This window comes from Enterobacter sp. T1-1 (assembly GCF_000710795.1).
In the GTDB taxonomy this organism is placed as follows: domain Bacteria; phylum Pseudomonadota; class Gammaproteobacteria; order Enterobacterales; family Enterobacteriaceae; genus Enterobacter; species Enterobacter cloacae.
Genome location: NZ_JALW01000015.1, coordinates 1 through 57,671, shown reverse-complemented (window position 1 = coordinate 57,671; position 57,671 = coordinate 1). Strand labels below are relative to the sequence as shown.

Genomic DNA, 57,671 nt, shown 5'->3' with positions numbered 1-57,671 from the left:
CGGGCCATTCCGGCTCTGGGAACCACGCATGCGGACTACTTCTTTGGTGACATTCCGTGCACGCGGGCACTCACGCAGACAGAAGTGGAAGGCGAGTACGAGCTCAACACCGGCAACGTCATTATCGAAACGCTGGGTGAGAGCGAACCGCTGCATACGCCGGGCATTGTGGTCTATCAGCACGGTCCGTTCGCCTGGGGAAAAGATGCGCATGACGCTGTCCATAACGCGGTAGTCATGGAGGAGGTGGCACGCATGGCGTGGATTGCTCGCGGCATCAACCCACAGCTTCAGGGCATTGATGATTACCTGATGAACAAGCATTTCATGCGCAAGCACGGTCCAAACGCCTATTACGGGCAGAAGTGAATAAGTGCTCTGGAATACCGAAAACAGTTGTAACCGGTGGTATTTCAGAGCCATTCATAAAAAAAAGCCCCCGGGCAGGGGGCAAGTAAAACGATGGCTATATTCTTTTTGTTGGCTTTCCTGGTGCTAGCGTCAAAGCGTTATCGGTAAATATCTGCACTGGCGTGCATGTTGCCGTTGCTGCCGGGCTCACGCATCAGAATAACGTGGTAGTAATTTGCCCCCTGAGCATCGGTTTCTTTATTAAGCGCCTGATCTGCTTCGCTCTCTGTGGCGAAATGGTGATTGATGTAAATAACGCCTAAGCTCTGCACATCATCCATGTTTCTGGCCTGTCGGCTGTCTATCTTGATGGCTGCCATCGCGTTTGCACTGAGCAAAAGCGCAGCCATTACGGCAATTGCGATTTTTTTCATGATATGCGCTCCACGACTGCGTGCTGTGAGACGGTTGTTTGCTCCCCTCCGGTATTTATATGGTCTCTGATTAAAGTGTAATCACTTATCCGGCGAGGATGCGTGACCATTTCTGATGCAGTTGTTCAAAAAAACAACGCTTCCTGATGTGGTTAATTTTAAATCACCCACTTAGACCAGCTTTGCGGTTTGTGCGAATTATTTGTGCAATCAGCTTGAGTTTCCTGGGGGGCGCAAGTATTATGACGCGTCAATTTTTCAGCCGACCTTTAACACGTTCCTTGCCTCCCCGGGCCTCGGCTGACCCAGACAGGAGGCTGAATAATCCGTAAGGAGCAATTCGATGCGTCATTACGAAATCGTTTTTATGGTCCATCCTGACCAGAGCGAACAGGTTCCGGGTATGATCGAGCGTTACTCTGCTGCCATCACTGGTGCAGAAGGTACGATCCACCGTCTGGAAGACTGGGGCCGCCGTCAGCTGGCTTACCCGATCAACAAACTGCACAAAGCACACTACGTTCTGATGAACGTTGAAGCTCCGCAGGAAGTGATCGATGAGCTGGAAACTACCTTCCGCTTCAACGATGCCGTTATCCGCAGCATGGTTATGCGTACCAAACACGCAGTTACCGAAGCATCTCCGATGGTTAAAGCGAAAGACGAGCGCCGTGAGCGTCGCGATGATTTCGCAAACGAAACCGCAGATGATTCTGATGCTGGGGATTCTGAAGAGTAATTTCTGATGACCAACCGTCTGGCGTTGTCCGGCATCGTATGCAGGGCTCCCCTTCGAAAGGTCAGTCCATCAGGAATTCCGCATTGCCAGTTCGTGCTTGAGCATCGTTCTGTGCAAGAGGAAGCCGGGTTTCACCGGCAGGCGTGGTGCCAAATGCCCGTTATCATTAGCGGACACGAAAACCAGGCCATTACTCACAGTTTAACGGTCGGTAGTGCAGTAATCGTTCAGGGGTTCATCTCTTGCCACAAGGCAAAGAACGGTCTGAGCAAAATGGTTCTGCATGCCGAGCAGATTGATTTGATAGATTCTGGAGACTAGCCATATGGCACGTTATTTCCGTCGTCGCAAGTTCTGCCGTTTCACCGCGGAAGGCGTTCAAGAGATCGACTATAAAGATATCGCAACGCTGAAAAACTACATCACCGAAAGCGGTAAGATTGTCCCAAGCCGTATCACCGGTACTCGTGCAAAATACCAGCGTCAGCTGGCTCGCGCTATCAAACGCGCTCGCTACCTGTCTCTGCTGCCGTACACTGATCGTCATCAGTAATCGGGCACGGTCCATTAATACGACTTTAAGAGGATAAGGTAATGCAAGTTATTCTGCTTGATAAAGTAGCAAACCTGGGCAGCCTGGGTGATCAGGTAAACGTTAAAGCGGGCTACGCTCGTAACTTCCTGGTTCCACAGGGCAAAGCTGTTCCTGCTACCAAGAAAAACGTAGAGTTTTTCGAAGCACGTCGTGCTGAACTGGAAGCCAAACTGGCTGACGTTCTGGCGGCTGCTAACGCTCGCGCTGAAGCAATCAACGCACTGGGCACTGTTACCATCGCTTCCAAAGCTGGCGACGAAGGTAAACTGTTCGGTTCCATCGGTACCCGCGATATCGCTGATGCAGTTTCTGCAGCAGGCGTTAAAGTGGCTAAGAGCGAAGTTCGTCTGCCGAACGGCGTTCTGCGTACCACTGGTGAGCACGAAGTTGACTTCCAGGTTCACAGCGAAGTGTTCGCTAAACTGGTTGTTAACGTTGTAGCTGAGTAATTTTTTACTCTGCTCGCGTCGAAGCGCCGGCCTTGTGCCGGCGTTTTGCTTTTTAAAGCCTGACGAACCTCTCTTTTAGCTTGTATGGTCGCGATTCCTGACGCATTCTCTGATAATAAAATGAAACGCAATTTTATCTTTGAGATTTGCCATGGAAACCGCTCTGTCTACGCCTGTCTTTGCCCGTCGCAATGTGGCCTACGCCTGCGCCACACTCTGCTGTCTGCTCTGGGGTAGCTCTTACCCGGCCATTAAAAGTGGCTATGAACTCTTTCAGATCGCAACCGATGATATCCCGTCAAAAGTCGTCTTTGCCGGATACCGTTTTCTGTTTGCCGGAGCACTGCTGCTGCTGTTTGCGCTGGCACAGCGTAAACCCATCGCCAGGCTCACGCCCACGCAGTTTGGCCAGCTTACGATCCTGGGACTGACGCAGACCACCATTCAGTACACCTTCTTTTATATCGGGCTGGCATACACCACGGGCGTTAATGGCTCGATCATGAACGCCACCGGCACCTTCTTCAGCGTACTGCTGGCGCATTTTATCTACCACAACGACAAGCTCAGCTATAACAAAACGCTGGGCTGTATTCTGGGGTTTGCCGGGGTGATGCTGGTGAATTTCCACAGTGGTATTCGTGATTTCCGCTTTGTCTGGAATGGTGACGGGTTTGTGGTGCTGGCGGCGTTCATCCTCTCCGCCGCCACGCTTTACGGCAAACGGATTTCCCAGACGGTTGATCCCACGGTGATGACCGGCTGGCAGCTGGGCATTGGTGGTCTTGCGCTGGTGGCAGGGGGATATGCAACGGGCGGGACGCTGGAGGTGCATAGCCTTACCGCGGTGGCGGTATTAGGGTATCTGACGTTGCTCTCATCCGTCGCCTTCGCCCTGTGGAGCGCGCTACTGAAAGTGAACCGCGTCAGTATGATTGCCCCGTTCAACTTTGTGATTCCCGTCGCCGGGACGGTACTGTCCGCTATTTTCCTTGGCGAAAACATCCTTGAGATTAAATACGCGATTGCGCTGGTGCTGGTCTGCTCGGGGATCTGGTGGGTGAATAAACGGAGTGCCTGAGAACAAAAGTGCCGGGTGGCGGCTTCGCCTTACCCGGCCTACGCCATTACCGTGCTCTGATAAAACTGCCGTCTGGCTGGCGGGTAAACAGCACCTGTTGGCCATTACCCGTATCAATCGTTAGCCCGGTGACCACGCCGCTGGCATTCTGGCGGATCTGCACCATCTGGCCGTTCTGCAGGTTACTGAGCGGCTTACCCGCACCTTCTACCTGAGCCATCGCATAGACATCGGTTGGCGGCAGGTTATGGTCGCGGAACAGCTGAGCAAGCGTTTTGCCCGCCTCCACGCGGTAGGAACGCCATTGCTGCTCAATGCCGGTTGGCTGCTGCGTCTGGGGTTCAGATGGGGCTGCGGCCTGCTCCTGCGGCTGTTCTTCCTGAATAGGCTCTGGCTCAACCGGTGCAACCTGTCCCGGATCGTTAGACGGCGTCACAAGCTGTGTCTGCATGGGTTGCGTGTCAGGCTGCGGGCGCGTTTGCGACTGAAGATCCAGTTGCGCATTGCGGGTAACCGGTGCGGTGTCGACATTATCGCCGCCAGAAGGGAGCAGGAAACCGACGATCACCAGCAGCGCGCCTATGATAATCCCTCTGCGATGCAGAGGAGGTAGCGGGTCCATAATGCGAAAATTGTCCGGCGCATGCCAGATTTTCGCCAGGGTAGGTTTCAGTTCAAATCGCCCGGGCATGGCTCTCCTCCTGCTCCGCGTCTTTTTTATCCTGTGCTCCGAAGTATAGTTCGCTAACTGCCTGAACGGCGTAGCAAACCCGACATCCGTGACATCCATTCGGGATTAATCCTGGTTACCTCTATTGTTTCTGTTTCGTCGCAGTTTGTCACCTTAACTTCAGACAAAGTTTTACCCATAAGGGCATGGCTGCTATGCTGCCCGCTACTTTAAATGTGATGGAAGGAAAACCCATGACCACCCCGACTTTTGACACTATCGAAGCGCAGGCAAGTTACGGTATCGGCTTGCAGGTAGGACAGCAACTGAGCGAATCCGGCCTGGAAGGTCTGTTACCAGAAGCGCTGGTGGCGGGTATCGCTGACGCGCTGGAAGGCAAACAGCCAGCCGTTCCGGTTGATGTTGTGCACCGTGCGCTGCGTGAAATCCACGAACGTGCGGACGCTGTGCGTCGCGCGCGCTTCGAAGAGATGGCGGCAGAAGGCGTGAAATATCTGGAAGAGAACCGTGAGCGTGAAGGCGTGAACAGCACCGAGTCTGGCCTGCAGTTCCGCGTGATCAACCAGGGCGACGGCGCTATCCCGGCACGCACTGACCACGTTCGCGTGCACTACACCGGTAAGCTGATCGACGGTACCGTGTTCGACAGCTCTGTTGCACGCGGCGAACCGGCTGAATTCCCGGTTAACGGCGTTATCGCAGGCTGGATTGAGGCTCTGACCCTGATGCCAGTCGGCTCCAAATGGGAACTGACTATCCCACACAACCTGGCGTACGGTGAGCGTGGCGCTGGCGCGTCCATCCCACCATTCAGCACCCTGGTGTTTGAAGTCGAGCTGCTGGAAATCCTGTAATCGGCTTTTCTTATTTCCTCTCTCCGTCCGGGGAGAGGAAAATAGTGTTAAAACCTATAGTTACGACGGAATCAATATTTTATCTTGCAAACGAAACTGTTGCGTGTATTTTTGTGAGCTGTTTCGCGCTGTATGAGTGATATGACACTCACTTCCAACATATTATTAACATAATATCTAAATCATAGTATTCATCCCGCCGATTCTTACCTAATATCGATAAACCCTTACAAAGGGACCGTCATTTATTTGACGTTTTTAAAGGCCAGAAGAGCCTTAACAACACAGACAGGCATAAACAGGAAAATTACATGGTAGATCAGGTCAAAGTCGCCGCGACAGAAGAGGCGACGTCTGAACAGTCGCTACGGCGCAATCTCACAAACCGTCATATTCAGCTTATCGCCATCGGGGGTGCCATCGGTACCGGGCTGTTTATGGGCTCAGGCAAAACCATCAGTCTTGCCGGGCCGTCGATCATTTTCGTTTATATGATCATCGGTTTTATGCTCTTTTTTGTGATGCGTGCAATGGGTGAATTGCTGCTCTCCAACCTCGAATACAAATCTTTCAGCGATTTTGCTTCCGACCTGCTCGGTCCCTGGGCGGGTTATTTCACCGGCTGGACCTACTGGTTCTGCTGGGTCGTAACCGGCATGGCGGATGTCGTCGCCATTACTGCCTATGCGCAGTTCTGGTTCCCTGGGCTGTCGGACTGGGTCGCCTCGCTGGCGGTGATTATTCTGCTGCTGAGCCTCAACCTCGCCACCGTTAAGATGTTCGGTGAGATGGAGTTCTGGTTCGCGATGATCAAGATTGTCGCTATTGTGGCGCTGATTGTGGTGGGCCTGGTAATGGTGCTGATGCACTTCCAGTCGCCAACCGGCGTACAGGCTTCGTTTACCCATCTGTGGAATGACGGCGGCTGGTTCCCGAAAGGCATCAGCGGCTTCTTTGCCGGCTTCCAGATTGCGATATTTGCCTTTGTGGGGATTGAACTTGTCGGAACCACCGCTGCGGAAACCAAAGACCCTGAAAAATCCCTGCCGCGTGCAATCAACTCCATTCCGGTTCGTATCATCATGTTCTACGTCTTTGCGTTGATCATTATTATGTCCGTGACGCCGTGGAGCTCGGTTGTGCCAAGCAAGAGCCCATTTGTTGAATTGTTCGTGCTGGTGGGACTGCCTGCAGCAGCGAGCCTGATTAACTTCGTGGTGCTGACATCTGCAGCGTCATCGGCGAACAGCGGTGTGTTCTCAACCAGCCGCATGCTGTTTGGCCTGGCGCAGGAAGGCGTTGCGCCGAGCGCGTTCGCGAAGCTCTCTAAGCGTGCTGTTCCGGCGAAAGGGCTGACGTTCTCCTGCATGTGCCTGTTAGGTGGGGTGGTTATGCTCTACGTGAACCCGAGCGTTATCGGTGCGTTCACCATGATCACCACCGTTTCGGCGATCCTGTTTATGTTCGTCTGGACGATCATCCTTTGTTCGTACCTGGTGTATCGTAAACAGCGTCCGCATCTGCATGAGAAATCGATCTATAAGATGCCGCTGGGCAAGCTGATGTGCTGGGTATGCATGGCGTTCTTCGCGTTCGTTCTGGTTCTGCTGACGCTGGAAGATGACACCCGTCAGGCGCTGATCGTCACGCCGCTGTGGTTCATCGCCCTGGGATTGGGCTGGCTGTTCATTGGTAAGAAACGAATGGCAGGCGTAAGGTAAAAGCAAAACGGCAACTTCGGTTGCCGTTTTTAGTTTTTGCACCCTCTTCCCGTGGGAGAGGGCCGGGGTGAGGGCATCAGGCTTCAGTGGCCTTTTTATTTACCCGCTAATGCACGCGGGAACAGAACGTTATTCTCAAGACTGATGTGTTCCATCAGGTCATCGATCATCTCGTTAATGCCGTTGTACATCGCTTTCCATGTGGTGCAGGCTTCTGGCGGCGGCGTGACGTTATTGGTCGTGTGTTTGATGACTTCCAGCAGTTCACCCGCGTCGTCATGTTCGCTTTCCATCACGCTAATTGGCCCCATCGCCTGGCTGCCCATTCCCTGTTTAATCATCGGGAAGAGGATCTGCTCTTCTTTCATCATGTGGCTGGTGAGTTCTTCATGCAGCATGGTCAGGTATTTCGCCAGGCCGCGCGGCACGGAAGGCTTGTCGGCATGAACGCGCTCCACTTTGGTGGCCTGCAGGATCAGCTCCGGCAGTTGTTCGCGGTGGCGATCGTGGTAACGCACGATAATGTGGTCGATGATTTCGGCAAGCGGGGCCGTGCGCCACTCTTTGTTGATGGGTTGCTCTGCCAGCAGAGCCAGCTCCGCTTCAATAACCTCTACATCCAGCTCTTTGCGCGAGGCCGCACGTGCCAGAGTTTGCTTACCGCCGCAGCAGTAATCCATGTCGTATTTACGAAACAGCGCAGAAGCGCGAGGGATGGAGAGCGCCAGCTCGCCGAGTGGTTGGTCGCGGAAGGCCATAGCAGTTACCTCATCATCAAGAATATAAGATGCATATTAAATGCATCTTTAAGGCGGCGCTATAACCCTTTAGAGGCAAGGGTGAAAATGAGATGTAAGTCACAAAAAATTAGCGTGTTTAACTCACTGAATGAATGCAGAAAATAACTTTAGAAACTTTTTTAACGTGGAGAAACAGTAAACAACCCGCCGCGCCTGCCGATATATCCACGTCAGACAAACCTGCATATTACAAAGGCAACGCATGTTTAAACGTATAAAAGTCATTACCCTTTTGATTTCGGTGCTGCTTGTGCTCGGCATCATGCAACTCGTTTCCGCCGGTATCTTTATCAACGCGCTGAATAACGATAAAGACAATTTCACCGTGTCGCAGCTATCCAGCAAGAACGTGGCGGAGTTTACCGATGCATGGATCAGCCTGAACCAGGCGCGCGTCACCCTGAACCGCGGCATGCTGCGTCTGCAAAGCAGCATGGCCTCGCAGATTAACGGCGGACAGCTCAATGAACTGGTAAACACGGCGAAAAACCTGCTGGCCAATGCCCAGTCTCATTACGACAAATACTATGCTTTGCCGAATACCCCAGGGCTGGATCCCAACCTGGCAAATCGCCTGGAAGAGCAGTACCGCAATTACTCCGCGACGCTGACCCAAATGAACGTTTTGCTCTCTCAGGGCAATCTGGAAGAGATGTTCAAGCAGAATGCAGAGCAGAAACAGACCGCGATGCAAAACGTTTACCGGGAATGGCGTGAAGCCCAGGCCGTGCTTACGGATAAAGGTATCAAAGATAACGAAAGTGATTACAAGCGTATCCTGTGGATCCTCTCTGCGGTTATGCTGCTGGTAATTATCGTGATTATCTCCAGCTGGATTGCCATGCGCCGCGTGCTGCTGTTGCCGCTGCAGGATGTGATAAGCCATATCCGCGCCATTGCCGCCGGTGATTTAACCCAGCCGATCCATGCAGAGGGTAAAAACGAGATGGCCGTACTGGCGCAAAACGTCCAGGAGATGCAAACCGCGCTGGCAAACACCGTGGGCGTGGTTCGTGAAGGTGCGGATACCATTTACACCGGTGCGGGGGAAATCTCTGCGGGCAGTAACGATCTTTCTTCCCGTACCGAGCAGCAGGCTGCCTCGCTGGAAGAGACGGCTGCCAGCATGGAGCAGCTGACGGCAACGGTGAAACAAAACGCCGACAATGCCCGTCAGGCTTCCCGTCTGGCGCTTGATGCCTCTTCAACGGCGAAGAAGGGCGGTAACGTTGTAGAAGGCGTGGTGCGCACCATGGACGAAATCGCCACCAGTTCCAGCAAAATTGCGCAAATTACCAATGTCATTGACGGCATTGCCTTCCAGACGAACATCCTGGCTCTTAACGCGGCAGTTGAAGCGGCGCGCGCAGGTGAGCAGGGGCGTGGCTTTGCGGTGGTAGCCGGAGAAGTGCGTACGCTCGCTCAGCGCAGCGCCCAGGCGGCGAAAGAGATCAAAGCGCTGATTGATGACTCTGGTGAGCGAGTTAACGCAGGCTCGCAACTGGTGAACGAAGCCGGGGCCACCATGGCGGAGATTGTTAACGCCGTGACTCGCGTCACCGACATTATGGGTGAAATTGCCTCTGCGTCTGATGAGCAGAGCCGCGGGATCGACCAGGTGGGCCAGGCGGTGGCAGAGATGGATCGTGTTACCCAACAGAACGCCTCGCTGGTGGAAGAGTCTGCGGCCGCAGCGGCCGCGCTGGAAGACCAGGCGGCACGCCTGAACGACGCGGTGGCGGTGTTTAAAATTGCCCGCAGCCAGGCAGTGAAGGCGGCTCCGGCGAAAACCTATGCGCCAAAAGCGCAGCCCGTTGCTTCTGCGTCTGAAGCCAACTGGGAAACGTTTTAAAAGCTTGCCCGGAGGCGGCTACGCCTGACCGGGCCTACGTTTTTGCAGGCCCTGCAAACGCCTCACATCTCCGACGCCGGAACGACCATCGGTTTTTCCGGCTTCGCTCTTACCGCCATCACTACCCCCATCACCAGCAGCACTATTCCACAGGCCGTTAACAGCGGCGGTACGCTCTGGCGCATCAGGAAGGTGTACAGCAGCCCGGCCAGCGTTTCGAAGACAATCAGCGGCCCTAAGATCACCGTGGGCAGTTTCTGGCTGGCGATATTCCAGCACAGTGCGCCCACCCAGGAACAGAGCACAGCGATAGCGATCATCAGCCCGACAAAGACCCACGGCCGCGGCCCGAAAGGGAGGGCGAAGTCCGGTTGTTGCTGCCCAGACCAGAGGCACGCCCCGGCATAGCCCACCAGCGAGACCGGCAGCGTCACCAGCGCCTGTGCCGTTGCCCACATCATCGGATGTTTATCCGGGTTCTCCCGCAACCATCGCGCATTACGCAGGGCATACCAGGCCCAGCAGGCGACGGAAATAAACGCTAAACCGATCCCCGAACCGTAACGCCAGACGCTGAAATCAGCGAGCCCGTGGCGAAGCTCGGCAATATTCACACAGACCAGCCCGACGCCCGTGCAGATCAGCGCGGGTACCATTTTTGACCATGCCAGTTTGCCATCGCGCTGGCTGTACAGCAGGTTCGCAAAGACGGGGATAACGACAGGCAGCGTGCCGATAATCATGGTCGATACCGGCGCGCCGGTACGCTGAATGGCGCTCGCCAGGCAGACGTAATAGATAAGGTTGCCCATCATGGTCAGCGCCAGCGCGGTCATCCAGTCCTGGCGGTTGAGCTGGCGTAAACGCGTACGACCGAGCCAGGCCAGCGGCAGGGCAATCAGCCCCAGCGCCAGATAGCGTCCGGTTGACTGCAGGGCCGCCGGATACTCGGGCACAATCAGCGGGCCGACAAAAATCAGCCCCCACATCAGCCCTGCCAGCAGGGCATACAACACGCCACTAATCATTATTCCATCCACATCAATTGACTTTGTACTCAGTGTAGAAGGGGGGGATTGCGCGCGTATTGTATGAGATTGCGCATCAGCGCCCGATAACTTGTTTCTGGTAGCGGACGGGCGTAATCCCGTAGCGGCGGGTAAACGCGCGGGTTAAATGCGACTGGTCGGTCAGCCCGGTCGCGGCGGCCACTTCGGCGGCGGGCATGCCGTGCGTAAGGAAGCCTTTGGCGCGCCACAGGCGAATAGCCATCAGCATCTGGTGCGGCGTGACGTGGAAATAGGCTTTAAACTGGCGCTGAAAATGGTAAGGGCTGAGAGAAACCACGTTGGCCAACTCGTCCAGCGTCACGGCGTGCATGTAGTTGTCGTGCAGATATTCGCGTACCCGTTCGAACCGGTGCGCGCCTTCCTTAATTATTGGGGCGTGATAGGCCAACGGCTGGAAGGTCTCAATCAAATCCAGCAGCAGTCCTTTTTGCGCAAGCGGGTCCTGGGTATGCCACAGGCCGTAGATCAGCTGGCCGATTTGCTGCGAACGCAGCGGGTCGTGGCGGGTAACGTCGCTGAACCACCAGTGGCGCAGGCCAGTCACCTCTTCGAGTAAAGCGGGTTCGATGTAGACCATCCGGTAGCGCCAGCCGCCTTCGGTGGCCGATTCTCCGGTGTGGATCTCGTCCGGGTTCATGGTGACAACGGATTTTTCAGCGGCCAGGTGCTGGGTACCGCGATAGCGAAAGCGCTCGGCACCGGTTTCGATGGTGCCGATGCCGAAGGCTTCATGCGTGTGAGGCTCAAAGGCGTAGTCAGCGATATGCGCGTGATAAAGTTCCAGACCCGGCAACTGCGCCAGATGGCGAAAGCGCGCGCTGTCTCTCTCATCGCTAAATTGTTCCGGTACGCCTTGCACGCTGATTCTCCTCGGGGGCTATCTTGTGATTATCAGAGATGATCCGGGATTATGCACTAAACATCTTTGCGCGAACGGTCTTACGATAATCCCCCGGTGAGACTGTGGTTTTATGTTTAAACTGGCGATTAAAGTGCGCAATATCCTGATACCCAACCGCGTTGGCGATCTCCTGAATACACAGGTTGGTTGATTGCAACATATTCATGGCTAACTCAATTCTGGCGGTTAATAAATATTGCAAAGGGGACATGTCAGTGGCGTTTTTAAAACGACGATTAAAGTTGCGCAAACTCATGCCAGCCATATCGGCAAGATTTTGCATTGATATATCCGATGCGCAGTTGGCTTTAATCCAGGTCTGAATTTGCACAATATTTTCATCGGGATGGGGTTTGTTTTCTTCGCTGTAGCACTGGCGATCAAACTGGCTACGAATTTCATGGAAAAATGTCCGTTGAGTATGTGTGGCTACCCGTTTTCCATATATCGTTTCAATAAAATGAATTGTCAGATCTGACAAGGCCTTAACGCTGGCGGCGCAGTAAATATTTTCGGCCTGGGTGAGAAAATGTTTAGTTTGTAATTTAACGCTGGGGTAATCGCGTGAGAATTGCCGGAAGTAGTGCCAGTGGGTGGTGGCGGGTTTCCCGTTAAGCAATCCTGATTCCGCCAGAAAACAACAGCCGGTTCCGACGGCAGCGATGCGGGTGCCTCGTGCGGCCTGCTCAGAAAGCCACGCCAGCAGCTCAGGCTGTTGTCTGACCACCGCGCGAGGGTTGCGCCACAGGGCCGGAATATAAATAACATCGTAGTGTCTGTCGTCGGCAAGTGTGGTGTCGGCAGTAATACTGAAGCCACTGTGCGTGCGGATCGGCAAACTGTTTATGCCGATGGTATTGACCTTCAAAATGCTTTCCGGTCGACAAAGCCTGAAACGCGATCGCTTTGCCGGGGGCGTATCTGTGTTGGCGTTTGTTTTTTGCTCAGCTAAATAGCTACTGGCCGCTGATTTCCACATTTCAATCGGTAGACTGAGGCCGGAACTTAGCATGCGTTCACATAACACAAATCCTATTTGTGTATTTGTCATTTTTGATTAATACCTGTTTTGACTATTATTTTTGGTAGCTCATCTTTAACCTGGCCAAAAAAGTCAGCATTTTGGCTGGATTTTCATATTAGCTTTTGTTGGCGATTTGTAAACTAATATCTGTAAGTTGTCTTAGCTTGATAACAAAATAAATTCACGACCAATACAGGATGGATTATGGTGAAATTACCCGTAATAACAGCATTTGGTGGCTATGGTCCGGCTGGTCGTAGTTCTTCACATCATGCATTTCGCCGAATGGTTATAGAGTCATTATCCGAAGAGGAACGGCAGCAGACGTTATTATCGCTCGCCATCCTGATGGGCCTTCTTAAATATGATGAAGGCGGATATTGTGACATTTCCGGTAAAAGATTCACGCCCGATCAGGCTGCCGCGACGATAAAGAACGAGGCGTTTGAAGGATCCCTTATCAGAAAAATCACGGACGATTATTTTGATGTTGATGCTATCGTTAGTCATGCAAAATTAAATATGGCTTCGGACGAAAACGGTTTTAGTTTTATTATTTCTTCCAGACAATTACCTCAACCCTTACCGCAGGGATGGCATGCTGAGGAATTAACGGATCAGCGCGTGCGCATTACCGTCCGGGGTGATATGGACTGTAGAATTGAGACACTGTTGCGCACGGAAGTTCAGGCCGCAGGTTTGCTACCACAAGGATTCCGGCCGGGTGACTATTACAATTCACAGTTTCACCCGCGGGCGTTGCAAATGGCCGTTGTCGGGGCGTCAGATGCGATCAACGCTTTGGGGATCCCGTGGCGGGATATACAGGCGAAAATTTCGCCGGATCAGTTGGGTATCTACTCGGGCAATATTATGGGACAGCTCGACGAGTATGGCTTTGGCGGAATGTTGCAGTCGCGTCTCAAGGGCCATCGCGTCAGCGCCAAGCAGTGTCCGCTGGGCCTGAACAGCATGTGCGCTGATTTTCTCAATGCCTATGTGCTGGGTAGCGTGGGCCACACCAGCGCCACGCTGGGAGCATGCGCCACGTTTCTTTATAACCTGAACGCGGCCGTCGAAGACATAAAAGCAGGGCGCATTCGCGTGGCCGTGGTAGGCAGCGCAGAAGCACCGGTTACGTCAGAGGTGATTGAAGGTTTTGATGCCATGGGCGCGCTGGCGACAGAGAGTAAACTCAGGCATATCGATCAGACGGAGACGGCCGACTGGCGCAACAGCAGCCGTCCGTTTGGCAACAGCTGTGGGTTTGTGATCGCCGAGTCCAGCCAGTATATCGTGTTGATGGACGACGAACTGGCGATGCAACTCGGCACAGAGATCCACGGTTCTGTGGGAAACGTCTTTATCAATGCTGATGGCTATAAGCGTTCGATTGCTTCTCCGGGGCCGGGGAATTACATCACTATGGCGAAAGCTGTCGCCTCTGCAGTGTCGATGGTTGGACTGGAGACGGTGCAAAAGGGATCGTTTATCCAGGCTCATGGTTCAAGCACGCCGAAAAATTGTGTCTCGGAAGCGGATATTTTTGACCGTGTTGCGCAAGCCTTTTCGATTCACAACTGGCCGGTGACGGCGGTGAAATCTTACCTGGGGCACTCCCTGGGGCCTGCCAGCGGGGACCAGTTGATAAGCTGTCTCGGTGTCTTCCGCTATGGCATTTTACCGGGCATTAAAAGTGTGTCGCACATCGCGCCACAGGTGAATAACGCGCGTTTACACATCCCTGTTAAGGACTGCAAATTAGAGGATGAACAGGGGCAAATTGCGTTTATTAATTCAAAAGGCTTCGGCGGTAATAATGCCACGGGGGTGGTTTACTCGCCGAAGCTTACGCAACAATGGTTGCGCAAACGCTATGGCGAACCGGCCTTTGCAGATTATCAGCAGCGTAACCGCCAGGTGCAACGACAGGCCCGTGCTTACGATGAAGCTGCCTCTCACGGCGAATTAAACGTTATTTATCTGTTTGGGCAGCAGGGGATAAATGAAGACGATATCAATATTGATATGAATGGCATCACTATTCCCGGCTTTGAAAAGCCTATTTCGTTTGCGAGGGAAAAAGAATATAGCGATTTTTAATTTCTACCTGCGACGTAAGCGGGGTTAACAGGAGTCACTTTTATACAGGCGCAAATTAATTTGAATACTATGTCAGCGGCAGGATTGAGTGCTTTATAGCGACTCTCTTTCGCAAAAGAATAGATTGAGCTGTGCTCTTTAAGCCCTAATCGAGTCGGTGGCGAGGTATTCCGCTTTTTATTTTACCCCGCCATCCGTAATAATAGCCTTCCCGTTACAAAATGGTTTTAACGCTTTCAGCCAGCGACGTGGTTGGTCGCCCAATCAATTTGCTCAGCGTATGGCTATCGTCAAAGAGCCCGCCTTTAGATGCGCCCACATCAGAGTCCGCCAGCATATCCGCCAGCCCGGCAGGCAGGCCGACACTCTTCAGCGCAGCGGCGAAATCCGCTTCGCTCATGTTCTGATAAACCACCGGTTTACCGCTCTGCTTGCTCAGTTCAGCCGCCAGTTCGCTCAGCGTCCACGCGCTGTCGCCTGCCAGTTCATAGACCTTGCCAGCGTGGCCCTCTTCCGAAACCACTTTTGCCGCCGCCGCCGCGTAATCCGCACGGGTGGCAGAGGCGATTTTGCCTTCACCTGCGGCACCGATAAACACGCCGTGTTCCAGCGCAGGCGGCGCGCTCGCCAGGTAGTTTTCGGTATACCAGCCGTTGCGCAGCAGGGCATAAGGAATGCCGGATGCCGCCAGCGCTTTTTCCGTGGCAACGTGTTCAACGTGCAGGCCCAGCGGTGAGTTATCCGCATGCAGCAGGCTGGTGTAGGCGATAAATGTCACGCCAGCCGCTTTGGCAGCGTTGATGACATTCTGGTGCTGCGTGGCGCGCTGACCCACTTCGCTGGATGAGATCAGCAGCAGTTTCTTCACACCCTTCAGCGCCGTGGTCAACGCGGCCTGGTCGGTGTAATCGCCCTGACGAACCACAATACCCTGCTGGCTCAGGGCTTCCGCTTTCGCCGGGTTACGCACAATAGCCACAATCTGGTTTGCCGGGACGGTTTTTAACAGCTGTTCGATAACGAGGCGGCCAAGCTGGCCGGTAGCGCCGGTAATCGCGATCATGATCAATCTCCTTCGTGTTTGTCTGGTGTTGTGGCACACTAGCACCATAACTAACTTTTAGTAAGTACGTACAAAAAGGTAAGTATTAAATGACAATACCGACACTCAGCGAACAAATGCGCGATGGTAACCTCTTCGCGGAGCAGTGCCCGTCCAGAGAGGTGCTCAAACATGTGACCAGCCGCTGGGGGGTTCTGATCCTGGTGGCGCTACGTGAGGGAACGCACCGCTTCAGCGATCTGCGCCGTAAAATGGGCGGCGTGAGCGAGAAGATGCTGGCCCAGTCGCTGCAGGCACTGGAGCATGACGGTTTTGTCGATCGCGTTTCGTATCCTGTTGTACCGCCGCACGTTGAGTATAGCCTGACGCCGCTTGGCGTAGAGGTGAGCGAGAAAGTGGCCGCGCTGGCGGACTGGATAGAGGTGAATACGCCAAAAGTAATGGCGAACCGGGAAGAGCGGGCAGCGTAAAACCCGGGAATGTGCGGCCTCATGCCCTCACCCTAACCCTCTCCCACAGGGAGAGGGAATAAACAACGTGCGTTGCCGTTTTGCTTTTACTTACTTAAATCCACCTGATAAATGGCGAACCCGATATCATCCGTCGCAACCTTCTTCATCGGATACTGCGCCTTCTCCTTAATAAACGCCGCAGCCTTATCCGACGGAGACGTTTCAATGCGAATATCCAGTGGGGTATCGCTGTGGATCGGGGCCAGACGCCAGTTGTTATCGACCGCCGGATGAATTTCTCCCGCCTTTTTCGACTCTGCGCTGATCCAGGCGGCCAGCACCGAGCGGTTCTCATCCGGGGATGCAAAGGCAATGTGGCTATCGCCGGTGCCGGCAAATTTGCCGCCATACGCGCGATAGTTATTGGTCACCACCAGGAAGGTGGCCGCCGGATCGACAGGCTTGCCCTTGAAGGTCAGGTTTTTGATGCGCTCTGCCTGCGGATTAATGGCCTGACACTCGCCGTCATATTTCGCGGGCTGGGTGACATCAATCTGATAATCCACCCCGTCGATAACGTCGAAGTTATAGGTGCGGAACCCGTCCCAGTTAATCAACGACTGCGGCTTGCTGCTCTTCGGATCGATCTGGTTAAACTGCCCGGCGGAGCATTCCAGCCACTCTTTCACCTCTTTACCCGTTGCTTTAACCACGACCAGCGTGTTCGGGTAGAGATAGAGATCGGCGGCGTTACGGAACGTCAGCTGGCCTTTTTCCACTTCAACATAGCTGGCCGGGTCATTTTTACGTCCGCCCACTTTGAACGGTGCGGCGGCGGAAAGCACCGGCAGGTTGGCTAAGTCCGGATCGCCCTGAACAAAATGTTCGGCATAGGCTTTCTGCGCCATATTGACCACCTGAACGGTTGGGTCATCCTGTATCAGCGCCAGATAGCTGTACATGTTGTCGGCGGATTTGCCGATCGGCTTGCTGACGAATTCGCGGGTGGCGTCGTGGTCATGCTTGAGCACGTCGAGGAGTTTTTGGTCTTCAGCCGCCAGTGATTTTTTGGCGGCAGCATCGTAAATGGGGCGCGCTTCGGCTTTGGATCCGGTCACCTTCCAGCTGCCGCTGTCATTATTGAGTACCAGATCCACCACGCCAAGATGATCGCCCCACATGCCGGGCATTACCGCCGGCACGCCGTTGAGCGTTCCCTTGTCGATGTCTGCCCCTTTGATGCTGGCAAAATCCTTACCCGGGAAGACCGCATGAGCGTGGCCGAAGAGGATCGCGTCCACGCCCGGCACTTCGCTCAGGTAGTAAACGGAGTTTTCCGCCATCACCTGGTACGGATCGGCAGAGAGGCCCGAGTGGGCGACAACGACCACAACATCCGCCCCTTTTTCACGCATCTCCGGTACATATTTACGCGCCGTTTCGGTGATGTCGTTAACGGTGACTTTGCCGGTGAGATTGGCTTTATCCCAGGTCATGATCTGGGGCGGTACAAAGCCGATGTAGCCAATTTTCAGCGTCTGCTTTTTACCGTCCTGATCAACAACCTCGGTCTCTTTAATCAGATAAGGGGTGAAAAGCGGCTTTTTGGTCTTAACGTCGATGATATTGGCGTTAACGTAAGGGAATTTTGCGCCTGCCAGCGCATCGTGCAGGTATTTCAGACCATAGTTAAATTCGTGGTTACCGAGGTTGCCGACGGTATAATCCAGGGTGTTCATCGCTTTATACACCGGGTGGATCTCGCCTTTTTTCAGCCCCTTTGCCGCCATGTAGTCACCCAGCGGGCTCCCCTGAATCAAATCACCGTTGTCGACCAGCACGCTATTTTTCACTTCATTGCGGGCGGCATTGATCAAACTTGCCGTGCGTACCAGTCCGAATTTTTCCGTAGGGGTATCTTTGTAGTAATCGAAGTCCATCATATTGCTGTGCAGGTCGGTGGTTTCCAGAATACGGAGATCGACCGTCGCCGCCTGTACGCTCGCTGCAATCAGCGTCGCCAGGAGCGTTGCGCTAAACTTAATCATCAGAGGAGTCCTTTTTTCGATCCAGGCCACAAAAGAATATGTATCTATCGTTTGTTGCTTACAGAAGTGTGAATCCTGCCAGAAAAAAGGGCGATGAAACCGGAATTGCTTCACAGATAGCGGAATTGTTCACATTACGATATAAATAAAACAAAGAGTTATACCCACTGCGTTAACGAAGAGGTGGAGAATGTTAGATAAAATTTGTCAGCTCGCACGGGATGCGGGCGATGCCATCATGCAGGTGTATGACGGCGCACAACCGATGAACGTTGTCAGCAAGGCGGATGATTCCCCGGTCACGGCGGCGGATATCGCGGCGCATGGCGTGATCATGAAAGGTCTACAGGCACTCACGCCAGAGATCCCCGTGCTTTCCGAAGAAGCGCCGCAGAGCTGGGATGAGCGTCAGCACTGGCAGCGTTACTGGCTGGTCGATCCTCTTGACGGCACCAAAGAGTTTATCAAGCGTAACGGTGAATTCACCGTGAATATCGCCCTGATCGACAAGGGCAAGGCGGTGCTTGGGGTGGTCTACGCTCCGGTGATGAAAGTGATGTACAGCGCCGCAGAAGGCAAGGCCTGGAAGGAAGAGTGTGGTGTCCGCAAGCCGATTCAGGTGCGCGATGCGCGCCCTCCGCTGGTGGTCATCAGCCGCTCGCACAGCGACAGCGAGTTGGAAGAGTACCTGCAACAGCTGGGTGAACATCAGACGACCTCGATTGGCTCCTCGCTGAAATTCTGTCTGGTGGCGGAGGGGCAGGCGCAGCTCTATCCCCGTTTCGGGCCGACGAACATCTGGGACACGGCAGCCGGCCACGCGGTAGCCGCGGCCGCGGGTGCGCATGTTCATGACTGGCAGGGCAAGCCGCTGGACTACACCCCGCGCGAATCATTCCTCAATCCAGGCTTCCGGGTCTCTCTTTACTGAGCCAGCAGCTTGTGCAGCAGATCAACCACCTGCTGCACCTCTTCCTGGGTTAACGCCCCGTCTTTTACCCACTGCACCTGGCCGTTTTTGTCCAGCACGATAATCGCGGAACTCTCTTCCTCAAGCTGCCAGGCTTTGCGCGTCACGCCGTTGCTGTCGACAATAAACTGCGACCACGGGTAGAGCTTTTTGTTGCTCTCAAGGCTTGAGCGCACAAACATCCCGGAGCCAGGGATGGCATCGTCGGTGTTCACAATGGTGGTGGTCTGATAGCGATCATGCGGGAATTTTGCGGCCTTGATCGCTTCCACCAGGTTTGCGTTTTTCTCTTTTGCAGATGTACGCCCGGCAATATGTTGTACAACTCTCACTTTGCCCGCGAGCTGCGCGCTATTCCACGGTTTGTAGCTAAACTTATCATTGTCGAGAATCAATTCTCCCCGGTCAGCAATGCCGACTGGCGGTACGCGTTGTCCTTTTTCAATGTTGTGGGCACTCGCCCACAGAGGCAGGAGCAGGCATGCGGCTGCAAGAATGTTACGTAGGGTCATGGTGTTTCCTTATTGTATGCAGGTGATCCGACCACTTGGTCTTACGCTTTTAATCATAAGTGCGATCAATGGGCTTTTCCCGCAATCCCGATGCCAGTTTGCGGGCGAACGCACATATCCATAAAAAAACGACGGCTTATACTGCCTGTAGTCACAGTTTGAAAAGATTATTCTGAATAATTGTAATCAAACGGTAAATAAACTTATGCACACTGGGTAACTACGTAGTTCTGGTCTATAGTCATTGGGCAACAAAATTTGCGCTCAGAACAGTCGGGCCGATTGTGGCGCCGCAAGAGCGTATGATTCGCAGGAGATACAAGAATGAAAATTTTCCAACGCTACAACCCGCTTCAGGTGGCGAAGTACGTGAAGATCCTGTTCCGTGGACGGTTGTATATCAAGGATGTTGGCGCTTTTGAGTTTGATAAGGGCAAGATCCTTGTCCCAAAAGTGAAGGACAAACAGCACTTGTCTGTGATGTCCGAAGTCAACCGTCAGGTTATGCGTCTGCAAACTGAGATGGCTTAACCAACGTGCTATGCAGTAGTTAAAAAAACGGCTCCCGATGGGAGCCGTTGATGTTTGTGGGGGCAGGAACCTTACGCCGACACCTTCTCTTCCGCATCCGGCAGCTTCGGCACCAGCACGGTCGGTTTGTTATCGATACGCGTCACCAGCAGCTGGTCGATGCGGTAGTTATCAATATCCACCACTTCAAACTTGTAGCCGGAGAACTTCACCGAGTCGGTGCGCTTCGGGATTTTACGCAGCATAAACATCATAAAGCCGCCGATGGTCTCGTAGTTGCCTGACTGCGGGAACTCGTCGATATCCAGCACGCGCATCACGTCGTCGATTGGCGTTGCGCCGTCAATCAGCCATGAGTTCTCATCACGCGCCACAATCTGCTCTTCCAGACCCTGGCCGACCAGGTCACCCATCAGCGTGGTCATGACGTCGTTGAGGGTAATGATGCCCACCACCAGCGCATATTCGTTCATGATAACGGCGAAGTCTTCACCGGCGGTTTTGAAACTTTCCAGCGCTTCAGAGAGCGTCAACGTGTCCGGTACAATCAGGGTATTGCGGATCTGCACGCCGCTGTTAAGCGCCAGGCTTTGGTTCGCCAGCACGCGGTTCAGCAGATCTTTGGAGTCCACATAGCCGATGATGTGGTCGATATCTTCATTACAAACCAGGAATTTAGAGTGCGGGTGCTCCGCGACTTTATTCTTCAGGCTCTGCTCGTCTTCATGCAGATCGAACCAAATCACGCTTTCACGGCCCGTCATGGAAGAGGGCACGGTACGGGATTCCAGCTCGAACACATTTTCGATCAGCTCATGCTCTTGCTTACGCAGCACCCCGGCCAGCGCACCGGCTTCTACCACGGCATAGATGTCGTCGGAGGTGATGTCATCTTTACGCACCATCGGCAGTTTAAAGATGCGGAAGATGACGTTCGCCAGGCCGTTGAAGAACCACACCAGCGGACGGAACACGAACAGGCAGAAGCGCATCGGGTTGATGATACGCAAAGCCACAGCTTCTGGCGCAATCATACCGATGCGTTTCGGGGTCAGGTCAGCGAACAGGATGAACATCCCGGTGACCAGCGAGAAGGAGAGAATAAAGCTCATCTGCTCGGCAAGTTCGGCGGACATGTACTGAACGAACAGGCTGTAAAAGGCCGGAGAAAACGCTGCATCCCCCACGATACCGCCGAGAATAGCGACCGCGTTCAGGCCAATTTGTACCACGGTGAAGAACGTTCCAGGATTTTCCTGCATTTTCAGGATACGGGAAGCATTGATGTTGCCTTCGTCGGCAAGCAGCTTAAGTTTGATTTTACGGGACGCGGCCAGCGAGATCTCGGATATCGAGAAAAATGCGCTGACGGCTATCAGACAAAGTATTACTAAAATACTGTTTAACATAGTTTATCCGGCTTCTCGCCAGATCCTCAGAAGGGGAGTTGATACCATTTGTGTGGAAACACATTGAACATCAGCTCGTAGCGTTGAGCCGATTATTTCAGCGGGTAGTATAGCGTAAAGAGATGTAAATCTGCCAGAGGTCACATTTTGACGCTTAAGTACCGCTAAGTGTTGTGTTTGGGAATTGATGGGAACCATTCTCATTTGAAGAGGGTTTTCATGCAATCTTTACCAGATCTTTATCCAATCTTTATACAGCAAAATGTGCGTTTTTTAGACAGGACAGCTTCCTCTGAACGCTCTTTCATGTGGCAGCGTCGATTAGCTGGGAAACTTCTTCGGGTTAGCCTACGCACCCAGGACAGAAATGTGGCTCAGTATCGTGCCGTAAAGCTCACTGAAGCCTTTATAAGGCTCTCTCAGCTAATGGGGAATACAAATCCACTATTGATTCGTGAAACGCTTCTAAAGGCCAGAGATAAGCAAATAGAGGATGAATTTTTATCCGCCGTCTCTGTATGTCATGTCTCGCTGCATCCAGTAATACAAGAAAAGAGCATTTCCCCTCTATTGTCATCAGTACTTAATGAGTGGCTTGAAGAGATGAGTTCTGATTGGGCGAAGAGTACCAAAGTGCTTAATGAGAGAACGGTAAATGGTTTCCTGGAATGGTGTGGGGATATCCCAGTCGATTCAGTTACGAAAAAGACGGTGAGTACTTATAAAAAGTTTCTTGATAAGTCGGGTAAGTCACCTCGATCCAGACAAGATGCCATTATTAAGGTTTCTGCAATGTTCAATTTCGCTATGAAGCAACGTGATTACATCGTGAAGAATCCTTTTTTGGGGATGAACTATAAGCATGTTGAAAATATGAGTATTAAAACGGGTGTTTCCTTAAGGGAGCATCAAAAATTAATTTCTTCTGAGCATGTTGCCAATACCAGATCCTTATGGTGGTTACTAAACCTACTTTTTTACACAGGAGTACGTATCGGTGAGGCGATCCAAATCTCTTCAAATGATTATATTGAGAAAGAAGACCAAGGAATACTCATTAAATGTATCAGCATTAATGATGATGGTACTAAAACCGTTAAGAATAACGAGTCAATTCGCGATATACCTTTAAGTGATAGTCTTCTAAAGGCTGGTATATGGGAAGAGAAACCAATATATCATTGGGTTAATAATTCATCTGCAAGTAATGCCGTAAGCAAGGCTTTCAAAAAAGCAGGCATGAAACATACAGCACATGACTATAGATATGGCTTGTCAGACCGATTGAGAGATCTTCACGAAGTACCTGACCATATAAGATTCTCGATACTTGGACATGCTCATCGAACAATGACGGATAGAACATACAGGAGTAAACAACCACTTCTGCAAATGAAACACGTGATTGATCGTATCTGAATTAAAAACAAGCACATGGATGTGTTATCGTGAAGTACATTACTTTAAATCATTTGTGAAATTCTTTCCCTTTATATCCTATACTATGAGGAATAATGAATTTATAAAAAATGTGAGGTTTAATATATGAGAATGAAAGAACATTATTATGATAAGACACTATCTTATTATAAATTATTAGAAGAAAAGTATGAGTGTATTATAAGGGAAGAGGAAAGGAAGCTTTCTAAAGACAGCAATAAGAGGTTGTTAATAAAAACAAATATAATCAATGCTAAAAAATAAACCACATTCATTTTTATTTTATGTGTTTTTATACGTGCTGAATATTTTTGTCACTGTTTATTTTTATTCTTTGGTTGTAATGCTGAAATTTTCATCATATTTTCAATGGGTAACCGATTCCTTAGTTTTTTTTGTTGTGCGATAGGAACAGGTGCGTTGCTATTATTCCATAATCTAAAGGCGGGTTACTTAGCAACACTTAGTAATACAAGTCATTAAATATAAATGTACTAAAAAACGCATGTTTCATTCCCTATAAATATCGGTAGATATTTATAGGGGGAGAAGAAAAAATGAAATGAATTTAAATTATGTCCTATACTATATGTATAGTTAAAATCCTGTTGGTGTACCCGTTAGTCGTGGGGTAATGATAAGAGCGTCATTATCCTTGGTATAATAAATTAAAACCTGATCCTATCGACAAGTAGATGGCAGATGAGTTGTTCAACAGAACGCAGTGCAAATGAAACCCGTGCAAATTTCCCGAGCGTAAATTCCAGACAAAAAAGACGAAAACGCAGGAGTCACGGCAATGTGGCACTATAAAGGAATCGGATAATACCCCGTAGATTCCCTTGATAGACATATAAGGCCAATCCTTACCAAATGGTATAAGGGAGTCTATTACTTCTAATAGATTCAGTGGCGAATTTATACAATATAGATCCGTCCAGAATTCGAGAAGTACTTAGACGCTTATAGGAGTTATTCATACAGCTTTTATAAGAAGAGTAGCGATGAGCTACGACCGTTGCAGAGAATGGCGATAGGAAGAAACAGGGCAACCCGCTTCCGCTTGAGTACAATATAGTTGTATCCAAAATTCGCTGTATGAAATGTTGATGAGTATCAGCGTCAAGAAATACAAATTAATTGTATATCTTGAATATCTTTCCCCCGCAGTGGGGGATCGAAATGTATCCAAGAAATCCCGTCAAGGAGTAATGCTGTTAAAGCTAATCAATACTTAATAAATGTCCTATCAAAAAAAATAATATCCAATGAATTGATATTCGAGTTGAAGCGAACGCCGTGAGATTCAATCGAATGAAATTCCTGGCTCGCTTGTAAAGCGGGACAGTCAAAAAATTCATTAAATGGAAGTATCAATTCAGTTAGATATCGTTAGGATTGAAGGGGATGATCTCTGCTTATAGCGACCTCTTGCTATGTTCTCCTGATTAATTGGGTTATGTACTATAGCGAGAACTTCCACCTTTCCCTACCTTGGGTAGGTTTGTTAACGGTGATTGGTGGAAGTACTAATTGTGCTAATTAACTTTGTTAATAATCATCACTACAGCACCAATGACATTGATACTTTTCATATCTTCAAAAGCGACTGCGATTGACGGATAATTGTCATTATCACTCAGTAAGCGTACTCCCTCCATGAGCACCTGTACTCTCTTAAACAAATAATTCCCGCTCTGTTTTAATACAACAAGTTTGTTATCGGTTAAATTTGTATCGTTAGTATCAATGAGTAGTACTGCACCCATAAGAAAGGTAGGGGTCATTACATCGGTATTAACCCTGATAGCACGCAGAGAATGTAAATCCGTCACATCAAGCAGTTGAGCATCAAGATTCAACATTTCATCGGTATGATCAATAAAAGGTACAAGTATGACATTTGAATCAGTGCTGCTCATGCTCGATTGCTGGCCTGTAGCCAGCCATTCAATAGATACATTGCCTGCTTTTGCCAGGAGTACCAAGTTATCCAGTGTAGGGCTTGATGAGCCGTGCATGTAGTTGTGAACAGTACTATAGCCAATACCCGCACGTTTTGAGAACTCTCTACCCGTTGTTCCAAGTGCTGCTATGACGTGCTTTAAGCGTTCACTGAACTCTTTAGTACTCTGCTTTTTATTGTTCATTCTATCGCCATTCAACTTAAGGAATTGTATTCCTAATTCGATTTGACTTGTTCATTTTATTGATCAATCATATTCATGATTAAGTAATGAGTGATCATAATGAAGAATCATAAACAAGAAGGATCTCAAAAAAAGGAATCAAATGCCAGTACTCGAAACTGGCATCGGGCCGATGTACTTGCAGCTATACGCAAAAAAGGTAGTTCGTTGGCTAAGTTGTCCCGAGACAACGGCTTACATGAACGAACGCTATACAACGCCCTTGAGAGACATTGGCCTAAAGGTGAGAAGATCATTGCAGATTATATCGGAGTGACTCGAGAAGAAATCTGGCCTGAACGTTACAGCAATAGTGAGGAATAAATTGTGGCATACGCAACATATACAGTGGTTTGTCCGCATTGTGGAAGTACTACGACAGTTAACACCGGAATAAAAAGCAGTGGTACAGGTGTAGGTTCGTGCGGAGCATGTAGAAAACTTGTCAGAGTAGAAGTTGACTCTCTCGGTAATATAAAACGAGTATTAAAATAACAAGGGGAAATAAAAATGAAGAAAATACAGTTTTTTGTTTATATGGGATTCGGTTTAATCATGGCATCCATGGTTTATAGTTATTTTAGTACATTCAATGAACCTGGGATGTCATTTGCTACAGTATTACTTGCATTAATTACTTTAGCATTTTGGAGTATGGTTATGATCATCTCATTTTGGTGGTCAATTATAGCCATTCCATCTATACAAGAAAACCACCCCGCATTAACGCAAAAATTTCCAAAGTTTTTTAATAACTTTCTTCTACCTATCATCATTGTCATTTTATTATTAATAGCTGGGCAAGCTAATGTATATATGATGAACCTACAAGGAAAGAATCTTGGTTTTATGATCGAAGATCAATTCTCTGAAGCGAAGAGTGCTGGGATCTTTAACAGAGAAAAGTGGATTGAGATTAAAGCTAAGCAAGATGAGTCAATAAAATTAGCCGATAAACAAGCCACCGCTGCAACATTAGAAAAAAATAACAAAGACTACATCGAAAGTAAGATTAATAGTCTCGACAAGAGTAGTGGTAAGTACTTAGTAGCTGAAAATATCTACAAGCAACATGGTGTTTGGGTCGATGATTACATTGCTGTTCAAAAGAAGTCATGCTCACGTGAATTCAATCGACTGTTGGCTGCTAATGCAGCGTCTGAGCAAGCCATTGAGTACTGGAATGAAACCTCTGATTCTTTAACACGGTCGGGTGTTTCGCCATTTGCAGGGGGGAGGAGTCCTACAACCGATCCTGACATCCAGAGAACCAGCAATGATATTAGATTTGCCCGTTCTCAATTAGAAAATTGTGGTATAGCTCATCTTAACGAGATAGAACATCGTGTTACAGTACAAACTGATAATTGAAATGGATTCAGGATTATGTATTTCAAAGCGGTTGTTATAAGTTTAAGTTTGCTATTGTGTTTATCGGCCTCTGCTGATGAACTTAAGCAAAATATTGATAGCACATTACAAAAATGCAAGATGGATGCGGTTAGTACCATTGACTCACAGAATTGCTATATTAAAGCTACTACAGCGTGGGATACGGAGCTTGGGAATCAATATAAACTGCTAATGAAAGATCAGCCTGAAAATGTGCGTGCTGCCCTAAGAGATTCACAAAGGCAATGGATAAAATACAGAGATTCGTATAATAAAGGAATTGAGGCTTTTTATCAAAAAGAAGAAGGTACTATCTGGAGTTTGATTGCGGCTGAAAGCAAAATGAATATTATCCGCGATAAAACATTAGATCTTTATCGACTCAGGAATAGTACAAATCTTGGTGGCTGATGTTAAAAGGTAGCGTAGGCTACCTTTTTTATTGCCATCGATGAGTCAGGGCTGGTGGAAAACCGCTATTAATAATTCTTGAAGTACTTTCATCACTCCATTCACACAGCAAAACGCCAAACATCACGTAATCTTCTGTTCCAGTATCAAAGTATTTGTGCATTAGGTCATGCAAAGTCTTTTCTGTTTGTGTGAAAGAAATCATTTGCTTAACTTAAGATGCCGCACAGTTCATTTCTTTCTTGATTCGGCTAATAGTGTTGGTACTTACACCGAAGTCAGCAGCTACAGAGCGAACACTTCCGCCAGATGCCAATGCCGCGAGGATTTCAGTACGCGGGATATGCCTACCATTTCCACGCCCAGCAATACGACCAGCAGCCTTAGCTGCTTCGTAACCCTCTCTTTGCCTGAGCAGCATCATTTCACGTTCCATTTGGCAAATTCCCGAAAGTAAAGTTAGAACCAGTTTACCAGTGGGTGAGTTATCTCCCGTCTTAATGCCTTCATGATGAAACTGGATCGCGACACCCCGTTTAGTCAAAGCATCTACAGTTGAGAGAAGGTCGGTTGTATTACGGGCAAGGCGGCTGATGTCATGCACATGCAAAGTATCGCCTTCGCGTAAGTACTCCATCATCGCTAAGAATGCTTCACGATTGGTATCTTTCGCACTTACTTTCTCAGTGAATACTTTTTCAAAGGTGATCCCCGTATCTGCTAATTGTCGCTCGCTGTTTTGTTGCAAGCTGGATACGCGAATATAAGCGATGTGTGCCATGTCAAAATCTCTATACTGTATCGATTTGTATGTTGCGATTTATTATAGAGTGTAGCGATGAAAAATCAAGGCAGATCGCTACACTTAATCAGGCTTTAGGAGGATGTGCGGTATGTAGCGATTAAGGATGCTTAATCGCTACATCAATATTTATATACGCATAATAGAGCTAAAGGATTACCAAGTTTTTTATGTAAATGGGCTCTATTCTCTTGAAAATAAATCATCTACCTCATTAAACCCATTATCTATATAGCTATGATTATCATAGTGATCATCTTCATCCCATGTCGGAGCACTTTCAATATTACGTTCTATTATGTTATATGCATCTATGTTTTCGATGATATTTTCAACTTCTTGAGTATTAAAGGTCAATGTACTTTCAGAGAGTAAATCATTTATGTAATCTTTCGCTCTTGATAATAAAACCCCTTCATCACGGAAGTCATAATATTCAGAAAAATCATTGTTGTCTGATATAAATTCATGTGCATATCCATGCCAATAATCTAATAGAAGATCATGGATTTTTGCTGACATTGAACTTTCACCCAAAGTATTTGTTATTTGGGCTAAAATATTTAAATCCTCATAATCAAGATCATCATTATTAACTAATAAAGAACACTCAACGTAATCTTTGATATTATCATACCCAAGCCAATCTGGTGAGTTTAAAGTTATCCAATTGACAATTCCTAATACCTTGTAATTATTGCCTGCATAGAATCGCTCAAATTTAAAGTGATCTGGGTTAATAATCTTCACTGAGTTTTCTTTATCACTGTGAGGGATTTTAGGACTGGAAATTACTGTGCTTACAAACTCTATAATATAATCTTCATTTTTATACTTATGAATGTTGTTCAATAGGGCGTTAACTATTTTTGAAGATAGATACGTTGGTAGTTTCTTGTTTATTAGTGTATTCAAATTATAGAGAGATTGCATTGTGGTTAATGCTGAAAAAAAAGATGGGATAAATGATATGTTATCGCCTATTTTCTCAATTAAATAATCAGATATAGATGGGTTTAATACATCATATATCGGATCCTTACCATCTTCTAACTTTCGTTGTAGGGTTGATTTAACAGCATGTTTTGTACAATCATTAAACTCAAAGTAATCATTGCGGGTGCGATCAAAACCAATTTCTTCTAAAAAATTATTATAACAATTATGTAATGTATTTTCGCTTATGCTGCCATTGTTAAGAGATACTAAATAAGTTAGGTAAAATACACATTTGGGTATCTGTTTAGTCAACATATGATCCCAAATTGCTGAAGGATTATCTAAACTCTCAACTATATAATCCCAATAAATTTCTGGCTTGATATGCGAAACTTTATCATAGTCAGTTATAAACGATATTAATCGTGGGTTGTAATTTTTATGGGATATTATCTTCCTGTATTTCTTATCGAGCCAAATACAATCTTTAAATTCATTTGGCAGGTGACTAAACCAAATATGGTTATAGAGGATTTTTGCTTTGTCCAATATGTTAAGGTTCTTAACTTCAACTTCATATTCGTGCTTTTCAGTATTGTTTATATAAAATAATTCACTTGATGCTTTACCCTGATTCAATATTGTTGTACGTGAAGTGAGTATTAATTTCTTATTAACACTTGCTCTAATTCTACTGATAAATCTTACAATTTTTGAGTCTTCTTTATTCCTCAAAGCATCTAAATAATTTCTTCCAAGAAAATCATCATATAAAAACAATTGTTTTTTATCAGGAGAAAATACTTTCTCACCTTCATCTATATCGCTTTCGATAAAGATCAATTCGTATCCATCAATAATATAATGGAGGCATAATTGCTCAGCCAATGTTGTTTTACCAACGCCAGGTGCTCCAGTAATTATTAGAGTGTTTATGTTATCAACTTTAGACTTTGCTACATCAAAATCTCGAGTTTGTACATAGTTATTAACATTATTTTTGATCTGCTGAAGAATATGTTCACTTCTTCCAATTACGTCATTATGCAGCAAAGAAAAAAGCATTGATGTACTATTCAGCCATAGTTTATAGTATTTTCTTTCGATATGTTTGTTGTGAGAAATTTTATGAGTTATATCATCTATCGAAAGAATGTCATCACTCCTCAAATATTGATCTCCGAAAATATTGATGATCTCTTTTTTTCTCGTACTGGTTAATCCTTGGCATATGGCTAATATATAACGTGAAGGCTTTAAAGCTGTAACCTTGGGGGCTTCTTTTTTTAAATGAGTAATTAGAGAAGAATAGCTGGATTTTACGTAGTGTTTACTTTGAATAATGACATTATCACCCCCAATATAAAACCTGCCATCCATTCCGCTATCTCTGCCAGGCATAAATCTTTCGATATGTAAATTAGGATTTTCGGCTGTAATAAGATCAATAACTAAATCTTCAAAGTCTTTGTCATTTAACCGGGAAAAATCATAGCTATTCATACTGTCCCTCATGAATATAAATTAATTGGTTTATTTTCATTAATTAGTTCTGTTTGTAAAGATATTTTTTTAAGATTTTTGAGGTTCATCCAGTTCTTTATCGAGTCGTAAGAAAATGGATTATAAATTATGGGGATAAGATTACTATGAAATCTCAATTTAATGCTTGTTGCTTCATCTATGTCTTGAAGTAGCAATAAAGATATTGGTATTATAGTCGCTTAATAATTAATTCGGTATGAAAAGATGACAAAATTAAGCGATAAATGTGATTGCGGGAAAGATAATATTGAAAAAAGTTTATACCCAAGTACAATTTTTCATTTCACAGAACAATATGAAGATCTTGTTAGTATAATATCGGATAGCTCCTTTAAAGCATCTTATGCAAATGAGACTATTGTTGGGTTGAACGCTGAGAGACAATTTGGTATACCAATGGTTTCTTTTTGTGATATTCGGTTATCTCAATTAAACGAACATACCGCAAAATATGGTCATTTTGGCATAGGGTTAAAGAAAGAATGGGCGATTGAATCTGGACTAAATCCTGTCAGTTATTTAAACCATAAATGTTCAATGTTTTCATATTTTAATGCTCGGATTCAGAGGATGAGCAAGAATTTGACGAAAATACGCGAAGAACATGGCATATTTGCCGCAATATACAAGCGTGAAAAAAGGAAATACCGTGATCTGATTAATGTCATGAGATATATGAAAAATTATGAGGGTCGCCTTATACGTAAAGGGAAGATTATTAATGAAAATTATCGATTTGCAAATGAGAATGAATGGAGATATGTCCCTGATATCAGAGCCGATCTCATTCCAATAAAACTTGTAAAAAATGATAGTGATTCTGAATGGAAAATTAGAGCTAACGAGAGGCTTTGGAAACATGAAGATGCTATGCTTAATTTTGAATTTGAAGATATAAAATATATCTTTGTACCTGATCAAGAAATGGCTATTAAGTTAATTGGTTATTTAAACAAAAATATTGATGATTCTGAACTTCCTTTGATGATATCAAAAATATTTATATCAACTCAAGTCTTTGATGACTTATGATAATGCCCTTCTTTATCTTTACATGGAGGGCTGAATTTACTTTTTGCTTCTGATGCCGTCAATAATTTTTTTATCGTGCGAGATGATATATTTGTCTGCATTGTTAAATATTAGTTGATTAACTGCTTCAGAGTTTTGAATGAATGAAGAGGTGATTTCATTGCCTTCTGCGTAAATGATTACATCGGGAGACAGAGGGTAAATGAAATTTTGGAAGTTGTATAAGTCGCTACGAGACTTGCAAATAATGGGTTTGTCACATGAAATAATACATTTCTTTTCATATCTGTGAATTTTCAACCGGGTGCTAATGAAATTCGTTAATAAAATTGGGAGTATTATTAACTGAAGCCCCTTAACTAATACTTTAACAGCTTGTTCATTATTCCCTAAGTTTTTTGTTACTTTTTTCTGTATGTATTTTAAATCTTTTTTCTTTATGAAAGAAAAATTATCCCTTATATACTTTTCTCTGTATCTATATATGTCCATTAATGCTGTACTATGTGGTATAAAACTACGGTAATCTATATCCTTAGTTCTAAAGTACTGATATGATATAACAGCTTTAAAGAACAAGAATATGCTTTTGTTCAACGTTTTGTCCTCCTTAATATTCTTTAGGAATGCAGGGGCATCAATTGCTTCATAAATCTTTCCAAGCATAGACTCAAGATCGGAGTAACTATTTTCAATGTCTCGGAAAATTTTTTGTTTATATACTAAATTATATAGTTCTGGCTCGTAAAATATTTGCGATGAAGTGAATTCTTTGGTTCTATTATTTTTTACATCGTGGCGAAATACTTTGAATGATTCATTATAGAACCTCTTTATATAAACTTGAGGTATAAAGTGCTGTTTGATGGTGTGTTGTTTTTTTGTTTCTGTTGGTGTGAATATTTTTTTTAAATCTAACATTAACGTCCCTCAAGTAAAAAAAGAAATAAAAATACTCATTCCGCGATAGTCGTTTTTTGTTGTTTTTGAATTGAGTTACTTATTTTATTTTTGTCTTCTTCCAGTAATCTTTTTAACTCAAATTTTAGATGTCTTTTATCTTTTGCAATTTCTTTTCTTTTCTTTTTATCCATCATAGGATCATGTCTAACATAACCATCTGATAAATTTATTTTCCAAACCCCTTCGAACATATGTCTATGAATTTCAATTATCCTAACTTTTCTATTTTTATCCAATAAAATTGATTTTGCTAATGAATTAATGAATGACTCATGGTTCTTATTTGTTAAAGTATATAAGAAAAAGTATTGGCATTCTACATACGTCATTTGCGACATTACTAAATCACGGGCGTTAGTAATATCATAGCCTTCAGGGCAATTTTCTTCTAATTGTTTAAAAAGAAGTCGAGTTGTTTGAATCAATCTGCCTTGTGTTGTGAATTTAGCTCGAATAATTTTGAAATGTTCGTGATGAATATAATCTATAATTTTTTGATCTTCTCGATTTATACTTCCATTTGATATTTTTATTCTTATCTCTGACGGATATATGTTGGTGCTTTGAGTTCGTATGCCATCCATTATTAACTTTACTGCATACTGCAATGCATCTCTTCCAGAGTATGAACCATCGCTACTATCAATGACAACTTCGGATAAAACTGTTTTGTATAAATCTATTAATTTATATAAGTTTGTCTCGTAGATATTAATATTATGTCTTTTTTCCTGCTCATTAGTTTCCTTTTCTTGTGTTTTGATCTGTTTTTGTTGTAAAAGGAGTGTATAGACAAGCCCACTAAAACCCAATCCTGAAAATAATGAGTTTAATATTCCAAAACTATCTCCGAGAGCCCCATAGTCCGAAAGAACTTTAGGTAAGCCATTGTTTATTAAAATTACTAAGGAGAATATAAAGTATATTGATATTATTGCTGAAATTGTAATCTTTATATAACTGTGATTATTCATATTCAATCGCATTCGCTATGACATATTGTTGTTCAATAGAAATCGCCACATAGGTATATCATGCAGTAATTCAATGGCTTATGCAAGAATGATAAATGTCTTGTCTAATGTTACGACTACTAAAATACGAATTGACTCACAGTGGCTCAGGGAGTACTTTAAACAGTTAAAATTATGTTACTCATTGATATATATATATTTTTTGTAACTGCATGATAGATATGTTAGTCACGAAAAGTTGATTAATATTAAACTAATTTACCGAAGCTAAACAAAAACTATCGCCTTGATCCGTTCTTTTTTTTGTCATATGGTCCAATACTCATAACCACCATCAAACCCGCACCAACACTGACATTTTGCCCCTATAAAGTGGATTCAAAATGGCTGTTTAACATAGTTTATCCGGCTTCTCGCCAGATCCTCGGAAGGGAAGTTGATACCATTTGTGTGGAAACACATTGAACGTCAGCTCGTAGCGTTGAGCTGATTATTTCAGCGGGTAGTATAGCGTAAAGAGATGTAAACCTGCCAGAGGTCACATTTTGAGGCGAAAAGAGGCCGGGCAGGCGGGGAACCGGCCCGGCGAGACGCGCTATTTTGCGGCCGATAACCCGACGTTGTTCACTGCACGACGGGCAGCATCGCCTCCCCATACCTGATCGTACTCATAGCCTGTGAGCTGTTTTATCACCACACGGGTATTGGCATCGCAGTCGCGGTAATCGCCGCCCAGCTTACGGCGGGCGATCTCCTTGAGAAGCAGTTTATGCGTCTCGCGGGTGAGCTTGAACTTATAGGTAGTGAAGAAGCTCACCGCCAGCAGGGCTGCCGTCGCGAAGATCATCAGGCCTATAATCGCCCCCAGCGCGCTTTCAGGCTGTGCACCGCCGCCCTTAACAAAGCCGGACTCCTGCAGGACCAGGCCAATAATCATGATGGCGATCGCCACGGTGCTTTTGCGGGTCAGGACCATCACCCCGGCAAAAATCCCTTCGCGGCGCTGCTGCGTCACCATCTCGTCAATATCAGGAATGAAGCTGTAGATATTCCACGGTATGTAATAGAGGCCCGCGCGGGTGGCGCCCAGCAGGATAAAGACCGCCGTGAACAGCAGCGTGGGCACCTGGGTTTTGGTCAGGTAAACCGTAAACAGGAACACCAGCACGAAGAAGATCCCGCCGTAAGAGAGGCGCAAAGCGGCAGAAGGGGAGACATTCAGCCTGTTCAGCAACAGCATAAATCCATATGTGCCAGGTACCGAGGCGAAAGCCGCAATGCTCAGCCAGCCGGAGACGGCTGCCGCGTCCTGGCTCAGACAATACACGACATAATAGGTAAAGACCGAACCGAATACGTCCATCGCCGTAAATGAAAAGATATAAATAATAATATGCAGGCGGAACGCGCGAATACGGAAAGAGGAAAAGAGATCCAGCACCAGATATTTCAGGTGATTAATTAATCCGCTGCTACGCTGTTTATCCACTTTAAACGTGGATGGCTGTTGCACATCTTTCGCTTCCCAGGTGGTATACCAGGTAATAAATACCGCAATACAGAATACGCAGGAGAATATCAGCCCGGTAAGAGTATAGGTAAACGGATTATCTTTCCCCGTGAACTGCATAATGACGCCGGGAACGGAAACCGCAAGAAAGCCGCCGAGCTGAGAGCAGATCATGCGCACACCGGAGAGACGGCTACGCTCTTCATACCGGTTAGTCATCTCAGCGGCCAGGGTTTCCCAGGGCACCAGCACCATCGCCGACAAGAGCTCAATAGAGAGGTAAGTGCCCAGGTAATACCAGTACCCCATATCTGTCATCCACAGCAGGGCATACAGAAACATTAAGGGTGAACTGAGTAATAAAAAGAAGCGGCGACGGCCAAATTTACGCCCGAGCCAGGTATCACCGAAATTATCAGTGATATAACCCATAATCGGGCTTAATAACGCATCAATGACGCGGGCAATAGCAAATATCGAACCCGCTTCGACGACAGAGAGCCCGCAATAGGTGGTGTAAAAAAATAAAAGCCAGGTGCCGATAATGGCGAAAGCGCCTCCGCCAAACAGATCGGTTATACCGTAGCCGAGCGCCACGCCATAACCCACTCTACGTTCAGTTGGTTTGACCATAATAATATCCAGTGTAGGGTAATGATTAACCCGATCTGTCGGGTCGTTTTTTATTTACTGCTGGAATACAAATTACGTTCTATTAATTGATTTCTATCCATTGCCTTAATTGAGATGATCGATAAATAGCCTCCACAAGGGTGAGTGATTTCCCGGCTTCACGGATATCGGTGTAATCCGTGTAACCGGGGTGGGTGATAGCTTGATAAAAACGACGGATCGCCTGCTGGTGGCCCAGCCCCCAGTAGCTTTTGACCGAACCGTCCGGGGAGTCGTCGCAGGTGAGCCTGACGCGCTCGCCCGGCGTCACGCGCCAGAGCGTGTTGTTGTTGAGCAGCAGCGAGCCCTGCTCGCAGTGGATCTCCATCAGAAGCGGGGAATCAGTGGTATTGCAGTTGCTGGCGTAAAACAGGCCGCGCGCGCCGTTAGCAAAGTGCAGCGTGGCCATCGCGCTGTCTTCACCTTCCGTCACGTCCGCCAGTTCACCGCTATCCACCACGCCTTTCACACGCGTCACGCCGCCGGCGAACCACTGCATCAGGTCGAGGGTATGAATGGCCTGGTTGATCAGCAGGCTGCCTCCTTCCGTAGCCAGTCGCCCACGCCACGGACTTTGGGTGTAGTACGCGCCCGAGCGTGACCACGTCAGCACCGCTTTGATACTGAGCATTTTTCCCAGCTCGCCTTCGTCCAGCGCCTGGCGAATGCGCAGGCTGGTGGGGTTGAGCCGGTTCTGATAACACACGCCGAGCAGACCCGTAGCCTGGTCAGCGGCGCGGGTGATATCCACCAGTTCGCTGCTGTTCATGCCCACCGGTTTTTCGCAGAACACATGCTTTCCGGCGGCGAGGGCCGCCAGAATCATGCTTTTATGCTCAAAGTGCGGCGTGCAGATATGGACCACATCGATGGCATCATCCAGCAGCATCTCCCGGTAATCCTGATAGAAGCGGCACTGATAGCCCAATGCCAGCTTCAGTCCTTTGACGCTGTCGATATCTGCCAGCGCGCGCAGCGCAACGTTGGGGAGCTGGCGCAGCGCATTCACGTGGCAACCGTGAATCGCTCCGGCGCCGATCACCGCCGTGTTCAGGAGCTTCATTGTCGCCTCCCGTTATGCCGTTGCGTTGGCCAGCATCTGTGCCTTCACGCAGAGCTCCGCCGCCTTAAAGGCGTGAGTCTGGGTCATGGCATGTTCAGTACGATGCAAACAGTCGAGGATCAGTTCGCCAAAGAACGGGAATCCGACCTGGCCGGCGACCGGATAACGGAACTCCCCCTCGTTATTGACGAGATACACCACGTCCTGTTCACCACGGGTGAGATCGACATATTTGCGGATCTCGATATAGCCTTCGGTGCCCAGCAGCGTCAGGCGGCCATCGCCCCAGGTCGAGAGCCCGTCAGGGGTAAACCAGTCGCAGCGGAAATAGCCGCTGGCGCCGTTTTCCCCTTTCAGCATGGCATCGCCAAAATCTTCGAAGGCGGGGTACTGGGGGTGTTTAACGTTCCGTACCTGGCTTGCCACCACGGTGGCGTCGCTGTTGCCGGTGTAAAACAGGAACTGCTCAATCTGATGGCTGCCGATATCGCACAGAATGCCGCCGAAATAGCGCCGATCGTAGAACCAGTCCGGGCGGCCGGTCCCTTCCCGGTGCGGGCCCGTCCCCAGCGTTTGTACGACGCGGCCAATGGCCCCTTGCTGCACGAGCTGTCCGGCAAAGACCGCGCTCTCAACATGCAGGCGTTCGCTGTAATACACGGCGTATTTCCGGCCCGTTTTTTCCACCATGGCTTTGGCATCCGCCAGTTGTTCAAGGGTGGTAAGGGGGGCTTTATCGGTGAAGTAGTCTTTGCCTGCGGCCATCACTTTTAGCCCCAGCGCACAGCGCTCGGCGGGAATGGCGGCGCCAGCTACCAGACGTACCTCATCGTCGGCGAGTATGACATCCAGGGAGTCTGCAACCCTGGCCTGCGGATACTGCTGAATGAATTTATCCACTTTTGCCGGATCGGGGTCGTAGACCCATTTCAGCGTGGCGCCCGCTTCAATCAGGCCGTTACTCATGCCGTAGATATGGCCGTGGTCGAGCGCGGCAGCGGCAAAGACAAACTCTCCTTCCCTGACAACGGGCTGAGGTTTACCCACTGGCGCGTAGTTCATGCCGTCATTTTTGTTCATGGTGTTACTCCTTCATCCAGATCTTTGCCCAGGGGAATCGCACCGACTTCGCTGAAGTTGGCGACGCTTGCGGATTTTTCATAAAAACGGGGGGCGAGGGCGTTGATCCCGCCGGTACGGTAAAACGGATCGTCGCGTTGAATCGGCAGCGAAACCACGCAGCGGGTGATGGCGGATTTATAAATCGCGGTTATCAGCTCCAGTGAGCGTTTGCCCTGCAGACCATCCACTAACGGCACCGTGCCGTGCTCGATGGCATACAGCAGGTCGTTAATCTGCCCGGTGTGCAGCGTCCATTCGAGCTTCGGCGTCTCGTGAAAAACGGCGTTAAGCTGCGCTTCCCGTTGCCGGTCCCGATCCTCCTGGGGGAAGCCGTTATCAGCGCTGACGCTGGCAAAGGCCTGCCACGGTGCGGAGATGCGCGCCTTTTCACCCTGGATAATGATTTTCTGATCTTCGCCGTGGTGCACGACCGAGGCGGTTAGCTGAGTGAGTGCGCCGCTGGGGTATTTAAATATTGCCGTGCTGAGATCTTCGACTTCAGCGTTATCGTGCGCCACGTTGGTCATCATAGCCACCACTTCAGACGGGAAGCCCAGCATCCACTGAATGGCGTCGATGTGGTGAACAGCGTGGTTAAGGGTGCAGCCGCCGCCCTCTTTTTCCCAGGTGCCGCGCCACCACAGGTCGTAGTAGCAGTGTCCGCGCCACCAGAACGAGTCCACCTGGGCATGGCACACCTTGCCAGCAAGGCCCGAATCCAGCGCCGCTTTTAAACGCCAGAAGGCATCGGTAAAGCGGTTTTGAGCGATGATGGCGAGCAATTTACCGCTGGCCTGTTGCGCGGCGATCATGGCGTCGCACTCCTCCAGCGAGGCGGCCATCGGTTTTTCGCACAGCACATGGCAACCCGCATTGAGGGCATTAATGCTTATCTCTGCATGAACGTAGGGCGGCGTGCAGACGTCGACGATATCGATATCTGGCTCTGACGCCAGCATCTGCTCGTGGCTTTCATACACGCGTGCGTCCGTCAGGTTGTAGCGTGCTTTTTTCTCGTGGGCTTTTTCCGGGTAGATATCGACCAGCGCGACGATCCGGCAGCGTTGGCCAAACTGCAAATAACCCTGAATATGGTTATGCGAGATATTTCCTGTTCCCACGATGGCGACATTTAACATCGTTTCTTCTCCTGAGTTACCAGGTGCCGGAGGCATCCAGCGTGACGCTGGCGGTCTCTTTAGCCACTGAGGTGCTGATACGCTGTTGAAGCAAGCGCAGATACTGTTTCTCATTGAGCGGGAGGTCGACCCAGTCGTCGGTCCAGGTGGAGAGGTGCATGGCGTTGGAGAGCGTTAACCCGTGGATCCCTTCCAGCCCCGGGGCAATGAGCGGCTCGCCGCGCAGGATGGCGCCGCAGAAATTGGCGGTAATGACGTGGTGTTCGCTGCATTCCGGGCCGACGGGAAGCGTGACCTCCCAGCATTCCGGTTCACCAAAGCCGTTTTGCCAGCGGGCGTTGAAGGCGGTTTCAGATTCCCGTAGCCGCCAGTAGCGCAGTTTCCCTTCTTCGACGACCACCTTGCCGCGATCGCCGACGATCTCCAGCCGGTTGGTCCCCGGCGTTTCAGCCACGGTCGTGATAAATACGCCCGTCGCACCGTTGGCGTACTCGGCGTAGGCGGTGACCTCATCTTCCACTTCAATGTCGCGATGCTTACCAAACTGGCAAAACGCGCGCAGACGGATCGGCATACCAACCAGCCACTGCCAGAGATCGAGCTGATGCGGGTCCTGATTGAGCAGTACGCCGCCGCCTTCTCCTTTCCAGGTGGCGCGCCAGCCGCCGGAGTTGTAGTAGCTCTGCGAGCGATACCAGTTGGTAATGATCCAGTTGGAGCGGCGGATCTCACCCAGCTCGCCGCTGTCGATCAGATCTTTCACCTTCTGGTAGAGCGGGTTCGGGCGCTGGTTGTACATGATGCCGAACACCACATCGCAGGTCCGGGCACAGGCGTTCATCTCCTGCACCTGCGCCGTATACACGCCGGCCGGTTTTTCGCAGAGCGTGTGGATGCCGTGGCGCATTGCCAGCATCGACAGACGCGGATGCTCGTAGTGCGGTGTTGCGACAATCACCGCGTCGATAAGCCCGCTCTGAAGCATCTCCTGCGCATCGCTGAAAAGGGGGAGGGAGCCGACCAGCTGGCGAATGGCCGGATGCTTTTCCGGTGCATTATCACAAACCGCCGCCAGGCATGCGTCACTGACCGTACCCGCCAGTAAATAACGCGCGTGGACCGTACCGATATTACCTATTCCGATAATGCCAAAACGTACCTTCTCCATGTCACACCTTAATTTCAGTTGAAATGAGGGATGACCGGAAAATAGGAAAGGGGAGCCGCAGCGACAATGTGTTTTTGTGAGAATACTCGCAAGCTGTTTAAGTAATCTCCAGGGTCTCTGAAATTTGGTTTTAAAATCAAAGCGCTGTTTCTGCAAATATTTGCAAAAACTGATTGAGAGCGAGGTCACACTATGCCGGGCAGGTTAAAAATGGAGGAGATTGCGACCCTGACGGGGTATTCCGTCAGCACGGTTTCGCGGGTATTAAGCGGCAAGTCTTATGCCAGCGATAAAGCCCGTGACGCGATCGTTCGCACCGCGCGCGAATTAGGTGTTCTGGAGGCCATGGCAAGCGGAAGGCTGTTAATTAACGGTATCGCTGTCTTTGCCCCGGAAAGAACCTTTCAGGGGCGTGGAGACATTTTTTATCTGGAAGTGACCAAAGGCATTGCTGAAGCGTGCGCCCCGCATAACGTGTGGGTCAGTTGCTGCGGATTAGAAGAGCAGCACGCCGACGTGAAATTGTTTATGGAAAAGGCCAGCCATAAGAATATCAACGCAATAATAATTATTGGGACTGATGATTCCACCATCTTTAAACTGGCGAGCACGCTGAATAAGCCTTGCGTATTGATTAACTCCGTTGATCGGGATCGGGTGCTGGACGCCGTGTCTCCCGATCACCGGGCGATTGGTTTCACCGCCATGCAGTACCTTTTTGAGCAGGGGCACCGCCGTGTGCTCACGCTCACCTGCCTGCGGCGTGAGACGCTGTATGCGCGTCTGGACGGCATTAAAGAGGCGTACCGCCATTTTCACGTGGCCTTTGATCCCCAGCGTGATTTGCTGGTGACGGAGTGGTTTACGGCAGAGGAGGCTGAGCGGGCGCTGGATGCATGGCTGTTAAGTCATGACAGATCGCAGTGGCCAGAGGTGATTTTCCCGAACAGTACCAGCATGACGGAGGGGGTGATCAGGGCGTTAACGCGCCACGGGCTGCGCATTCCGGAAGACATTTCGCTCATTACGACCGATTTTGCATGGAATTTAGCGCACCGTCTGGAAAAACCGATCACAGGCGTCACGGTGCCCTGCCGTGAGCTGGGGATTGAGGCCGTACACCTGCTGCAAACGCGGCTCAACCGACCTCAGGCGCCGGTCTATAACCTGCTGTTGCAGGGCAAAGTCATGGATTACGGCTCAGTCAGTAATGCCACGCGCCACGCGGCTCGCGTGGCGCTGGATCAGTAATCAGGCAAGCTGAGGCGGCAGGCACACGCCGATGCCACCAATTCCGCAGTAGCCGTACGGATTTTTGTGCAGATACTGCTGGTGGTCGTCCTCGGCATAGTAGAACGGTTTCGCGGTGGTGATTTCCGTTGTCACCTCGCGCGTATCACCTGCGTCGCGCATGGCCTGCTGGAAACGCTCCTTACTGGCGAGTGCGGCGGCTTCCTGCTCAGGCGTGAGCGGATAAATCGCCGAACGATACTGGGTGCCATGGTCATTACCCTGACGCATACCCTGCGCCGGGTCGTGGTTTTCCCAGAACACCTGCAGCAGCTGTTCATAGCTGATGACGGACGGGTCGTATACCACGCGTACGGCTTCAGCATGGCCGGTCTCGCCGGAGCAGACTTCGCGGTAGGTGGGGTTTGGCGTATATCCGCCCGTGTAGCCCGCCGCGGTGCTGTAGACGCCAGGCAACTGCCAGTAGAGGCGTTCCACGCCCCAGAAGCAGCCCATGGCAAACAGGGCGATTTCCATGCCTTCAGGTACGTTGGTCATGGAATGGCCATTCACGGCGTGTAAGGTTGCGACTGGCATAGGGGTGTTGCGTCCCGGTAATGCATCTGCTTGTGAAACCAGATGCTTTTTGTCGAATAAACTCACGATGGGGCCTCCCGGGGTGCGATGTTTCGGTTAAGGTTGTCACGAAGCGTTTAATTGAACACAATAAATGTGCTGAATGAGTCTAGATTTAATCATAAGAAATATTTGGGTGTTACACCCTTTTTCAACCCGAGAATTGGGTTTTTTGGCCAACAGGCCGTATTTTGCCGCGGAGCGGCACTTCATTTGCTTCCAGGGTGGAAACAGGGATATTCAGGAGAGAACGTGACAAAAATCCGCCAGTTATGTTTGGTCAGTGTCTTGCTGACAAGCGGGGTTGCCAGCGCGGCGAATGTCCGTTTGCAGGTTGAGGGGTTATCCGGGGCGCTGGAAAAAAACGTGCGTGCACAGCTGTCGACGATTGAAAGTGACGAAGTGACGCCGGACCGGCGTTTTCGTGCACGCGTGGATGACGCGATACGCGAAGGGCTAAAAGCCCTGGGATATTACGAACCCACCATCGATTTCGATCTCCGCCCACCGCCAAAAAAGGGGCGGCAGGTGCTTATTGCCCGCGTCTCGCCGGGTGAGCCGGTGCTGATAGGCGGCACCAATGTGGTGTTACGCGGCGGCGCGCGTACCGATCGCGATTATCTGGATCTGCTCAGTACGCGGCCTAAAATCGGTACCGTACTGAATCACGGTGATTACGACAGTTTCAAAAAATCGCTGACGAGCGTCTCCTTACGCAAGGGCTACTTCGACAGCCAGTTCAATAAAAGCCAGCTGGGCATTGCGCTGGGCAGACGCCAGGCCTTCTGGGATATCGACTACGACAGCGGCGAACGCTACCGCTTTGGCGACGTGACGTTCGAAGGCTCGCAAATTCGTGAAGAGTACCTGCAAAACCTCGTGCCGTTCAAAAAGGGTGACTACTACCATTCACGCGATCTGGCCGAGCTGAACCGCCGCCTGTCGGCAACCGGGTGGTTTAATTCGGTGGTTGTTGCGCCGGAGTTTGAAAAGGCCCGCAAAACCAAGGTATTACCACTGCACGGTGTGGTGTCGCCACGCACCGAAAACACCATTGAGACCGGGGCTGGCTATTCAACGGACGTGGGGCCGCGCGTGAGGGCGACCTGGAAAAAGCCGTGGATGAACTCGTACGGCCATAGCCTGACCACCAGTGCCAGTATCTCAGCCCCGGAGCAACAGCTCGACTTCAGCTACAAAATTCCGCTGCTGAAGAACCCGCTTGAGCAGTATTACCTGGTCCAGGGGGGCTTTAAGCGTACCGATCTGAACGATACCGAGTCGGATTCCACCACGCTTGCCGTATCCCGATTCTGGGATCTCTCCAGCGGCTGGCAGCGCGCCATTAACCTGCGCTGGAGTCTTGACCACTTTACCCAGGCCAACGTCACCAACACCACCATGCTGCTCTATCCGGGGGTGATGATCAGCCGTACCCGCTCACGCGGCGGCCTGATGCCGACCTGGGGCGATTCCCAGCGTTACTCTATCGATTACTCCAACACCATGTGGGGTTCCGATGTGGATTTCTCGGTGATTCAGGCGCAAAACGTCTGGATCCGCACGCTGTATGACAAACACCGTTTTGTGATGCGCGGCAACCTCGGCTGGATTGAAACCGGCGACTTCGACAAAGTCCCGCCCGACCTGCGCTTCTTCGCCGGGGGCGACCGCAGTATCCGCGGCTACAAATACAAATCCATCGCGCCTAAAGATGATGACGGCAAGCTGATCGGGGCCTCCAAGCTGGCGACCGGCTCGCTGGAGTACCAGTACAACGTCAGCGGAAAATGGTGGGGTGCCATGTTTGTGGACGGCGGCGAAGCAGTGAGCGATATCCGCCGCAGTGATTTCAAAACCGGCGCGGGCGTAGGTGTGCGCTGGCAGTCGCCCGTCGGGCCCATCAAGCTCGACTTCGCTGTGCCGGTGGGTGACAAAGAAGAACACGGTTTACAGTTTTACATCGGTCTGGGGCCTGAATTATGAGTTTATGGAAGAAGATAAGCCTCGGAGTACTGATTTTTATCGTGCTGCTGCTCGGTACGGTGGCGTTTCTGGTGGGCACGACAACCGGTCTGCATCTGCTGTTTAACGCGGCGAACCGCTGGGTACCCGGGCTGGAAATCGGCCAGGTGACGGGCGGCTGGCGCGATCTACGTCTGAACAATATTCGCTACGAGCAGCCTGGCGTTGCGGTCAACGCGGGCGAGTTTCACCTTGCCGTCAGGCTGGGTTGCCTGCGGGACAGTAAGCTCTGCGTCAACGACCTGTCGCTAAAAGATGTGAACGTGGCGATTGATTCGGAGAAAATGCCGAAATCAGCGCCGGTTGAAGAAGAGGACAGCGGCCCGCTGAATCTCTCGACGCCGTACCCGATTGCGCTTTATCGGGTGGCGCTGGACAACGTCAATGTCAAAATCGATGACACCACCGTATCGGTGATGGATTTCACCTCCGGCCTGCGCTGGCAGGAGAAAAACCTCACCCTGACGCCAACCACCCTGCAGGGATTGCTGATCGCGCTGCCGAAGGTGGCGGACGTGGCGCAAGAGGAGATCGTCGAGCCGAAGATCCAGAACCCACAGCCGGAAGAGAAACCGCTGGGTGAAACGCTGAAAGATCTGTTCTCGAAGCCCGTCCTGCCGGAGATGACGGACGTGCACCTGCCGCTGAACCTGAATATCGAAGCGTTCAAGGGCGAGCAGTTGCGTCTGACTGGCGACACCGATCTCACGGTCTATAACATGTTGCTGAAGGTCAGCAGCATCGACGGCAACATGAAGCTCGATGCGCTGGATATCGACACCAACCAGGGCTCTGTCAATGCCTCGGGTCATGCCCTGCTGCGTGACAACTGGCCGGTGGATATTACCCTGAACAGCGCGCTCAACATCGACCCGCTGAAAGGCGAAAAAGTGAAGGTTAAGGTGGGCGGCGCGCTACGCGACAAGCTGGATGTCGGGGTGAATCTCTCCGGCCCGGTGGACATGGTTCTGCGCGCGCAAACCCAGCTGGCGGAAGCCGGACTGCCACTTAACCTTGAGGTGGTCAGCAAGCAGATGTACTGGCCGTTCACTGGCGAAAAACAGTTCCAGGCCGATGACCTGAAGCTGAAGCTGAGCGGCAAGATGACCGATTACACGCTGTCGTTCCGTACCGCCGTGAAGGGCCAGGACGTGCCACCCGCCACGATCACGCTGGATGCAAAAGGGAATGAACAGCAGGTTAATCTCGACAAACTGACCGTTGCGGCGCTGGAAGGCAAAACCGAGCTGACCGCGCTGCTCGACTGGCAGCAGGCGATCAGCTGGCGCGGTGAGCTGAAGCTCTCGGGGATTAACACGGCGAAAGAGGTGCCGGACTGGCCGTCAAAACTGGACGGTCTTATCAAAACCCGCGGCAGCCTGTACGGCGGCACGTGGCAGATGGATGTCCCGGAAATCAAGCTCACCGGTAACGTGAAGCAGAACAAGGTTAACGTAGAAGGTTCGCTCAAAGGCAACAGCTACCTGCAGTGGGTGATCCCGGGGCTGCACGTGGCGCTGGGGCGCAACACGGCGGATATCAAAGGCGAGCTGGGGGTGAAAGATCTGAACCTCGACGCCACTATCGATGCGCCGAATCTGGATAACGCCCTTCCGGGGCTTGGCGGCACGGCGAAGGGGCTGCTTAAGGTGCGCGGCACGGTGGATGCACCGCAGTTGCTGGCGGATATCACGGCCAGTAACCTGCGCTGGCAGGAGCTGTCCATCGCCCGCGTTCGCGTTGACGGGGATGTGAAATCCACCGATCAGATCGGCGGTAACCTGAACCTGCGCGTGGAGCGCATTTCTCAGCCGGACGTGAACATTAATCTGGTGACCCTGGACGCCAAAGGCAACGAGAAGCAGCACGACCTCCAGCTGCGCGTGCAGGGCGAGCCGGTTTCCGGGCAGCTTCACCTGACGGGGAGCTTCGACCGCAAGGCGGAGCGCTGGAAAGGGACGCTCGACAATACCCGTTTCAACACCCCGGTAGGGCCATTGGTGCTGTCACGCGCTATTGCCCTGGACTACCGCAATGCCGAACAAAAGATCAGCATTGGCCCACACTGCTGGACCAACCCGAATGCGGAGCTGTGTGTGCCGCAGACCATCGACGCGGGAGCGGAAGGGCGCGCGCAGATCACCCTCAATCGTTTTGATCTGGCGATGTTAAAACCGTTCATGCCGGATACCACTCAGGCGAGCGGCGTCTTTAGCGGGAAGGCCGATGTGGCCTGGGACACCACCAAAGAGGGGCTGCCACAGGGCAGCGTGACGCTTTCTGGCCGCAACGTGAAGGTGACACAGGATGTCAACAACGCGCCGCTGCCGGTGGCGTTTGATACCCTGAACCTGAGCGCCGATCTGCACAACAACCGGGCCGAGCTGGGGTGGCTTATCCGCCTGACCAATAATGGCCAGTTCGACGGTAAGGTGCAGATTACCGACCCACAAGGGCGACGTAATCTGGGCGGGAACGTCTCTATCCGCAACTTCAACCTGGCGATGGTTAACCCGATTTTCTCGCGTGGTGAAAAAGCGGCGGGGATGCTCAACGCGAACCTGCGGCTGGCGGGCAACGCGCAAAGCCCGCAACTGTTCGGCCAGATGCAGCTAAACGGTGTGGATATCGACGGCAACTTTATGCCGTTCGATATGCAGCCAAGCCAGATTACGATGAACTTCAATGGGATGAGCTCAACGCTGAACGGCTCGGTGCTAACCCAGCAGGGGCAAATCAACCTCAGCGGTGACGCCGACTGGAGCCAGCTTGATAACTGGCGCGCCCGTATCGCCGCGAAAGGCAGCAAGGTGAGGATCACCGTACCGCCGATGGTACGTCTGGATGTCTCGCCGGATATCGTCTTTGAAGCAACGCCGAGCCTCTTTACCCTCGACGGGAACGTGGACGTGCCGTGGGCGCGCATCGTGGTTCACGAGGTGCCGGAAAGCGCGGTGGGCGTCTCCAGTGATGAAGTGATGCTCGACGATAACCTCAAGCCGATTAATCAGCAAAGCGCGGGCATTCCGATCAACAGCAATCTTACCGTGCATGTGGGGAATAACGTTCGTCTGAACGCGTTTGGGCTGAAGGCACGCCTGACGGGTGACCTGAAAGTGGCGCAGGACAGACAGGGGCTTGGCCTGAACGGGCAGATCAACATTCCTGAAGGGCGCTTCCATGCTTATGGTCAGGATTTGATTGTGCGTAAAGGTGAACTGCTGTTCTCCGGTCCGCCGGATCAGCCGCTGCTCAACATTGAAGCGATTCGTAACCCGGAAGCGACAGAAAACGATGTGATTGCGGGCGTGCGCGTCACCGGTTCGGCCGACGAACCGAAGGCGGAGATCTTCTCCGACCCGGCGATGTCCCAGCAGGAAGCACTCTCTTACCTGCTGCGTGGTCAGGGCCTGGATAGCGGCCAAAGCGACAGTGCAGCGATGACCTCAATGTTAGTGGGTCTGGGGGTTGCACAAAGTGGTCAGGTTGTGGGTAAAATCGGTGAGACGTTCGGCGTAAGCAATCTGGCGCTGGACACCCAGGGCGTGGGTGACTCCTCGCAGGTGGTGGTCAGCGGCTATGTACTGCCGGGTCTGCAGGTAAAATATGGCGTGGGGATCTTTGACTCGCTGGCAACTCTCACGTTACGCTATCGCCTGATGCCTAAGCTATATCTGGAAGCAGTGTCCGGCGTAGACCAGGCACTTGATCTGCTCTATCAGTTTGAGTTTTAGCAATGCGAATATTTGTCTACGGCAGTTTACGAACCAAGCAAGGCAACAGTCACTGGATGACCAATGCCCTGTTGCTTGGGAATTACAATATCGAAAACTACCAGTTGTACAGCCTGGGCCACTATCCAGGCGCGGTTCCCGGCGAAGGAACAGTACACGGTGAAGTTTATCGTATTGATAACGCGACACTTGCCGAACTTGATGCCTTGCGCACCAGGGGCGGTGAATACGCGCGCCAGTTGATCCAGACGCCGTACGGAAGTGCGTGGATGTACGTCTACCAGCGTCCGGTCGAAGGGTTAACGCGGATTGTAAGCGGTAACTGGTTAGACAGAGACCAGTACTGAAAAAACAACGCCACCGTGAGGTGGCGTTGTTTTTTGTGCCTCTTGTCGGGGGCGTAGCGCACCCGGGAGAAACACTCCAGCCACAAAAAAGCCCCGACCAGCGGGGCTTTATCGATGTGCGGTAAGAATTACTTCTTAGCAGCGCGTTCGAAAGAGGCGATGATTTCTGCTTTCGCCGCTTCTGCGTTGTCCCAGCCGTCAACTTTAACCCACTTGCCTTTTTCGAGGTCTTTGTAGTGCTCGAAGAAGTGAGTGATCTGCGCTTTCAGCAGTTCTGGCAGGTCGTTCACATCTTTGATGTGATCGTACTCTTTGCTCAGCTTGGTGTGCGGTACCGCAACCAGTTTCGCATCTTCGCCGGATTCGTCGGTCATTTTCAGCACGCCAACTGGGCGGCAGCGAATGACTGCGCCTGGCTGCAGTGGGTATGGCGTTGGAACCAGCACGTCAACCGGGTCACCGTCCAGAGACAGGGTGTGGTTGATGTAACCGTAGTTGCATGGATAGAACATCGCGGTAGACATGAAACGGTCTACAAACAGCGCACCGCTCTCTTTGTCCACTTCGTATTTGATAGGATCTGCGTTAGCCGGGATTTCGATAACAACGTAGATGTCTTCTGGCAGTTCTTTACCCGCAGGGACGTTGAGTAAGCTCATGTCTGTGTCCTTTAAAATGGATGGTAAACAAGTGGCAGGTATTATAGCCAACTGGCGCTGAATGTCTCCGCCTGTTTTCGTCTTCTCACCGCGTTCGTCTCACTTTTCAGACCGATTCCATGACAGAAAAATCCATAAACTCAGCCGCATTTTTCATGGAGAAATGAAAGCGATTACAAACTTGTGATTAACGTTTTATTCACTTTTCTGAAGTGTGATGTAACGCAATTCGTTACATATTTCATTGGCTATAGTCATTTCGCAGAACATCTTTTAACCAACAATAACTCACCCTACGAGGACGTTCATATGTGGAAGCGCTTACTTCTTGTCACAGCAGTTTCGGCAGCCATGTCGTCTATGGCGATGGCCGCACCTTTAACCGTAGGATTTTCGCAGGTCGGCTCTGAATCAGGCTGGCGTGCGGCAGAAACCAACGTTGCGAAAAGCGAGGCCCAGAAACGCGGCATCACGCTGAAGATCGCCGATGGTCAACAAAAACAGGAAAACCAGATTAAAGCCGTGCGTTCGTTTATTGCGCAGGGTGTGGATGCCATCTTTATTGCGCCCGTTGTGGCCACCGGCTGGGAGCCTGTCCTGAAGGAAGCGAAAGACGCTGAGATCCCGGTCTTCCTGCTCGATCGTTCCATCGATGTAAAAGACAAATCTCTCTATATGACCACCGTGACCGCCAACAACGTTCTTGAAGGGCAATTAATTGGTGACTGGCTGGTGAAACAGGTGGATGGCAAGCCGTGTAACGTCGTTGAGCTGCAGGGGACGGTCGGCGCGAGCGTGGCCATCGACCGTAAGAAGGGGTTTGCTGAGGCCATCGCCAAAGCGCCAAACATTAAAATTATCCGTTCTCAGTCCGGCGACTTTACCCGCAGTAAAGGTAAAGAGGTCATGGAGAGCTTTATCAAGGCTGAAAACAACGGCAAGAACATCTGCATGGTTTACGCCCACAACGATGACATGGTGATCGGGGCGATTCAGGCCATTAAAGAAGCGGGCCTGAAACCGGGCAAAGATATTCTCACCGGCTCTATCGACGGCGTGCCGGACATCTACAAAGCGATGATCGACGGCGAAGCCAACGCCAGCGTGGAGCTCACGCCAAACATGGCCGGTCCGGCATTCGATGCGCTGGAGAAATTCAAGAAAGACGGCACGATGCCTGAGAAGGTGACGGTCACCAAATCCACTCTCTACCTGCCGGATACCGCGAAAGAAGAGTTAGAGAAGAAGAAAAATATGGGCTACTAAGCTTGTCTGAACATGCCGGGTGACGCTGCGCTTACCCGGCCTACGATACGCTCTTTTGTAGGCCGGATAAGCGTAGCGCCATCCGGCTTGATGCAGGGGGAAAACCATGACCACTGAACAACACCAGGAAATCCTCCGCACAGAGGGCTTGAGTAAATTCTTCCCCGGCGTAAAAGCGCTGGATAACGTTGATTTTAGCCTGCGACGCGGCGAGATCATGGCGTTGCTGGGCGAGAACGGTGCGGGGAAATCGACGCTGATTAAAGCCCTGACCGGTGTTTATCACGCCGATCGCGGCACCATCTGGCTGGAAGGTAACGCCATATCACCCAAAAATACCGCCCATGCGCAGCAGCTGGGGATCGGGACGGTGTATCAGGAGGTGAACCTGCTGCCGAATATGTCGGTCGCGGATAACCTGTTTATTGGCCGGGAGCCACGACGCTTTGGCCTGCTGCGCCGCAAGGAGATGGAAGCGCGGGCGACAAAACTGATGGCGTCTTACGGCTTCTCTCTCGACGTACGCGAGCCGCTGAACCGTTTTTCCGTCGCCATGCAGCAGATTGTCGCCATTTGTCGCGCTATCGACCTCTCGGCAAAAGTGCTGATCCTTGATGAGCCCACCGCCAGCCTCGATACCCAGGAAGTGGAGATGCTCTTTACCCTGATGCGCCAGCTGCGCAATCAGGGCGTGAGCCTGATCTTCGTCACCCATTTCCTCGATCAGGTGTATGAGGTGAGCGATCGCATTACGGTGCTGCGCAACGGCAGTTTTGTCGGCTGCCGCGACACCCGCGAGCTACCGCAGATTGAACTGGTCAAAATGATGCTCGGCCGCGAGCTGGAATCCAATGCGCTCCAGCGTGCCGGCCGTACGCTGCTGAGTGAGAAACCGGTCGCCGCGTTCAGTGATTTCGGCAAGAAAGGGGTAATCTCGCCGTTTAACCTGGAGGTGCGCCCCGGTGAAATTGTCGGTCTGGCGGGCCTGTTAGGCTCGGGCCGTACCGAAACCGCCGAGGTGATCTTCGGGATCAAGCCTGCAGACAGCGGCACCGCGCTGATCAAAGGTAAACCGCAAACCCTGCGCTCGCCACATCAGGCCTCCTGTCTGGGTGTGGGTTTCTGCCCGGAAGACAGAAAAACGGATGGCATTATTGCCGCCGCCTCGGTGCGGGAAAATATCATTCTGGCCTTACAGGCGCAGCGCGGCTGGCTGCGGCCGATCCCACGGAAAGAGCAAAACGCCATTGCCGAGGGCTTTATTCGCCAGCTCGGTATCCGTACCCCGAGCGCAGAACAGCCGATAGAGTTCCTCTCCGGGGGCAACCAGCAGAAGGTACTGCTTTCCCGCTGGCTACTGACCAAACCTCAGTTCCTGATCCTCGATGAACCGACCCGCGGCATTGACGTGGGGGCGCACGCCGAAATTATCCGCCTTATTGAAACCCTGTGCGCGGACGGGCTGGCGCTGCTGGTCATCTCGTCTGAACTGGAGGAGCTGGTGGGCTATGCCGATCGCGTCATCATCATGCGCGATCGCAAGCAGGTGGCAGAGATCCCGCTGGATAAACTGTCCGTTCCGGCAATCATGAATGCCATCGCGGCGTAAGGAGTGAATCGTGATGTCTCGTTCGCTTTCGCAAACTGGCGAAACAAAACGCCGCTTCAGCTGGCCGAGCGGCACGCCGCAAATCGCCGCGCTGCTGGTGGTGTTGCTGGTCGATAGCCTGGTCGCACCGCATTTCTTCCAGATAATCGTGCAGGATGGCCGCCTGTTCGGCAGCCCGATCGATATTTTAAACCGCGCCGCGCCGGTGGCGCTGCTCGCCATTGGTATGACGCTGGTGATCGCCACCGGCGGGATCGACCTTTCTGTTGGCGCGGTGATGGCCATTGCCGGGGCGACGGCAGCATCAATGACCGTGGCCGGGCACAGCCTGCCGGTGGTGCTGCTGGCGGCGTTGGGCACCGGCGTGCTGGCCGGACTGTGGAACGGCATTCTGGTGGCGGTGCTCAAAATCCAGCCGTTTGTTGCCACGCTGATATTGATGGTGGCCGGGCGCGGTGTCGCGCAGCTCATCACCTCGGGGCAGATTGTTACCTTCAACTCGCCGAACCTGGCGTGGCTCGGGAGCGGCAAGCTGCTCTTCTTCCCCACGCCGGTGATCATTGCGCTGGTGACGCTGGTGGTGTTCTGGATCTTTACCCGCAAAACGGCGCTGGGCATGTTCATTGAAGCGGTCGGGATCAACATCCGTGCGGCGCGCAACGCGGGGGTCAATACGCGGCTGATGGTGATGCTCACGTACGTGTTGAGCGGCGTGTGTGCTTCCATCGCCGGGGTGATCGTCGCGGCAGATATTCGTGGGGCTGATGCTAACAACGCCGGGTTATGGCTGGAGCTGGATGCGATCCTGGCGGTGGTAATTGGCGGCGGATCGCTGATGGGCGGGCGCTTTAACCTGCTGCTCTCGGTAATTGGTGCGCTGATTATTCAGGGCATGAACACCGGGATCCTGCTTTCCGGGTTTCAGCCGGAACTCAACCAGGTGGTGAAAGCGGTGGTCGTACTCTGCGTGCTGATCGTCCAGTCACCGCGCTTTGTCAGCATCATTAAGGGGATCCGTGGCCATGATAAAACGTAATTTACCGTTAATGATCACGCTGGGCGTGTTTGTGCTGGGCTATCTCTACTGCCTGACCCAGTTCCCGGGGTTCGCCTCGACGCGTGTGATTTGTAACATACTTACGGACAACGCCTTTTTAGGCATCATCGCGGTCGGCATGACCTTTGTGATCCTCTCCGGGGGGATTGATCTCTCCGTCGGATCGGTGATCGCCTTTACCGGTGTGTTCCTTGCCAAAGCGATCGGTTTCTGGGGCATCTCGCCGCTGGTGGCGTTTCCGTTGGTGCTGGCGATGGGCTGTGCGTTTGGTGCCTTTATGGGGCTTCTGATTGACGCGCTCAAGATCCCGGCCTTTATCATTACGCTTGCCGGAATGTTCTTCCTGCGCGGCGTGAGTTATCTGGTGTCTGAGGAGTCGATCCCGATTAACCATCCGGTGTACGACACGCTCTCCAGCCTGGCGTGGAAAATCCCCGGCGGGGGCCGCCTGAGCGCGATGGGGCTGCTGATGCTGGGCGTGGTGGTCATTGGTATCTTCCTTGCTCATCGCACCCGGTTTGGTAATCAGGTCTACGCTATTGGCGGCAACGCGACCTCGGCCAACCTGATGGGGATCTCCACCCGTAGCACCACCATCCGCATCTATATGCTCTCCACCGGGCTGGCGACGCTGGCGGGGATTGTCTTCTCCATTTACACCCAGGCGGGTTACGCGCTGGCCGGGGTTGGCGTTGAACTGGATGCGATTGCCTCTGTGGTGATTGGCGGCACGCTGCTCAGCGGTGGGGTGGGGACGGTGCTGGGAACACTGTTTGGCGTGGCAATCCAGGGGCTGATCCAGACCTATATCAACTTTGACGGCACGCTCAGCTCCTGGTGGACGAAAATCGCCATTGGCATTTTATTGTTTATTTTTATTGCCCTGCAGCGCGGTCTGACGGTGCTCTGGGAGAACCGCCAGAGCTCGCCTGTTACCCGCGTGAACACATCAGTAACAGAGCGATAACATGCTGAATTTGCTTAAAGTCTAAACATTTTCCGGTAGTGGCCGATACTCTTTTTTTATGCCCAGAAATATCTCGCTACCGGAAATAACATCATGCTTAAAACGCTATCGATTCGTACCGGCTTGCTCTCTTTACTGGCCGTTATGACCCTTCTGCTGCTGATTGTCAGCGGCATTGGCATTTATGCCCTCACACAGAGTTCTTCGTCACTTCAGCGCATCAACCACCTTCAGGGTGAGCAGATGGTGCAGCTCAATTCTGGCTATACGCTGATCCTTCGTGCGCGCAACGAGGCGGGCCAGGCCGTCAGAATGATGGAAATTGGTCTGCTGGACGATGCTGCGAAATCGGTGAAAAGCATTAATCAGGAGATCGCCCTGGCGCAAAAAACGCTGAAAAGCGTGATCGACGCAGGCGTGGCCGATCCCCAGGGACAGCAGTTGCTGGATAAGGTGGCGGCCAGTCTGGCGGCCTATAACCAGCAGGGGATCAACCCAATGTTGAAAGCGCTGAACGAACAGAGCGCAGACAGCTATTACGATCTGCTGGAGAGTAAGCTCATTCCGGTAGCAAAGCAGTTTGATAACGATATGCAGACGTTCCAGATGTGGAGCGACGCGCGCGGGAAAGCGGAAGTCAGCGCCGTGCAGTCGAGCAAAACGCGGGTTCTGATCCTGATCGTTGTCGCGGCGCTGCTGACGGCAGGCATCATTGTGCTGGCCTGGCTGGTGCTGCGCCACATGCTGCTCAAGCCGCTCTCGGCGTCGATTGCGCAGCTGGAAAACGTCGCCGCGGGGGATTTAACCCACACGCTGAATGCCCCGGCGAGCCAGGAGTTCAACCGTCTGAACGCTGCCATCGAAGGCATGCGCCAGTCGCTGATGCACTCGGTGCTGCGGGTCCGCGATGCCAGCTCGCAAATTGATACCGGCAGCCGCGAGCTGACGGCGGGAAACAGGGATCTTGCCGAGCGCACGGAGTCCACCGCGACCTCGCTGGAGCAGACCGCCGCCAGCATGGAAGAGATCACCGCCACGGTGAAACTCAACGCGGATAACGCCGAGCAGGCGCACCAGCTGGCGAAATCTGTCTCGGATACTGCCGATCACGGCAGCGAAATGGTCTGCTATGTGATTGAGAAAATGCGCGATATCTCCGGCAGTTCGGCGCGGATTGCCGACATTCTGAGCGTTATTGACGGTATTGCCTTCCAGACCAACATTCTGGCGCTGAACGCCTCCGTGGAAGCGGCGCGTGCGGGCGAGCAGGGGCGCGGTTTTGCCGTCGTTGCGGGCGAGGTACGCAATCTTGCCAGCCGCAGCGCCGATGCGGCAAAAGAGATCCGTTCACTTATCAGCGACTCGCAGACCCACGTTAATGAGGGCAGCGAGCTGGCGCAGCAGGCGGGCGAAACGATGGATGAGATCGCAACCGAAGTGCTGCGCATGACCAAACTGATGCGCGAAATTGCTACCGCGTCTCAGGAACAGAGCCGCGGCATTGAACAGGTGAATATTGCGGTAAATCAGATGGATGAAACCGCGCAGCAGAATGCGGCGCTGGTACAGCAATCCTCTGCCGCGACGCGCTCGCTGGAAGAGCAGTCGCGCCAGCTGATGGAAGCCATGTCATCATTTAAACTGACGACGCAGAGTGTCGCATAATATTCCCCGACCCTGGTACATTCTGTGCCAGGGTATTATTCTCGGACGAATTAATCGCGCTAATATTATCGTGAATATTACCGAGTAATATTTCCAGCTGGTGGGTTAAGGTTAACGCTTTTTCCGTCGGTTCAAGATATAACCCTTTACGGATAAATAGCGGTTCAGCAAAAAGCTGGCTAAAGCGCTTCAACGCCAGGCTCACGGCCGGGCGTGACATCACCAGTCGGACAGAGGCCTTCGCCATGCTGCCGCAGCGGACCACTTCAATAAAGACAGGAATAAGATTTAAATCGATGCCGGTATTGGCACGGGAATAGTTTTTCGTCACGGGTACGCTCCAGGAAATATCTGTCAAACTGTTATGGAAATAATGCAGGAGCGAATCTGAATATTAAAGCGCGTTTTTTATAAACACTTATACGGTAAATTATATAAATGTATTGGGGAGCCAGAGCGGCTCCCCGGGAGAGGGATTACGCGTCCGGATACTCACAGATAAAACGTTCAACGTCTTCAACCATATGGTTGTTGCCGACGAAGAAGGAACGACGCTGGTGCAGACTTTCTGGCACGATATCCAGAATACGCTCTTTACCATCGCTCGCCTTGCCGCCCGCCTGTTCCGCCAGGAACGCCATCGGGTTGCATTCATACAGCAGACGCAGCTTCCCGTCCGGGTGGCTGGCGGTGCTTGGGTAGAGGTAAATGCCGCCTTTCAGCAGGTTACGGTGGAAATCCGCAACCAGGGAACCGATATAGCGGGAGGTGTAAGGGCGCTGCGTCGCTTTATCTTCTTCCTGGCAGAATTTGATGTACTTCTTCACGCCAGTCGGGAACTTGATGTAGTTACCTTCGTTGATAGAGTAGGTGTTGCCCTTCTCCGGGAAGCGCATACGTTCCTGACACAGGCAGAACACGCCCAGCGACGGATCGTAAGTAAAGGCATGAACGCCACAGCCGGTGGTGTAGACCAGCATGGTGGAGGAGCCATACACGACATAACCGGCAGCAACCTGCTGACTGCCAGGCTGCAGGAAATCTTCTTCTGTCACCGGCGTGCCAACAGGCGTGACGCGGCGGTAGATGGAGAAAATGGTACCGACAGAAACGTTAACGTCGATGTTGGAGGAGCCGTCCAGCGGATCCATCAGAACAACGTATTTCGCGTGTTCACACCCTTCGAATACGACAATTTCATCTTCTTCTTCAGAGGCGATACCCGCAACGATGTCGCGCGCGCGCAGTGCAGCTTTCAGTTTTTCATTTGCGAACAGATCGAGTTTCTGCTGAACCTCGCCCTGAACGTTCTCGGCACCGCTGGCACCCAGGATATCGACCAGACCGGCCTTGTTGATATCACGGTGGATGATCTTAGCGCCCAGCTTTATTGCCGACAGCAAAGCAGTGAGTTCACCGGTAGCATGAGAGAACTCGTGCTGCTTTTCGACAATAAATTCACCTAACGTTTTCATAACACTTTCCCTGCATCTTTGTGAGTAGAGCGATTGTATGTTCACTAAAACGACTAATGCCCAACAATCTTAACAAATATTCAAATAGTAGCGCAGAGGTGAATCGCGCCAGCAATATACGGATTTACCTGAAATGCGTTTCACACCCGCTAACATGTGAGTAAAATGTGCGCCACATTGAAGAAGGATAGTGACGTATGCGCATTCATATATTGGGGATTTGTGGCACTTTCATGGGCGGACTGGCAATGCTGGCGCGCTCGCTGGGCCATGAAGTGACAGGTTCGGACGCCAATGTGTATCCGCCGATGAGCACGCTCCTGGAAAAACAGGGCATCTCTCTGATTCAGGGTTATGATGCCAGCCAGCTGGATCCCGCGCCGGATCTGGTGATCATTGGCAACGCCATGACGCGAGGTAATCCGTGCGTTGAGGCGGTACTGGAACGCAATATTCCGTTCATGTCTGGTCCACAGTGGCTGCATGATTTCGTCCTGCGCGACCGTTGGGTTGTTGCTGTGGCCGGTACGCATGGTAAAACCACCACCGCCGGTATGGCGACCTGGATCCTTGAAGCCTGTGGTTACAAGCCTGGCTTTGTCATTGGCGGCGTTCCGGGCAATTTCGACGTGTCTGCGCGTCTGGGGGAGAGCCCGTTCTTTGTGATCGAAGCTGATGAGTACGACTGTGCGTTCTTCGACAAGCGCTCCAAGTTTGTACACTACTCCCCGCGCACGCTGATCCTCAACAATCTTGAGTTCGATCATGCGGATATCTTTGACGATCTGAAAGCCATTCAGAAACAGTTCCACCACCTGGTGCGCATCGTTCCGGGTCAGGGCCGTATCATCCTGCCGGAGAACGACATCAATCTTAAGCAGACCATGGCGATGGGCTGCTGGAGCGAGCAGGAGCTGGTGGGTGAGCAGGGCCACTGGCAGGGGGAAAAAATCAACGTGGATGCCTCGGGGGGGGGAGGGGGGGTCGACG

The 57,671-nt window shown here is 50.8% G+C and carries 52 protein-coding genes (1 of these 52 running past the window's edge); 28 read left to right on the top strand and 24 right to left on the bottom strand.

Annotated features, from left to right (window positions below):
* Positions 1-369, top strand: partial view of an L-ribulose-5-phosphate 4-epimerase gene (locus AK59_RS0107155; protein ID WP_029882395.1) — the 3' portion only. Its footprint begins 318 nt before the window's first position; 369 of the gene's 687 nt are visible here — the last part of the coding sequence; its start codon lies beyond the left edge, outside the window; it ends in the stop codon at positions 367-369.
* A gap of 140 nt (positions 370-509) precedes the next feature.
* Here AK59_RS0107155 and yjfY read toward each other — a convergent pair whose 3' ends face one another.
* Positions 510-785 (bottom strand): DUF1471 family protein YjfY, encoded by a 276-nt coding sequence (gene yjfY, locus AK59_RS0107150; protein ID WP_013095308.1) that lies wholly within the window; start codon positions 783-785, stop codon positions 510-512.
* Between the two features lie 343 nt (positions 786-1,128).
* Between yjfY and rpsF the strand changes: the two genes are divergently transcribed.
* The 5 genes from rpsF to AK59_RS0107125 all read left to right on the top strand — a co-directional run bounded on the left by rpsF (position 1,129) and on the right by AK59_RS0107125 (position 3,649).
* A complete protein-coding gene (gene rpsF, locus AK59_RS0107145; RefSeq protein ID WP_003856034.1) occupies positions 1,129-1,524 on the top strand; it encodes a 30S ribosomal protein S6 in 396 nt (131 codons plus the stop codon).
* A 6-nt stretch (positions 1,525-1,530) separates the two neighbouring features.
* Positions 1,531-1,845 carry a primosomal replication protein N gene (priB, locus tag AK59_RS0107140; RefSeq protein WP_008502895.1) on the top strand — a complete coding sequence of 105 codons (315 nt, stop codon included), beginning with the start codon at positions 1,531-1,533 and terminating at the stop codon, positions 1,843-1,845.
* Positions 1,846-1,849: 4 nt separating this feature from the next.
* A complete protein-coding gene (rpsR, locus tag AK59_RS0107135; protein ID WP_000135199.1) occupies positions 1,850-2,077 on the top strand; it encodes a 30S ribosomal protein S18 in 228 nt (75 codons plus the stop codon).
* A gap of 41 nt (positions 2,078-2,118) precedes the next feature.
* Positions 2,119-2,568 carry a 50S ribosomal protein L9 gene (rplI, locus tag AK59_RS0107130; protein ID WP_008502894.1) on the top strand — a complete coding sequence of 150 codons (450 nt, stop codon included), beginning with the start codon at positions 2,119-2,121 and terminating at the stop codon, positions 2,566-2,568.
* A 151-nt stretch (positions 2,569-2,719) separates the two neighbouring features.
* Positions 2,720-3,649 carry a DMT family transporter gene (locus AK59_RS0107125; RefSeq protein ID WP_013095309.1) on the top strand — a complete coding sequence of 310 codons (930 nt, stop codon included), beginning with the start codon at positions 2,720-2,722 and terminating at the stop codon, positions 3,647-3,649.
* A 46-nt stretch (positions 3,650-3,695) separates the two neighbouring features.
* Here AK59_RS0107125 and AK59_RS0107120 read toward each other — a convergent pair whose 3' ends face one another.
* Entirely contained in the window at positions 3,696-4,340 is a 645-nt protein-coding gene (locus AK59_RS0107120; RefSeq protein ID WP_029882394.1) for an OapA family protein, read from the bottom strand.
* 233 nt (positions 4,341-4,573) lie between these two features.
* Between AK59_RS0107120 and fklB the strand changes: the two genes are divergently transcribed.
* Entirely contained in the window at positions 4,574-5,194 is a 621-nt protein-coding gene (fklB, locus tag AK59_RS0107115; protein WP_008502892.1) for an FKBP-type peptidyl-prolyl cis-trans isomerase, read from the top strand.
* A 311-nt stretch (positions 5,195-5,505) separates the two neighbouring features.
* Positions 5,506-6,915: a D-serine/D-alanine/glycine transporter gene (cycA, locus tag AK59_RS0107110; RefSeq protein ID WP_029882393.1), complete on the top strand. Its 1,410-nt coding sequence runs from the start codon at positions 5,506-5,508 to the stop codon at positions 6,913-6,915.
* A 95-nt stretch (positions 6,916-7,010) separates the two neighbouring features.
* Here cycA and ytfE read toward each other — a convergent pair whose 3' ends face one another.
* Positions 7,011-7,673: an iron-sulfur cluster repair protein YtfE gene (ytfE, locus tag AK59_RS0107105; RefSeq protein ID WP_013095312.1), complete on the bottom strand. Its 663-nt coding sequence runs from the start codon at positions 7,671-7,673 to the stop codon at positions 7,011-7,013.
* A 244-nt stretch (positions 7,674-7,917) separates the two neighbouring features.
* Here ytfE and AK59_RS0107100 point away from each other — a divergent pair, with 244 nt between their 5' ends.
* On the top strand, positions 7,918-9,567 hold the full coding sequence (locus AK59_RS0107100) for a methyl-accepting chemotaxis protein (RefSeq protein ID WP_013095313.1): 1,650 nt from the start codon (positions 7,918-7,920) through the stop codon (positions 9,565-9,567).
* A gap of 62 nt (positions 9,568-9,629) precedes the next feature.
* Here the strand turns inward: AK59_RS0107100 and AK59_RS0107095 are convergent, their stop codons facing one another.
* The 3 genes from AK59_RS0107095 to AK59_RS0107085 form a co-directional block, all read right to left on the bottom strand.
* Positions 9,630-10,595 carry a DMT family transporter gene (locus AK59_RS0107095; RefSeq protein ID WP_013095314.1) on the bottom strand — a complete coding sequence of 322 codons (966 nt, stop codon included), beginning with the start codon at positions 10,593-10,595 and terminating at the stop codon, positions 9,630-9,632.
* 76 nt (positions 10,596-10,671) lie between these two features.
* A complete protein-coding gene (locus tag AK59_RS0107090) occupies positions 10,672-11,496 on the bottom strand; it encodes an AraC family transcriptional regulator (protein WP_029882392.1) in 825 nt (274 codons plus the stop codon).
* Between the two features lie 49 nt (positions 11,497-11,545).
* A complete protein-coding gene (locus AK59_RS0107085; protein WP_029882391.1) occupies positions 11,546-12,589 on the bottom strand; it encodes a GlxA family transcriptional regulator in 1,044 nt (347 codons plus the stop codon).
* A 177-nt stretch (positions 12,590-12,766) separates the two neighbouring features.
* Here AK59_RS0107085 and AK59_RS0107080 point away from each other — a divergent pair, with 177 nt between their 5' ends.
* A complete protein-coding gene (locus AK59_RS0107080) occupies positions 12,767-14,665 on the top strand; it encodes a beta-ketoacyl synthase (protein ID WP_029882390.1) in 1,899 nt (632 codons plus the stop codon).
* Between the two features lie 214 nt (positions 14,666-14,879).
* On the opposite strand, the gene AK59_RS0107075 is transcribed toward AK59_RS0107080, so the two are convergent.
* Positions 14,880-15,728: an SDR family oxidoreductase gene (locus AK59_RS0107075; protein ID WP_029882389.1), complete on the bottom strand. Its 849-nt coding sequence runs from the start codon at positions 15,726-15,728 to the stop codon at positions 14,880-14,882.
* An 89-nt stretch (positions 15,729-15,817) separates the two neighbouring features.
* Here AK59_RS0107075 and AK59_RS0107070 point away from each other — a divergent pair, with 89 nt between their 5' ends.
* On the top strand, positions 15,818-16,198 hold the full coding sequence (locus AK59_RS0107070; RefSeq protein ID WP_029882388.1) for a winged helix-turn-helix transcriptional regulator: 381 nt from the start codon (positions 15,818-15,820) through the stop codon (positions 16,196-16,198).
* Positions 16,199-16,284: 86 nt separating this feature from the next.
* Here the strand turns inward: AK59_RS0107070 and AK59_RS0107065 are convergent, their stop codons facing one another.
* Entirely contained in the window at positions 16,285-18,228 is a 1,944-nt protein-coding gene (locus tag AK59_RS0107065) for a bifunctional 2',3'-cyclic-nucleotide 2'-phosphodiesterase/3'-nucleotidase (protein WP_029882387.1), read from the bottom strand.
* A gap of 190 nt (positions 18,229-18,418) precedes the next feature.
* On the opposite strand from AK59_RS0107065, the gene cysQ reads away from it, so the two are divergent.
* Positions 18,419-19,159 (top strand): 3'(2'),5'-bisphosphate nucleotidase CysQ, encoded by a 741-nt coding sequence (cysQ, locus tag AK59_RS0107060; RefSeq protein ID WP_013095322.1) that lies wholly within the window; start codon positions 18,419-18,421, stop codon positions 19,157-19,159.
* Here cysQ and AK59_RS0107055 read toward each other — a convergent pair.
* Positions 19,153-19,710 carry a YtfJ family protein gene (locus tag AK59_RS0107055; RefSeq protein ID WP_013095323.1) on the bottom strand — a complete coding sequence of 186 codons (558 nt, stop codon included), beginning with the start codon at positions 19,708-19,710 and terminating at the stop codon, positions 19,153-19,155. The genes cysQ and AK59_RS0107055 overlap by 7 nt on opposite strands.
* A 324-nt stretch (positions 19,711-20,034) precedes the next feature.
* Here AK59_RS0107055 and AK59_RS0107050 point away from each other — a divergent pair, with 324 nt between their 5' ends.
* Positions 20,035-20,241, top strand: a complete 207-nt coding sequence (locus tag AK59_RS0107050) for a DUF1107 domain-containing protein (RefSeq protein ID WP_008501430.1) — start codon at positions 20,035-20,037, stop codon at positions 20,239-20,241.
* Between the two features lie 71 nt (positions 20,242-20,312).
* On the opposite strand, the gene AK59_RS0107045 is transcribed toward AK59_RS0107050, so the two are convergent.
* A complete protein-coding gene (locus tag AK59_RS0107045) occupies positions 20,313-21,650 on the bottom strand; it encodes a hemolysin family protein (protein WP_013095324.1) in 1,338 nt (445 codons plus the stop codon).
* Positions 21,651-21,869: 219 nt separating this feature from the next.
* Here AK59_RS0107045 and AK59_RS0107040 point away from each other — a divergent pair, with 219 nt between their 5' ends.
* A complete protein-coding gene (locus tag AK59_RS0107040) occupies positions 21,870-23,069 on the top strand; it encodes a tyrosine-type recombinase/integrase (protein ID WP_156037792.1) in 1,200 nt (399 codons plus the stop codon).
* Between the two features lie 1,559 nt (positions 23,070-24,628).
* Here AK59_RS0107040 and AK59_RS0107030 read toward each other — a convergent pair.
* The gene (locus AK59_RS0107030; RefSeq protein ID WP_029882385.1) at positions 24,629-25,240 is read right to left on the bottom strand and encodes an XRE family transcriptional regulator; all 612 of its coding nucleotides are present in this window, start codon (positions 25,238-25,240) and stop codon (positions 24,629-24,631) included.
* Between the two features lie 99 nt (positions 25,241-25,339).
* Between AK59_RS0107030 and AK59_RS1000000124315 the strand changes: the two genes are divergently transcribed.
* The 3 genes from AK59_RS1000000124315 to AK59_RS0107015 all read left to right on the top strand — a co-directional run bounded on the left by AK59_RS1000000124315 (position 25,340) and on the right by AK59_RS0107015 (position 27,082).
* Positions 25,340-25,603 carry a helix-turn-helix domain-containing protein gene (locus tag AK59_RS1000000124315; RefSeq protein WP_048377808.1) on the top strand — a complete coding sequence of 88 codons (264 nt, stop codon included), beginning with the start codon at positions 25,340-25,342 and terminating at the stop codon, positions 25,601-25,603.
* 186 nt (positions 25,604-25,789) lie between these two features.
* Complete coding sequence (locus AK59_RS0107020) at positions 25,790-26,650, top strand: hypothetical protein (RefSeq protein WP_029882384.1); 861 nt, start codon at positions 25,790-25,792, stop codon at positions 26,648-26,650.
* Between the two features lie 15 nt (positions 26,651-26,665).
* Positions 26,666-27,082: a lysozyme inhibitor LprI family protein gene (locus tag AK59_RS0107015; RefSeq protein WP_029882383.1), complete on the top strand. Its 417-nt coding sequence runs from the start codon at positions 26,666-26,668 to the stop codon at positions 27,080-27,082.
* Between the two features lie 214 nt (positions 27,083-27,296).
* Here AK59_RS0107015 and AK59_RS0107010 read toward each other — a convergent pair whose 3' ends face one another.
* Together AK59_RS0107010 and AK59_RS1000000124050 are read right to left on the bottom strand one after the other, a co-directional pair.
* The gene (locus tag AK59_RS0107010; RefSeq protein ID WP_029882382.1) at positions 27,297-27,863 is read right to left on the bottom strand and encodes a recombinase family protein; all 567 of its coding nucleotides are present in this window, start codon (positions 27,861-27,863) and stop codon (positions 27,297-27,299) included.
* 204 nt (positions 27,864-28,067) lie between these two features.
* The gene (locus tag AK59_RS1000000124050; protein WP_050491973.1) at positions 28,068-30,326 is read right to left on the bottom strand and encodes an ATP-binding protein; all 2,259 of its coding nucleotides are present in this window, start codon (positions 30,324-30,326) and stop codon (positions 28,068-28,070) included.
* Positions 30,327-30,572: 246 nt separating this feature from the next.
* On the opposite strand from AK59_RS1000000124050, the gene AK59_RS1000000124310 reads away from it, so the two are divergent.
* Positions 30,573-31,400, top strand: coding sequence for an abortive infection system antitoxin AbiGi family protein (locus AK59_RS1000000124310; protein ID WP_029882380.1), 828 nt, complete (start codon positions 30,573-30,575; stop codon positions 31,398-31,400).
* A 36-nt stretch (positions 31,401-31,436) separates the two neighbouring features.
* Here the strand turns inward: AK59_RS1000000124310 and AK59_RS0106990 are convergent, their stop codons facing one another.
* The 7 genes from AK59_RS0106990 to AK59_RS0106960 form a co-directional block, all read right to left on the bottom strand.
* Complete coding sequence (locus AK59_RS0106990; RefSeq protein WP_029882379.1) at positions 31,437-32,321, bottom strand: DUF4238 domain-containing protein; 885 nt, start codon at positions 32,319-32,321, stop codon at positions 31,437-31,439.
* Positions 32,322-32,356: 35 nt separating this feature from the next.
* The gene (locus tag AK59_RS1000000124040; RefSeq protein WP_029882378.1) at positions 32,357-33,337 is read right to left on the bottom strand and encodes a hypothetical protein; all 981 of its coding nucleotides are present in this window, start codon (positions 33,335-33,337) and stop codon (positions 32,357-32,359) included.
* Between the two features lie 595 nt (positions 33,338-33,932).
* Positions 33,933-35,480 (bottom strand): MFS transporter, encoded by a 1,548-nt coding sequence (locus AK59_RS0106980; protein ID WP_029882377.1) that lies wholly within the window; start codon positions 35,478-35,480, stop codon positions 33,933-33,935.
* Between the two features lie 82 nt (positions 35,481-35,562).
* Positions 35,563-36,582, bottom strand: a complete 1,020-nt coding sequence (locus AK59_RS0106975) for a Gfo/Idh/MocA family protein (protein WP_029882376.1) — start codon at positions 36,580-36,582, stop codon at positions 35,563-35,565.
* A gap of 12 nt (positions 36,583-36,594) precedes the next feature.
* Complete coding sequence (locus AK59_RS0106970) at positions 36,595-37,662, bottom strand: Gfo/Idh/MocA family protein (protein WP_029882375.1); 1,068 nt, start codon at positions 37,660-37,662, stop codon at positions 36,595-36,597.
* On the bottom strand, positions 37,659-38,843 hold the full coding sequence (locus AK59_RS0106965) for a Gfo/Idh/MocA family protein (protein WP_029882374.1): 1,185 nt from the start codon (positions 38,841-38,843) through the stop codon (positions 37,659-37,661). The genes AK59_RS0106970 and AK59_RS0106965 overlap by 4 nt, the downstream gene beginning before the upstream one ends.
* Before the next feature lie 16 nt (positions 38,844-38,859).
* On the bottom strand, positions 38,860-40,011 hold the full coding sequence (locus tag AK59_RS0106960) for a Gfo/Idh/MocA family protein (protein ID WP_013095330.1): 1,152 nt from the start codon (positions 40,009-40,011) through the stop codon (positions 38,860-38,862).
* 192 nt (positions 40,012-40,203) lie between these two features.
* On the opposite strand from AK59_RS0106960, the gene AK59_RS0106955 reads away from it, so the two are divergent.
* The gene (locus AK59_RS0106955) at positions 40,204-41,262 is read left to right on the top strand and encodes a LacI family DNA-binding transcriptional regulator (RefSeq protein ID WP_029882373.1); all 1,059 of its coding nucleotides are present in this window, start codon (positions 40,204-40,206) and stop codon (positions 41,260-41,262) included.
* Here AK59_RS0106955 and msrA read toward each other — a convergent pair whose 3' ends face one another.
* Positions 41,263-41,904, bottom strand: a complete 642-nt coding sequence (gene msrA, locus AK59_RS0106950; RefSeq protein ID WP_014830428.1) for a peptide-methionine (S)-S-oxide reductase MsrA — start codon at positions 41,902-41,904, stop codon at positions 41,263-41,265.
* 225 nt (positions 41,905-42,129) lie between these two features.
* Here msrA and tamA point away from each other — a divergent pair, with 225 nt between their 5' ends.
* The 3 genes from tamA to AK59_RS0106935 are packed head-to-tail and all read left to right on the top strand — an operon-like array spanning position 42,130 to position 47,983.
* Complete coding sequence (gene tamA / locus AK59_RS0106945; protein WP_013095333.1) at positions 42,130-43,863, top strand: autotransporter assembly complex protein TamA; 1,734 nt, start codon at positions 42,130-42,132, stop codon at positions 43,861-43,863.
* Positions 43,860-47,636 (top strand): autotransporter assembly complex protein TamB, encoded by a 3,777-nt coding sequence (gene tamB, locus AK59_RS0106940; RefSeq protein WP_029882372.1) that lies wholly within the window; start codon positions 43,860-43,862, stop codon positions 47,634-47,636. The genes tamA and tamB overlap by 4 nt, the downstream gene beginning before the upstream one ends.
* A gap of 2 nt (positions 47,637-47,638) precedes the next feature.
* Positions 47,639-47,983, top strand: coding sequence for a gamma-glutamylcyclotransferase family protein (locus AK59_RS0106935; protein WP_028027890.1), 345 nt, complete (start codon positions 47,639-47,641; stop codon positions 47,981-47,983).
* Positions 47,984-48,111: 128 nt separating this feature from the next.
* On the opposite strand, the gene ppa is transcribed toward AK59_RS0106935, so the two are convergent.
* A complete protein-coding gene (gene ppa / locus AK59_RS0106930; RefSeq protein WP_008501423.1) occupies positions 48,112-48,642 on the bottom strand; it encodes an inorganic diphosphatase in 531 nt (176 codons plus the stop codon).
* A gap of 309 nt (positions 48,643-48,951) precedes the next feature.
* On the opposite strand from ppa, the gene ytfQ reads away from it, so the two are divergent.
* The 5 genes from ytfQ (at position 48,952) to AK59_RS0106905 (ending at position 55,206) form a co-directional block, all read left to right on the top strand.
* The gene (ytfQ, locus tag AK59_RS0106925; RefSeq protein ID WP_014882271.1) at positions 48,952-49,908 is read left to right on the top strand and encodes a galactofuranose ABC transporter substrate-binding protein YtfQ; all 957 of its coding nucleotides are present in this window, start codon (positions 48,952-48,954) and stop codon (positions 49,906-49,908) included.
* A 106-nt stretch (positions 49,909-50,014) separates the two neighbouring features.
* Positions 50,015-51,517, top strand: coding sequence for a galactofuranose ABC transporter, ATP-binding protein YtfR (gene ytfR, locus AK59_RS0106920; protein ID WP_029882371.1), 1,503 nt, complete (start codon positions 50,015-50,017; stop codon positions 51,515-51,517).
* Between the two features lie 10 nt (positions 51,518-51,527).
* Positions 51,528-52,553: a galactofuranose ABC transporter, ATP-binding protein YtfT gene (ytfT, locus tag AK59_RS0106915; RefSeq protein WP_029882370.1), complete on the top strand. Its 1,026-nt coding sequence runs from the start codon at positions 51,528-51,530 to the stop codon at positions 52,551-52,553.
* Positions 52,540-53,541, top strand: a complete 1,002-nt coding sequence (yjfF, locus tag AK59_RS0106910) for a galactofuranose ABC transporter, permease protein YjfF (protein WP_029882369.1) — start codon at positions 52,540-52,542, stop codon at positions 53,539-53,541. The genes ytfT and yjfF overlap by 14 nt, the downstream gene beginning before the upstream one ends.
* 93 nt (positions 53,542-53,634) lie before the next feature.
* Entirely contained in the window at positions 53,635-55,206 is a 1,572-nt protein-coding gene (locus tag AK59_RS0106905; protein WP_029882368.1) for a methyl-accepting chemotaxis protein, read from the top strand.
* On the opposite strand, the gene AK59_RS0106900 is transcribed toward AK59_RS0106905, so the two are convergent.
* The gene (locus tag AK59_RS0106900; RefSeq protein WP_029882367.1) at positions 55,178-55,537 is read right to left on the bottom strand and encodes a LysR family transcriptional regulator; all 360 of its coding nucleotides are present in this window, start codon (positions 55,535-55,537) and stop codon (positions 55,178-55,180) included. The genes AK59_RS0106905 and AK59_RS0106900 overlap by 29 nt on opposite strands.
* A 145-nt stretch (positions 55,538-55,682) precedes the next feature.
* Entirely contained in the window at positions 55,683-56,681 is a 999-nt protein-coding gene (gene fbp, locus AK59_RS0106895; RefSeq protein WP_029882366.1) for a class 1 fructose-bisphosphatase, read from the bottom strand.
* Between the two features lie 197 nt (positions 56,682-56,878).
* Here fbp and mpl point away from each other — a divergent pair.
* A partial coding sequence (gene mpl, locus AK59_RS0106890) for a UDP-N-acetylmuramate:L-alanyl-gamma-D-glutamyl-meso-diaminopimelate ligase (protein ID WP_029882365.1) occupies positions 56,879-57,671 on the top strand: 793 nt, incomplete at its 3' end.

Coding starts and splice junctions, on each gene's coding strand:
- yjfY (WP_013095308.1), bottom strand. CDS start 785: ATGAAAAAAATCGCAATTGCCGTAATGGCTGCGCTTTTGCTCAGTGCA.
- rpsF (WP_003856034.1), top strand. CDS start 1,129: ATGCGTCATTACGAAATCGTTTTTATGGTCCATCCTGACCAGAGCGAA.
- priB (WP_008502895.1), top strand. CDS start 1,531: ATGACCAACCGTCTGGCGTTGTCCGGCATCGTATGCAGGGCTCCCCTT.
- rpsR (WP_000135199.1), top strand. CDS start 1,850: ATGGCACGTTATTTCCGTCGTCGCAAGTTCTGCCGTTTCACCGCGGAA.
- rplI (WP_008502894.1), top strand. CDS start 2,119: ATGCAAGTTATTCTGCTTGATAAAGTAGCAAACCTGGGCAGCCTGGGT.
- AK59_RS0107125 (WP_013095309.1), top strand. CDS start 2,720: ATGGAAACCGCTCTGTCTACGCCTGTCTTTGCCCGTCGCAATGTGGCC.
- AK59_RS0107120 (WP_029882394.1), bottom strand. CDS start 4,340: ATGCCCGGGCGATTTGAACTGAAACCTACCCTGGCGAAAATCTGGCAT.
- fklB (WP_008502892.1), top strand. CDS start 4,574: ATGACCACCCCGACTTTTGACACTATCGAAGCGCAGGCAAGTTACGGT.
- cycA (WP_029882393.1), top strand. CDS start 5,506: ATGGTAGATCAGGTCAAAGTCGCCGCGACAGAAGAGGCGACGTCTGAA.
- ytfE (WP_013095312.1), bottom strand. CDS start 7,673: ATGGCCTTCCGCGACCAACCACTCGGCGAGCTGGCGCTCTCCATCCCT.
- AK59_RS0107100 (WP_013095313.1), top strand. CDS start 7,918: ATGTTTAAACGTATAAAAGTCATTACCCTTTTGATTTCGGTGCTGCTT.
- AK59_RS0107095 (WP_013095314.1), bottom strand. CDS start 10,595: ATGATTAGTGGCGTGTTGTATGCCCTGCTGGCAGGGCTGATGTGGGGG.
- AK59_RS0107085 (WP_029882391.1), bottom strand. CDS start 12,589: ATGACAAATACACAAATAGGATTTGTGTTATGTGAACGCATGCTAAGT.
- AK59_RS0107080 (WP_029882390.1), top strand. CDS start 12,767: ATGGTGAAATTACCCGTAATAACAGCATTTGGTGGCTATGGTCCGGCT.
- AK59_RS0107075 (WP_029882389.1), bottom strand. CDS start 15,728: ATGATCGCGATTACCGGCGCTACCGGCCAGCTTGGCCGCCTCGTTATC.
- AK59_RS0107070 (WP_029882388.1), top strand. CDS start 15,818: ATGACAATACCGACACTCAGCGAACAAATGCGCGATGGTAACCTCTTC.
- AK59_RS0107065 (WP_029882387.1), bottom strand. CDS start 18,228: ATGATTAAGTTTAGCGCAACGCTCCTGGCGACGCTGATTGCAGCGAGC.
- cysQ (WP_013095322.1), top strand. CDS start 18,419: ATGTTAGATAAAATTTGTCAGCTCGCACGGGATGCGGGCGATGCCATC.
- AK59_RS0107055 (WP_013095323.1), bottom strand. CDS start 19,710: ATGACCCTACGTAACATTCTTGCAGCCGCATGCCTGCTCCTGCCTCTG.
- AK59_RS0107050 (WP_008501430.1), top strand. CDS start 20,035: ATGAAAATTTTCCAACGCTACAACCCGCTTCAGGTGGCGAAGTACGTG.
- AK59_RS0107045 (WP_013095324.1), bottom strand. CDS start 21,650: ATGTTAAACAGTATTTTAGTAATACTTTGTCTGATAGCCGTCAGCGCA.
- AK59_RS0107040 (WP_156037792.1), top strand. CDS start 21,870: ATGCAATCTTTACCAGATCTTTATCCAATCTTTATACAGCAAAATGTG.
- AK59_RS0107030 (WP_029882385.1), bottom strand. CDS start 25,240: ATGAACAATAAAAAGCAGAGTACTAAAGAGTTCAGTGAACGCTTAAAG.
- AK59_RS1000000124315 (WP_048377808.1), top strand. CDS start 25,340: ATGAAGAATCATAAACAAGAAGGATCTCAAAAAAAGGAATCAAATGCC.
- AK59_RS0107020 (WP_029882384.1), top strand. CDS start 25,790: ATGAAGAAAATACAGTTTTTTGTTTATATGGGATTCGGTTTAATCATG.
- AK59_RS0107015 (WP_029882383.1), top strand. CDS start 26,666: ATGTATTTCAAAGCGGTTGTTATAAGTTTAAGTTTGCTATTGTGTTTA.
- AK59_RS0107010 (WP_029882382.1), bottom strand. CDS start 27,863: ATGGCACACATCGCTTATATTCGCGTATCCAGCTTGCAACAAAACAGC.
- AK59_RS1000000124050 (WP_050491973.1), bottom strand. CDS start 30,326: ATGAATAGCTATGATTTTTCCCGGTTAAATGACAAAGACTTTGAAGAT.
- AK59_RS1000000124310 (WP_029882380.1), top strand. CDS start 30,573: ATGACAAAATTAAGCGATAAATGTGATTGCGGGAAAGATAATATTGAA.
- AK59_RS0106990 (WP_029882379.1), bottom strand. CDS start 32,321: ATGTTAGATTTAAAAAAAATATTCACACCAACAGAAACAAAAAAACAA.
- AK59_RS1000000124040 (WP_029882378.1), bottom strand. CDS start 33,337: ATGAATAATCACAGTTATATAAAGATTACAATTTCAGCAATAATATCA.
- AK59_RS0106980 (WP_029882377.1), bottom strand. CDS start 35,480: ATGGTCAAACCAACTGAACGTAGAGTGGGTTATGGCGTGGCGCTCGGC.
- AK59_RS0106975 (WP_029882376.1), bottom strand. CDS start 36,582: ATGAAGCTCCTGAACACGGCGGTGATCGGCGCCGGAGCGATTCACGGT.
- AK59_RS0106970 (WP_029882375.1), bottom strand. CDS start 37,662: ATGAACAAAAATGACGGCATGAACTACGCGCCAGTGGGTAAACCTCAG.
- AK59_RS0106965 (WP_029882374.1), bottom strand. CDS start 38,843: ATGTTAAATGTCGCCATCGTGGGAACAGGAAATATCTCGCATAACCAT.
- AK59_RS0106960 (WP_013095330.1), bottom strand. CDS start 40,011: ATGGAGAAGGTACGTTTTGGCATTATCGGAATAGGTAATATCGGTACG.
- AK59_RS0106955 (WP_029882373.1), top strand. CDS start 40,204: ATGCCGGGCAGGTTAAAAATGGAGGAGATTGCGACCCTGACGGGGTAT.
- tamB (WP_029882372.1), top strand. CDS start 43,860: ATGAGTTTATGGAAGAAGATAAGCCTCGGAGTACTGATTTTTATCGTG.
- AK59_RS0106935 (WP_028027890.1), top strand. CDS start 47,639: ATGCGAATATTTGTCTACGGCAGTTTACGAACCAAGCAAGGCAACAGT.
- ppa (WP_008501423.1), bottom strand. CDS start 48,642: ATGAGCTTACTCAACGTCCCTGCGGGTAAAGAACTGCCAGAAGACATC.
- ytfQ (WP_014882271.1), top strand. CDS start 48,952: ATGTGGAAGCGCTTACTTCTTGTCACAGCAGTTTCGGCAGCCATGTCG.
- ytfR (WP_029882371.1), top strand. CDS start 50,015: ATGACCACTGAACAACACCAGGAAATCCTCCGCACAGAGGGCTTGAGT.
- yjfF (WP_029882369.1), top strand. CDS start 52,540: ATGATAAAACGTAATTTACCGTTAATGATCACGCTGGGCGTGTTTGTG.
- AK59_RS0106905 (WP_029882368.1), top strand. CDS start 53,635: ATGCTTAAAACGCTATCGATTCGTACCGGCTTGCTCTCTTTACTGGCC.
- fbp (WP_029882366.1), bottom strand. CDS start 56,681: ATGAAAACGTTAGGTGAATTTATTGTCGAAAAGCAGCACGAGTTCTCT.